The 57671-nt window shown below is 45.4% G+C and carries 60 protein-coding genes, 1 tRNA gene and 1 other annotated feature (2 of these 62 cut by a window edge); of the genes, 21 read left to right on the forward strand and 40 right to left on the reverse strand.

Features of this window, described 5'->3' with window-relative positions:
- The 3 genes from pflA to abc-f form a co-directional block, all read left to right on the forward strand.
- Positions 1-505: the 3' portion of a pyruvate formate-lyase-activating protein gene (gene pflA / locus Q7C19_RS14090; RefSeq protein ID WP_035412629.1), read on the forward strand. It extends 215 nt beyond the left edge of the window; 505 of the gene's 720 nt are visible here — the last part of the coding sequence; the start codon falls outside the window, past its left edge; the stop codon is at positions 503-505.
- An 86-nt stretch (positions 506-591) separates the two neighbouring features.
- Positions 592-759, forward strand: coding sequence for a hypothetical protein (locus Q7C19_RS14095; protein ID WP_156323181.1), 168 nt, complete (start codon positions 592-594; stop codon positions 757-759).
- A gap of 20 nt (positions 760-779) precedes the next feature.
- Entirely contained in the window at positions 780-2480 is a 1701-nt protein-coding gene (gene abc-f / locus Q7C19_RS14100) for a ribosomal protection-like ABC-F family protein (RefSeq protein ID WP_375092354.1), read from the forward strand.
- A 70-nt stretch (positions 2481-2550) separates the two neighbouring features.
- Here the strand turns inward: abc-f and rsgA are convergent, their stop codons facing one another.
- Positions 2551-3600: a ribosome small subunit-dependent GTPase A gene (gene rsgA / locus Q7C19_RS14105; RefSeq protein WP_214856470.1), complete on the reverse strand. Its 1050-nt coding sequence runs from the start codon at positions 3598-3600 to the stop codon at positions 2551-2553.
- A 273-nt stretch (positions 3601-3873) separates the two neighbouring features.
- Here rsgA and Q7C19_RS14110 point away from each other — a divergent pair, with 273 nt between their 5' ends.
- The 5 genes from Q7C19_RS14110 to Q7C19_RS14130 are packed head-to-tail and all read left to right on the forward strand — an operon-like array spanning position 3874 to position 7346.
- Positions 3874-4251 (forward strand): lmo0954 family membrane protein, encoded by a 378-nt coding sequence (locus tag Q7C19_RS14110; protein WP_290753948.1) that lies wholly within the window; start codon positions 3874-3876, stop codon positions 4249-4251.
- A 50-nt stretch (positions 4252-4301) separates the two neighbouring features.
- Positions 4302-4919, forward strand: coding sequence for a PspA/IM30 family protein (locus tag Q7C19_RS14115; RefSeq protein ID WP_023467259.1), 618 nt, complete (start codon positions 4302-4304; stop codon positions 4917-4919).
- A 59-nt stretch (positions 4920-4978) separates the two neighbouring features.
- Complete coding sequence (gene liaF / locus Q7C19_RS14120) at positions 4979-5698, forward strand: cell wall-active antibiotics response protein LiaF (protein ID WP_029340864.1); 720 nt, start codon at positions 4979-4981, stop codon at positions 5696-5698.
- The gene (locus Q7C19_RS14125) at positions 5695-6720 is read left to right on the forward strand and encodes a sensor histidine kinase (protein WP_290775381.1); all 1026 of its coding nucleotides are present in this window, start codon (positions 5695-5697) and stop codon (positions 6718-6720) included. Before liaF ends, Q7C19_RS14125 begins: the two co-directional genes overlap by 4 nt.
- A complete protein-coding gene (locus Q7C19_RS14130) occupies positions 6717-7346 on the forward strand; it encodes a response regulator (RefSeq protein ID WP_023467256.1) in 630 nt (209 codons plus the stop codon). The genes Q7C19_RS14125 and Q7C19_RS14130 overlap by 4 nt, the downstream gene beginning before the upstream one ends.
- Before the next feature lie 99 nt (positions 7347-7445).
- On the opposite strand, the gene Q7C19_RS14135 is transcribed toward Q7C19_RS14130, so the two are convergent.
- From Q7C19_RS14135 to Q7C19_RS14185, 11 genes are all read right to left on the reverse strand, one after another.
- Positions 7446-9137, reverse strand: a complete 1692-nt coding sequence (locus tag Q7C19_RS14135) for a b(o/a)3-type cytochrome-c oxidase subunit 1 (RefSeq protein WP_251137987.1) — start codon at positions 9135-9137, stop codon at positions 7446-7448.
- A 1-nt stretch (position 9138) separates the two neighbouring features.
- Positions 9139-9609 (reverse strand): cytochrome c oxidase subunit II, encoded by a 471-nt coding sequence (locus Q7C19_RS14140; protein WP_035412613.1) that lies wholly within the window; start codon positions 9607-9609, stop codon positions 9139-9141.
- 12 nt (positions 9610-9621) lie between these two features.
- Positions 9622-9735: a cytochrome C oxidase subunit II gene (locus Q7C19_RS14145; RefSeq protein ID WP_155960209.1), complete on the reverse strand. Its 114-nt coding sequence runs from the start codon at positions 9733-9735 to the stop codon at positions 9622-9624.
- 232 nt (positions 9736-9967) lie between these two features.
- Positions 9968-10681 carry a Crp/Fnr family transcriptional regulator gene (locus Q7C19_RS14150; RefSeq protein WP_251137623.1) on the reverse strand — a complete coding sequence of 238 codons (714 nt, stop codon included), beginning with the start codon at positions 10679-10681 and terminating at the stop codon, positions 9968-9970.
- A gap of 157 nt (positions 10682-10838) precedes the next feature.
- The gene (locus Q7C19_RS14155; RefSeq protein WP_035412610.1) at positions 10839-11993 is read right to left on the reverse strand and encodes a CDP-glycerol glycerophosphotransferase family protein; all 1155 of its coding nucleotides are present in this window, start codon (positions 11991-11993) and stop codon (positions 10839-10841) included.
- A gap of 52 nt (positions 11994-12045) precedes the next feature.
- Positions 12046-12435, reverse strand: a complete 390-nt coding sequence (gene tagD / locus Q7C19_RS14160; RefSeq protein ID WP_035412608.1) for a glycerol-3-phosphate cytidylyltransferase — start codon at positions 12433-12435, stop codon at positions 12046-12048.
- A gap of 16 nt (positions 12436-12451) precedes the next feature.
- Complete coding sequence (locus tag Q7C19_RS14165) at positions 12452-13621, reverse strand: CDP-glycerol glycerophosphotransferase family protein (RefSeq protein ID WP_290754235.1); 1170 nt, start codon at positions 13619-13621, stop codon at positions 12452-12454.
- Between the two features lie 62 nt (positions 13622-13683).
- Positions 13684-15066 (reverse strand): aldehyde dehydrogenase, encoded by a 1383-nt coding sequence (locus tag Q7C19_RS14170; protein WP_375092355.1) that lies wholly within the window; start codon positions 15064-15066, stop codon positions 13684-13686.
- A gap of 100 nt (positions 15067-15166) precedes the next feature.
- Positions 15167-15874 carry a purine-nucleoside phosphorylase gene (deoD, locus tag Q7C19_RS14175; RefSeq protein WP_035412602.1) on the reverse strand — a complete coding sequence of 236 codons (708 nt, stop codon included), beginning with the start codon at positions 15872-15874 and terminating at the stop codon, positions 15167-15169.
- 24 nt (positions 15875-15898) lie between these two features.
- Positions 15899-16603 carry a response regulator transcription factor gene (locus Q7C19_RS14180; protein WP_035412600.1) on the reverse strand — a complete coding sequence of 235 codons (705 nt, stop codon included), beginning with the start codon at positions 16601-16603 and terminating at the stop codon, positions 15899-15901.
- Positions 16600-18363, reverse strand: a complete 1764-nt coding sequence (locus Q7C19_RS14185) for a sensor histidine kinase (RefSeq protein WP_035412597.1) — start codon at positions 18361-18363, stop codon at positions 16600-16602. Before Q7C19_RS14185 ends, Q7C19_RS14180 begins: the two co-directional genes overlap by 4 nt.
- A 197-nt stretch (positions 18364-18560) precedes the next feature.
- Between Q7C19_RS14185 and Q7C19_RS14190 the strand changes: the two genes are divergently transcribed.
- Positions 18561-19850, forward strand: a complete 1290-nt coding sequence (locus Q7C19_RS14190; RefSeq protein ID WP_035412593.1) for an NCS2 family permease — start codon at positions 18561-18563, stop codon at positions 19848-19850.
- A 59-nt stretch (positions 19851-19909) separates the two neighbouring features.
- Here Q7C19_RS14190 and Q7C19_RS14195 read toward each other — a convergent pair whose 3' ends face one another.
- On the reverse strand, positions 19910-21190 hold the full coding sequence (locus Q7C19_RS14195) for an ABC transporter substrate-binding protein (RefSeq protein ID WP_035412590.1): 1281 nt from the start codon (positions 21188-21190) through the stop codon (positions 19910-19912).
- A gap of 190 nt (positions 21191-21380) precedes the next feature.
- Between Q7C19_RS14195 and Q7C19_RS14200 the strand changes: the two genes are divergently transcribed.
- Positions 21381-22841 (forward strand): potassium/proton antiporter, encoded by a 1461-nt coding sequence (locus tag Q7C19_RS14200; protein ID WP_035412588.1) that lies wholly within the window; start codon positions 21381-21383, stop codon positions 22839-22841.
- A gap of 153 nt (positions 22842-22994) precedes the next feature.
- Here the strand turns inward: Q7C19_RS14200 and Q7C19_RS14205 are convergent, their stop codons facing one another.
- The 5 genes from Q7C19_RS14205 to Q7C19_RS14225 all read right to left on the reverse strand — a co-directional run bounded on the left by Q7C19_RS14205 (position 22995) and on the right by Q7C19_RS14225 (position 27245).
- Positions 22995-23630 carry a DedA family protein gene (locus Q7C19_RS14205; RefSeq protein ID WP_290775372.1) on the reverse strand — a complete coding sequence of 212 codons (636 nt, stop codon included), beginning with the start codon at positions 23628-23630 and terminating at the stop codon, positions 22995-22997.
- Positions 23631-23646: 16 nt separating this feature from the next.
- Positions 23647-23868, reverse strand: a complete 222-nt coding sequence (locus Q7C19_RS14210; protein WP_035412585.1) for a hypothetical protein — start codon at positions 23866-23868, stop codon at positions 23647-23649.
- A gap of 172 nt (positions 23869-24040) precedes the next feature.
- Positions 24041-25015 (reverse strand): aspartate--ammonia ligase, encoded by a 975-nt coding sequence (asnA, locus tag Q7C19_RS14215; protein WP_035412582.1) that lies wholly within the window; start codon positions 25013-25015, stop codon positions 24041-24043.
- Between the two features lie 66 nt (positions 25016-25081).
- Positions 25082-25329: a binding site (T-box leader), on the reverse strand.
- Between the two features lie 144 nt (positions 25330-25473).
- Entirely contained in the window at positions 25474-26361 is an 888-nt protein-coding gene (locus tag Q7C19_RS14220) for a carbohydrate ABC transporter permease (protein WP_035412579.1), read from the reverse strand.
- The gene (locus Q7C19_RS14225; protein WP_052019165.1) at positions 26358-27245 is read right to left on the reverse strand and encodes a carbohydrate ABC transporter permease; all 888 of its coding nucleotides are present in this window, start codon (positions 27243-27245) and stop codon (positions 26358-26360) included. The genes Q7C19_RS14220 and Q7C19_RS14225 overlap by 4 nt, the downstream gene beginning before the upstream one ends.
- 166 nt (positions 27246-27411) lie before the next feature.
- Between Q7C19_RS14225 and Q7C19_RS14230 the strand changes: the two genes are divergently transcribed.
- Positions 27412-29091 (forward strand): formate--tetrahydrofolate ligase, encoded by a 1680-nt coding sequence (locus tag Q7C19_RS14230; RefSeq protein ID WP_375092356.1) that lies wholly within the window; start codon positions 27412-27414, stop codon positions 29089-29091.
- Positions 29092-29107: 16 nt separating this feature from the next.
- Positions 29108-30064 (forward strand): alpha/beta fold hydrolase, encoded by a 957-nt coding sequence (locus tag Q7C19_RS14235; protein WP_035412573.1) that lies wholly within the window; start codon positions 29108-29110, stop codon positions 30062-30064.
- 71 nt (positions 30065-30135) lie between these two features.
- Here Q7C19_RS14235 and Q7C19_RS14240 read toward each other — a convergent pair whose 3' ends face one another.
- A complete protein-coding gene (locus tag Q7C19_RS14240; protein ID WP_023467229.1) occupies positions 30136-30555 on the reverse strand; it encodes a hypothetical protein in 420 nt (139 codons plus the stop codon).
- The gene (locus Q7C19_RS14245) at positions 30552-31097 is read right to left on the reverse strand and encodes an imm11 family protein (protein WP_231496925.1); all 546 of its coding nucleotides are present in this window, start codon (positions 31095-31097) and stop codon (positions 30552-30554) included. The genes Q7C19_RS14240 and Q7C19_RS14245 overlap by 4 nt, the downstream gene beginning before the upstream one ends.
- Before the next feature lie 169 nt (positions 31098-31266).
- Between Q7C19_RS14245 and Q7C19_RS14250 the strand changes: the two genes are divergently transcribed.
- Positions 31267-31340, forward strand: a tRNA-Gly gene (locus tag Q7C19_RS14250).
- Between the two features lie 152 nt (positions 31341-31492).
- Entirely contained in the window at positions 31493-32302 is an 810-nt protein-coding gene (locus tag Q7C19_RS14255; protein ID WP_035412567.1) for an MBL fold metallo-hydrolase, read from the forward strand.
- 53 nt (positions 32303-32355) lie between these two features.
- Here Q7C19_RS14255 and argF read toward each other — a convergent pair whose 3' ends face one another.
- From argF to argC, 7 genes are read right to left on the reverse strand one after another with little or no spacing between them, the layout of a single operon-like run.
- Positions 32356-33285 (reverse strand): ornithine carbamoyltransferase, encoded by a 930-nt coding sequence (argF, locus tag Q7C19_RS14260; protein WP_375092357.1) that lies wholly within the window; start codon positions 33283-33285, stop codon positions 32356-32358.
- On the reverse strand, positions 33282-36314 hold the full coding sequence (carB, locus tag Q7C19_RS14265) for a carbamoyl-phosphate synthase (glutamine-hydrolyzing) large subunit (RefSeq protein WP_375092358.1): 3033 nt from the start codon (positions 36312-36314) through the stop codon (positions 33282-33284). The genes argF and carB overlap by 4 nt, the downstream gene beginning before the upstream one ends.
- Positions 36304-37362, reverse strand: a complete 1059-nt coding sequence (locus tag Q7C19_RS14270; protein ID WP_375092359.1) for a carbamoyl phosphate synthase small subunit — start codon at positions 37360-37362, stop codon at positions 36304-36306. Before Q7C19_RS14270 ends, carB begins: the two co-directional genes overlap by 11 nt.
- A complete protein-coding gene (locus tag Q7C19_RS14275) occupies positions 37359-38504 on the reverse strand; it encodes an acetylornithine transaminase (protein WP_375092360.1) in 1146 nt (381 codons plus the stop codon). Before Q7C19_RS14275 ends, Q7C19_RS14270 begins: the two co-directional genes overlap by 4 nt.
- Positions 38470-39243 carry an acetylglutamate kinase gene (argB, locus tag Q7C19_RS14280; RefSeq protein WP_214856452.1) on the reverse strand — a complete coding sequence of 258 codons (774 nt, stop codon included), beginning with the start codon at positions 39241-39243 and terminating at the stop codon, positions 38470-38472. Before argB ends, Q7C19_RS14275 begins: the two co-directional genes overlap by 35 nt.
- Positions 39240-40457 carry a bifunctional glutamate N-acetyltransferase/amino-acid acetyltransferase ArgJ gene (gene argJ / locus Q7C19_RS14285; RefSeq protein ID WP_375092361.1) on the reverse strand — a complete coding sequence of 406 codons (1218 nt, stop codon included), beginning with the start codon at positions 40455-40457 and terminating at the stop codon, positions 39240-39242. Before argJ ends, argB begins: the two co-directional genes overlap by 4 nt.
- A gap of 30 nt (positions 40458-40487) precedes the next feature.
- On the reverse strand, positions 40488-41519 hold the full coding sequence (gene argC, locus Q7C19_RS14290) for an N-acetyl-gamma-glutamyl-phosphate reductase (RefSeq protein ID WP_375092362.1): 1032 nt from the start codon (positions 41517-41519) through the stop codon (positions 40488-40490).
- A 507-nt stretch (positions 41520-42026) separates the two neighbouring features.
- Between argC and nhaC the strand changes: the two genes are divergently transcribed.
- Both nhaC and Q7C19_RS14300 read left to right on the forward strand, forming a co-directional pair.
- Positions 42027-43403: a Na+/H+ antiporter NhaC gene (gene nhaC, locus Q7C19_RS14295; RefSeq protein WP_313491210.1), complete on the forward strand. Its 1377-nt coding sequence runs from the start codon at positions 42027-42029 to the stop codon at positions 43401-43403.
- 257 nt (positions 43404-43660) lie between these two features.
- Complete coding sequence (locus tag Q7C19_RS14300) at positions 43661-43870, forward strand: DUF3006 domain-containing protein (RefSeq protein ID WP_290754005.1); 210 nt, start codon at positions 43661-43663, stop codon at positions 43868-43870.
- 90 nt (positions 43871-43960) lie between these two features.
- On the opposite strand, the gene Q7C19_RS14305 is transcribed toward Q7C19_RS14300, so the two are convergent.
- The 5 genes from Q7C19_RS14305 to nfsA form a co-directional block, all read right to left on the reverse strand.
- Complete coding sequence (locus tag Q7C19_RS14305; RefSeq protein WP_035412539.1) at positions 43961-44413, reverse strand: hypothetical protein; 453 nt, start codon at positions 44411-44413, stop codon at positions 43961-43963.
- Positions 44414-44415: 2 nt separating this feature from the next.
- The gene (locus Q7C19_RS14310) at positions 44416-44952 is read right to left on the reverse strand and encodes a TlpA family protein disulfide reductase (protein WP_231496927.1); all 537 of its coding nucleotides are present in this window, start codon (positions 44950-44952) and stop codon (positions 44416-44418) included.
- Positions 44953-45102: 150 nt separating this feature from the next.
- Positions 45103-45813, reverse strand: a complete 711-nt coding sequence (locus tag Q7C19_RS14315; RefSeq protein WP_035412533.1) for an NAD(P)H-binding protein — start codon at positions 45811-45813, stop codon at positions 45103-45105.
- Between the two features lie 156 nt (positions 45814-45969).
- The gene (locus tag Q7C19_RS14320) at positions 45970-47175 is read right to left on the reverse strand and encodes an LCP family protein (RefSeq protein WP_375092363.1); all 1206 of its coding nucleotides are present in this window, start codon (positions 47173-47175) and stop codon (positions 45970-45972) included.
- Positions 47176-47190: 15 nt separating this feature from the next.
- Positions 47191-47937, reverse strand: coding sequence for an oxygen-insensitive NADPH nitroreductase (gene nfsA, locus Q7C19_RS14325; RefSeq protein WP_214856445.1), 747 nt, complete (start codon positions 47935-47937; stop codon positions 47191-47193).
- A gap of 144 nt (positions 47938-48081) precedes the next feature.
- Here nfsA and Q7C19_RS14330 point away from each other — a divergent pair, with 144 nt between their 5' ends.
- Positions 48082-48993: a hypothetical protein gene (locus Q7C19_RS14330; protein WP_035412525.1), complete on the forward strand. Its 912-nt coding sequence runs from the start codon at positions 48082-48084 to the stop codon at positions 48991-48993.
- A gap of 99 nt (positions 48994-49092) precedes the next feature.
- On the opposite strand, the gene Q7C19_RS14335 is transcribed toward Q7C19_RS14330, so the two are convergent.
- The gene (locus tag Q7C19_RS14335) at positions 49093-49356 is read right to left on the reverse strand and encodes a hypothetical protein (RefSeq protein ID WP_035412522.1); all 264 of its coding nucleotides are present in this window, start codon (positions 49354-49356) and stop codon (positions 49093-49095) included.
- A 149-nt stretch (positions 49357-49505) separates the two neighbouring features.
- Between Q7C19_RS14335 and Q7C19_RS14340 the strand changes: the two genes are divergently transcribed.
- Positions 49506-50336, forward strand: coding sequence for a GNAT family N-acetyltransferase (locus Q7C19_RS14340; protein ID WP_375092393.1), 831 nt, complete (start codon positions 49506-49508; stop codon positions 50334-50336).
- On the opposite strand, the gene Q7C19_RS14345 is transcribed toward Q7C19_RS14340, so the two are convergent.
- From Q7C19_RS14345 to Q7C19_RS14360, 4 genes are all read right to left on the reverse strand, one after another.
- A complete protein-coding gene (locus Q7C19_RS14345) occupies positions 50325-51260 on the reverse strand; it encodes a hypothetical protein (protein WP_035412518.1) in 936 nt (311 codons plus the stop codon). The two genes, Q7C19_RS14340 and Q7C19_RS14345, sit on opposite strands and share 12 nt — an antisense overlap.
- Positions 51261-51373: 113 nt before the next feature.
- Positions 51374-51733 carry a hypothetical protein gene (locus Q7C19_RS14350; RefSeq protein ID WP_035412515.1) on the reverse strand — a complete coding sequence of 120 codons (360 nt, stop codon included), beginning with the start codon at positions 51731-51733 and terminating at the stop codon, positions 51374-51376.
- 29 nt (positions 51734-51762) lie between these two features.
- Positions 51763-52248, reverse strand: coding sequence for a GNAT family N-acetyltransferase (locus tag Q7C19_RS14355; RefSeq protein ID WP_052019161.1), 486 nt, complete (start codon positions 52246-52248; stop codon positions 51763-51765).
- A 14-nt stretch (positions 52249-52262) separates the two neighbouring features.
- Complete coding sequence (locus Q7C19_RS14360; RefSeq protein WP_035412512.1) at positions 52263-52778, reverse strand: GNAT family N-acetyltransferase; 516 nt, start codon at positions 52776-52778, stop codon at positions 52263-52265.
- Between the two features lie 245 nt (positions 52779-53023).
- Between Q7C19_RS14360 and murB the strand changes: the two genes are divergently transcribed.
- Positions 53024-53938 (forward strand): UDP-N-acetylmuramate dehydrogenase, encoded by a 915-nt coding sequence (gene murB, locus Q7C19_RS14365; protein ID WP_375092364.1) that lies wholly within the window; start codon positions 53024-53026, stop codon positions 53936-53938.
- 55 nt (positions 53939-53993) lie between these two features.
- Here the strand turns inward: murB and Q7C19_RS14370 are convergent, their stop codons facing one another.
- Positions 53994-55217, reverse strand: a complete 1224-nt coding sequence (locus Q7C19_RS14370) for an aminopeptidase (RefSeq protein ID WP_290754033.1) — start codon at positions 55215-55217, stop codon at positions 53994-53996.
- Positions 55218-55315: 98 nt separating this feature from the next.
- Between Q7C19_RS14370 and Q7C19_RS14375 the strand changes: the two genes are divergently transcribed.
- The gene (locus tag Q7C19_RS14375; protein WP_035412504.1) at positions 55316-55735 is read left to right on the forward strand and encodes a YkvA family protein; all 420 of its coding nucleotides are present in this window, start codon (positions 55316-55318) and stop codon (positions 55733-55735) included.
- A gap of 35 nt (positions 55736-55770) precedes the next feature.
- On the opposite strand, the gene Q7C19_RS14380 is transcribed toward Q7C19_RS14375, so the two are convergent.
- Complete coding sequence (locus Q7C19_RS14380) at positions 55771-56607, reverse strand: formate/nitrite transporter family protein (protein WP_035412502.1); 837 nt, start codon at positions 56605-56607, stop codon at positions 55771-55773.
- 183 nt (positions 56608-56790) lie between these two features.
- Positions 56791-57393, reverse strand: a complete 603-nt coding sequence (locus Q7C19_RS14385; RefSeq protein ID WP_035412499.1) for a hypothetical protein — start codon at positions 57391-57393, stop codon at positions 56791-56793.
- A gap of 136 nt (positions 57394-57529) precedes the next feature.
- Between Q7C19_RS14385 and Q7C19_RS14390 the strand changes: the two genes are divergently transcribed.
- Positions 57530-57671: the 5' end (the start) of a YitT family protein gene (locus Q7C19_RS14390; protein ID WP_035412496.1), read on the forward strand. It continues 725 nt past the right edge of the window; only the first 142 of its 867 coding nucleotides appear in the window; its start codon is at positions 57530-57532; the stop codon falls past the right edge of the window.

A 57671-nucleotide genomic window follows, 5' to 3' on the forward strand; every position in this document is an offset into this window, starting at 1 on the left:
AATCACCTTCTCTGGAGGTGAACCGCTCGCTCAGCCAGAGTTCCTAGAGGCTGCTTTAACAGAAGCGAAGCGGCATGGACTGCATACGGTCATCGATACCGCTGGATCTGTCGTCCCAAAAAACATCGACGCCATTCTCGATGCGACGGATTTGGTTCTGCTCGATATCAAGCATATCGACGATGCTGCTTGTCGCGTCTTGACTGGACGGAGTAACGCCAATACACTCGCCTTCGCAAAACGCCTAGCCGAGCGAAACATTCCCGTCTGGATTCGCCACGTCCTCGTTCCAGGTATTACGATGTCGGAACATTTCCTCCGTCAGACCGGCGAGTTCATCCGGACGCTCGGAAACGTCGAGCGCGTCGAGGTACTGCCGTATCATCAACTCGGAGTCTATAAGTGGGAAAACCTTGGTCTTGCTTATCCGTTAACTGATGTGCTTCCCCCTTCACGAGAAGAAACAAACGCTGCGCAAACCCTACTTGAATCGTACTTGTGTTAACGTTTCCAATTTGTTACAATGACATCATAGATTATGAACAGGAGGTACAACACCGAAATGAAGCAATCACTCGTACAGGTCGCTTGATGAATGAAATCATCTCTTTCGCAATGCAGTTGCGGATGTCTGACGCTACGAGTCTGCTCTTTTTCGGTGTGACCATCCTCTGGTCATCGCCTTCTTTGAGTTACACTCCGGCACACCATCCGCTCGCTTCGGATGGTGTGTTTTTCATTTCATCTTATCGGAAATGAACACTAAAGGAGCTGCTTTTATGCCTACTGAAACACTTACGATCCAACACCTATCGATGGACTACGACGAACGACGCCTTTTCTCGGACGTTTCTTTTCATATTCATACCGGTGAACATGTCGCCTTAATCGGTCCGAACGGCATCGGAAAAACGACACTGTTACACTTGATCGCTGATCAACTTCAACCGACTGACGGTTCGATCAAGCGTCATTACAAAAAACTCGGTCTACTATCACAACACTTTGTGGCGGGCGATCACACCGTTCTTGATGTCGTCGAACGAGCGGATGCGGTTCGTTATCAACTTCGCGCTAATGCCATGAATGGTGACTTGACGATTTATCAACAAGCAATCGATCAGGACGCCTTCTCGCTGGAAGCAGATGCAGCACGCGTCTTAAAAGAAGTCAAATTAGAGGAAGCACTCTGGACACACAAAGCATCCAGTTTAAGCGGTGGTGAACAGACGCGCCTCCAACTTGCCTGTCTGCTTCTATCACGACCTGATTTCATCATTCTCGATGAACCGACGAATCATCTGGATCAAGAGACACTCGAGTGGCTCACGGAATGGGTCAACATGTCACGGACCTCGATTCTCTATGTCTCACACGAACGATTCTTCATCGACGCAACGGCTGATGCCGTCATTGAATTATCCGAATCAGGGGCAACGCGATACAGCGGAAACTATCAGTCCTATAAAGAACAAAAGGAACATCAAGCTCTGTCGCAACAACGAGCGTACGAAAAACAAGAACGCACCCGTAAAGAGCTGACACGCATGATTCAAGGATACCGGCAATGGCATCAAAAAGCTTCGGATCAAGCTAGTGAACGCGATCCATATGCGAAAAAGAAAGCCGCTAAACACGCAACAAAGGTCAAAGCAAAAGAACAACAGCTTGAGCGCTTACTGGAGAATCGTGTTAAAAAGCCAGAGGTTGCACCGACTGTTCACGTCGCATTTGAACATGAAGCGATTCATGCGAAGCGACTCGTTTCGTTCGAACACGTCACGTTTAGATATGAGACGAAAACCATTCTAAACGATGTCTCATTTTCAATCGATCGCGGTGACCGGATTGCTGTCATTGGACCGAATGGAAGTGGGAAAACGACCTTACTGCGTCTCATTGAGGGCGAATATGCTCCTAATCAAGGGACAGTCATCCGCCATCCTCGATTAAAAACCGGCTATTTTTCACAAGCTCTTTCCCATTTACCGACATCCGGTACGTTGTTAGAGGCATTGCTCGAGTTCGGCACGATGAGTGAAACGGATGCCCGGACACTACTCGCCTGTTTTTTATTTCGACGTGATGATGTTTACCGGTCGATTGCCGACGCCAGTATGGGTGAGAAATGTCGAATCGCCTTTTTACGCCTTTATTTCTCTGGTGCTCACTTGCTTATTCTCGACGAACCGACGAACTATTTGGATCTTGCGACTCGTGAACAAATCGAAGCCGCCCTCGATGTCTTCCCTGGTGAGCTCCTCTTCGTCTCTCACGATCGTTATTTTACCGATCGGCTATCGAACCGGACGTTTGACTTAACGACTGGATTCAACGATCATCCAGACGGAACTGCCGTGGTAAGAAATGCACGCCGAAGTGACCCTGAAGCGACTCAATCCGATCTACATCGTCTTGATGCTTTGACAGGTGATGTGCCGTTCGATACAGAAACAAATGAATCACTTTCAAAAGAATAACAAAAAAAGCATCTGCATAGAAAAAGAGACTCTTGTTTCCATTGCAGATGCTTTTCATATTTCAGTCGTATTACCGCTTTTGATACTTCAGTTTCGTATGCGCTTGTGCCTGCTTGTGGATTTTTTTCCACTTTTCTTTCTCCGCCGCCTGCAACGCCACGTTTTGCTTACGTTCCGTATAGGCGATTTCTCGTTTTAGCTTAACGAAGCTGTTCCAGCGCTCAGCAGATAGCGTTCCATCTTCTAAAGCTGTCCGAACGGCACATCCTGGTTCCTTCTCATGTTTACAGTCTCGAAAACGACAGTTTTCAGCAAGCTCTTCAATATCGGAAAACGTCGACGATAAACCGTCACTTCCATCCCATAAGGCCAATTCTCGCATCCCCGGTGTATCGACGAGTAATAAACCGTTCGCCAGTCGTTTCAGTTCGCGATGTGTCGTCGTGTGACGTCCGCGTTCATCGTCTTCCCGTACGCCACCCGTCTCCATTAACTGTTCTCCAGCTAAAGCGTTGACGAGCGTCGACTTCCCAACGCCGGACGATCCGACTAACACGATCGTTTGCTTGACTTGTAACTGGGCACGTAGTTCCTCTAATCCGTCACCCGTCAAAGAATCAACGGCAAGGATCGGTGTTCCGAACGCGACTGCTTCAACAGCCTGCAGTTCTATTTCGATCGACGGCATCAAACTTTTTTTCGTCAGGACGATGATTGGTATCACCCCTGCATCCCAAGCAACCGTTAAATAACGTTCCAGTCGACGGACGTTGAAGTCATGTCCAAAAGCCATGACGAGCAAGGCAACGTCGACATTCGCGCAGATAATTTGTTCCTCGGTCTCCGTCCCTGCCGCTTTTCGGGAAAATTGAGACGACCGTGGCAAGACCCGTTCGATTCGTCCTTTGCCTGGCTCTCGCTCTGTTTGAATGATCCAGTCTCCAACCGCTGGCAATTCAGCTTTCGTTCCTGATTGAAAACGCAGCTTACCAGACAGTTCGCTAAGTGATTCTCCTGTGTCCGTCATGACACGATAATGCGTTTGGTAGACGGCCGTGATTCGTCCCAGTTGTTCTGTTCCTGTCGTTTCGTAGACAGGTGGTGTACCCCATTCGTTCAAATGGTTTCCTCCTCTGATTTAAGGGAGGGAAACCCCTCCCTGGTTTTCGACACATGTTACTTTTTTAGCGTTGATTGTTGCACTCATCAACATCACTCCTCTCGATTCGATTCCTTTATAGAATATCATATCAATCAATGTTTCTGGTAGCGCTTCCCTCAAAGTCAGACCTTCTCTCCGCCTTAAGCCCGAGAGCAAATACGGTCCAAAGAGCGTCGTACGAACAGAAGGACTTCCGTATTATAAAGGTATCAACACAAGGGAGGCTTCCTCATGAAGCAATCGAAAGGAAAACAATTGGTGATGATTCTTACCGGACTCGCATTACTCGCCGTTGTCATCGGAACATTACCACATATGATCGGACTTGGTTTAGGGGCATTACTTGCGTTCTATTCGATCAGTAAGTTCATGCAATCGAACAAATGGCCAGCGAAACTCGGTTTCGGATTTCTAGCAGCCATCGGAATCGGACTTGCCCTCTCAAACATCTGGGCAGTCATCGGAATCGCAGCAGCCATCGCATTGTACGTCGGTTACATGCGTATGAAACTACAGCGTGTCAATGTTCAAGATCTCTTTAACCGCCGCCGTACGTCAACAACACATTTTGAAGCTGACTGGAAAGACTTAGACGAAAAACGATTCTAAATTTAAAGATACTACCCATACTGTTTACCACTTTCAAGGAGGAATTTTTCATGAAAAACGTGTTTGATCAACTCAATGATTTTGCGACACAAATGATGACAGAAGTCAAAAAAGCCGCTGAACAGGGCGAAGTACCTGCTAAAAAGCTCGTTCGTCATATTCGATCTACAGAAGCTGATTTAAAAGAGATTGATCGACTACTTGAGCGTCAACGGACATTATTGCTGGAACTGACTCAAAAGCAGGAAGAAGCGAAGGATTTAGCCGATAAACGCTTCAAACAAGTTGAAATCGCAAACGAAGCCGGTGAACAGCAACTCGCCGAACGTGCTGCCATCGAATCGAAACATTACGGAGAGCAATACCGGTTCTTCGAAGAACTCGTCGCTGAAACGAAACGCGAGTTAAATGAGCTTGAACGTGAAGCCCTCGAATTGAAGTTGAAGCTCGAAGACCTACAGAACAAACGGTACGAATGGATGATGCGCGAAAACGTTTCGAACTTAAAAAACAAGATGAACCAGGTGCTAGATCGCGAACCAAATGCTACTATAAAAGAAGAAGCACATCCGTTCACGGCGGAAGAACCTGAAGCAAAACAACCAGCCGTTGATGAAGATGATATCGATGCGCGTATCGCTGAACTCGAACGCCGCATTCACCAATAAGCAGTTCATGACGAAGGAGGCGTATGCCTCCCTTTGTCATGTTAGAAAGGAGATTGATCGTGCGACGATTAAGTACGAAACAACTGGTCGGTTACGTATCGATCCTGTTCGCCCTTGGTCTATTCTATGACCTATTATCCGGTGCAGGAAATGTATTGTTCGGTGTCTTATTCCCTTTCCTGCTGTATTACGTCGGGATTCATTTCCGGCGGCGCAATCATGAAAAACTAGCGATCCTCTTTTATATCGTCGGTACGATCATTCTTGCTGGCGTCGTCCTCAGTTCGGCTGCCATCGGTTTTGTCATTGCCGGAATTTTGCTCTATCTTGGGATCATTCTTGTGACACGGCATTCTGTCCGTGAATTTTTGTTTTCACGGATTGCCCCCCATCAATATGAAGAGGAAGGCATCAAGATTCAACCAGCTTACTCCTTCTCGACCCAGGCCGATGCACCGTATGTCTTACAGGACTTAAGTGAACAGTTCATCGTCAAGGATTTAGAAATCGATTTGACGCATGCCTATGTCCCGGAAGGTGAAACATTGATCGTCGTCAGTGGCGTCGTCGGGGACGTCCGGATTCTTTTACCGTCCGGTTATGATTATACGCTCGACACGTCGATCGGCTTCGGAAGCGTCAAGACGGACATCCGCCGTATTCCGACCTTCTTCAATCGACGCATTCAATTCCGAGCACCAGAATATGGTGAAGCGACGCGGAAGGTTCGTATTCATGTCATGCTCGGTATTGGCAACGTGGAGGTGTCTTCGATATGAAGCGTGATCAATTTCCGCTTGGTGTCATCGCTCTGCAAGTCATGACGGGCTTCTTGACAGCCGTCATGACGACGTTGTTATTCTTAAGTACACGCCAAGTCGATTGGCATGTTCTCTTCGTCCGTCAGCAAGACTTTCCTGTCCTTTTACTCGTCATCGGACTCTCATTACTACTGCCGCTTGCTATCGGTAGCATGCATTATTTTTTCTTGCGTCGTGACTTCAAGCGTGTCACGACTGCCATCATCGAACTGGAGCAAGGAAAAGATGTCACAATTGTTCCCGGTCCCTATTTTCATACGTTGACACGCCTGTCACGAATTGGAAAACGTATTGACGAGCAAGTCGAGACCGTTCAAAAGATCAGCACGCGTCCGCAGCACGTCGAACAGGTACGGATTCAAGCTGTCACCGAAGAACGCAAGCGACTCGCACGTGATTTACACGACTCCGTTTCACAACAACTTTATGCCATCTCGATGATGACGACAGCAGCCAAACAGACGATTTTGTCTCAACCTGAAGCTGCTGCCAAACAAATCGAAATGGTCGAGACGATGGCACAAACGGCACAGTCTGAAATGCGTTCGCTCTTACTTCAACTTCGCCCCGTCGAACTCGAAGGGATGACGTTACAACAAGGACTTTCTCAACTGCTCGAAGAATTATCTAGAAAGCAGTCCACACAATTGAGTTGGAAGTTAGAAGAGATGTCACTCCCACGACAAATCGAAAACGAGTTGTTCCGGATCGTTCAAGAAGGATTAACGAATGCCTTACGTCACGCGAAAGCGTCCCATATGGATATCGAGCTCCGGCAATTCAACGAAACAATTATCCTGAGCATGAATGATGATGGTGTTGGATTTGTTGTGGATGAAAAAAAACTTGCCTCTTATGGCATCAATTCGATGCGAGAACGAACGGCTGAGATGGGTGGAACGATTCGTCTCGTCAGTGTTCCTGGACAAGGAACCCAAATCGAAGTAAAACTTAGAAAAGATCGGATGGTGCAAGTATGATACGCGTATTATTAGTAGATGACCACGAGATGGTCCGGGCCGGTGTGTCTGCTTTCCTTTCCACACAACCAGACATCGAGGTCGTCGCTGAAGCTTCGGATGGTCAAGCGGGAGCCTTGCTAGCGCTCGAACACCGACCGGATGTTATCTTGATGGATTTAGTGATGGAGCCAGTTGATGGCGTCGAAGGAACCCGGTTGATCCGCAAAGACTGGCCGGAAGCAAAAATTCTCGTCGTGACGAGTTTTCTTGATGACGAGAAAGTCTATCCTGTCATTGAAGCGGGTGCGATGAGTTACGTTTTAAAGACAGCTAGCGCCTTTGACATCGCAGAAGCGATTCGCAAGACAGCAAACGGTCAATCCGTCATGGCAGCACAAGTGACCGGTAAAATGATGGAACGTCTTCGTCGTCCTACGACACACTTACATGATGATTTAACGGAACGTGAGCAGGAAGTTCTTCAATTGATGGCTCGTGGTATGGCGAACCAAGAGATTGCGGACGAATTATTCATTTCCTTAAAAACCGTCAAAACACATGTCTCGAACATCTTATCAAAACTAGATGTCGTAGACCGTACACAAGCTGTCGTCTATGCCTTCAAGCATAATCTCGTCAAATAAGATTTAGCCCTTCATTACTTATTCTTTAAGCGCATGCCAAAAACCCCGAATCGTCTCTTAGTCAGAGACCGTTCGGGGTTTTGATGTTGTACGAAACGATTACCAAAGCTTCCATCCCGGAGCGCCTGGAGGGGCGTTTTCAATCATATGCCAAATCGGTACTGTGTACGCAAACGCAATCAAAGCGAACGTTACAAAAATCCATAGCTTCCAATTTTCAAAGAAGAGTGGCGTTGCCATCGCCTCTTCTTCCGTTTCAGCAATCGGAAATTCTTCCGTTCCTTTTGGTGTACGAAATGCAAGTTGGAACATCGCATACAAGAACAATAGAATCGATATGAATAAAATCGTCCCACCAATTGCCATGGCGACATGATATGGAATCCAGTCAGCGACGATCGAATCTTTGAAGTAGGCGGCAGGACCCGTCCGTCGTGGATTACCGAGTAGACCTGAGATATGCATTGCTGTCGACATGAAGAGCATTCCGATCGTCCAGGCAGCCGTTTGAATAAGCCCAAGACGATTCATTGCCGCTGTTAACGTTCGACCACGTAAGAGCGGGACAAGCCAGTAAGCCGTTCCAAAGAACGTCAATGCCACAGCGGCACCGACCGTGATATGAAAGTGTCCTGTGACCCATAACGTATTGTGAACGATGATGTTTAGTTGATGGGATGCGTTGATGACACCACCTGCACCTGCAGGAATGAAGAACAACATCCCGATGAACGGTGCAAGAAAACGTACATCGCGATACGGCATTTTTTTCACCCAACCAAATACCCCGGTCGCCCCTTTCCGACGACCCGCCAACTCAAAAGTCGCAAACATCGAGAAGGCTGTCATCAATGATGGAATGATGACGAGGAACGTTAAGACGACTTGGACATACTTCCAAAAAGCAGAAATCCCCGGCTCTAACAATTGATGGTGAAAACCAACCGGGAACGAAAAGAGGAGGAACAATAAAAATGACATACGTGCTAACGCGTCGGAAAAAACCTTTCCACCAACGATTTTCGGGATGACTGTATACCAGACGATGTAGGCAGGTAACAACCAGAAATAGACGAGTGGATGACCAAAGTACCAAAATAGCGTCCGGGATAGCTCGATTCCGACCTTATCCGTCCAACCAAGGGATAAGGGAAGGAGCTGAAAGAGAATCGTCGCTGCTACTCCGAGTGTCGCAACCACCCATAATAAGGCAGTCATAATACTCATGTATGCTTGAAGTGGTGGATGAACGCCAGGGTGTTCCCGTTTATAATCAGCATACATACGGAACATGGCACCAGAAGCAATCCACGTTCCGACGACGAAGATGACGAGTCCAATATAAAATACTGGATGTGCCTTGAGTGGTGCATAGAATGTATAGAGGACGGAAGCTTCTCCTGCAAGTACCATCCATGTGACGAGGATGACACCAAGGATCATGAACCAGAATCCAACCCACCCGAGACGTCGAGGAAAGTCTTCGAAACGTCCAAAGGATTGACCTAAAAATGAAAACAGTAATCCAAATATGAATAATGTCGTAAAGACGATCGCAAGCATTAACCCGTGGGCAGTGAGAAGCTCATAGTAGCCGACTCCAGCAATTTCTGGAATGACACCTGTCCGCACCATCGTTTGCAACAATCCACATAAACCACCAATCAATAAGGCAACGAGTGAAAAACTAACATGTGCGAAAGCGAGCTTCGCTTCCTTAATTCCGATGACGGTAGCAGGCAGACCACGCTCCATCTCGAACTGTCTTAATTTTTTTGAAATGGCATTCATCTTATTCCACCACCTTGATTTTGGTTGCCATCATATGATGACCCGATCCACAGTATTCATTACAGACGACCAAATACTCGCCAGCTTCCTTGAATGTATATTCAATGGAATTGATATGACCAGGAACGACCATCATATTGACATTCGTCTTGACAATTTCAAAGCCATGGACGACATCTTTTGATGTCACCAAAAAATCAACCGTTGCCCCTTTGGGAATGACCATATCTTTTGGTGTGAATTGGAACGCTTGTGCGACGATGATCGCTTCGTATCGGTCGTCATCGATTTTTTTTAGTCCTGGCTTGTCGAATGGTTTCGTTTGATCAACTTTCGTCGGATCAATCAATGTTGCATCGGATGGCGGTTGATTTCCGGATGCAAAAGCGGATACGCCGATGATGGTTAAAAAGACGCCAAGCATCACTGCTCCAAAAATCAGCCAGATTTTTTCTAGACGATGAATATGCATTGTGACTCCCCCTTACCGTGATAAGAATAATAGAAAGATTGAGCTCCACATCCCAATGATGATACCTGCTACGATCAGGACGGCAATAAATGTTCCTTTGAGGTTTGATTCTGATTTTTGGTCCATGGTGATTACTCCTCTCCTGCTTTGAACTTGTCTTTATTGTAAGAATTCAGCAAGTTCGGAAACTGTGATATATATCACTTCAAATGTGAAAAATCCGCACTTTTCTTTCTAAAAACACACAAAAAGTTCACATCTGAACAAGAGAAGGAGGCACGACTCATCTACAAAAAAAACAATCCATACATGAGACAGAAAATTCTGCTTCACGTTTGAATTGTTTGTACACTATCTATTAAATTCGACAAACACCTGCTGGGCATCCTTCACAATGACACAGATCACGCAGATATTGTGCATCATGAATGATGATTTCTTTTGGCGTCATCGAAATGACACCTTCTTTTTTCCACTGGGAGAACATCCGATTGACCGTTTCACGCGGTGCGCCAATCAATTGACCAAACTCCCCATCGGATGGACGTTTTGCAAGACGGTAGGTTTCTCCTACTTGTTCCCCTTCCATCGCGATGAGACGAAGTAACGTCGAAGCTAACGCACCCGGTTTTCCGAACAATAGCAAGTCGCGCAATTTAGTCTCCGTCTGTTTCCGCATCAATGCTTGCCACCGCATGATCTCAAGCGCAAAAGTACCATCCTTTCTCATGAGTTCCTCTAATTTTTCTTTTGAGAGGAAACCGATGATACTATCCTCCATCGTCTCGATACTGTATGAACTCGGAAAAGCTTCTCCTACATCAAATTCACCAAATAGATCCCCTTTGAAATATAAGAACATGAGTAATGGACTGCCTTTTTTCGTCAACTTCGATAGTTTGACGCCTCCTTGTTTCACATAAAACAACTTGTCGTTCATTTCCCCTTCCCAACAGACGATGGAATCCTTTTTGAACGTCGTTTCCGTCATGAAGCTCTCTAGTAACGTTCTTGTCTCAGGTGATAAGATGAATGTATTCGCTTCAGTCGTTCCACAAGTCAGCATATCCATTTCTCCTCTCCTTTTCTTCTGCTTTTAGTATAGAACATCACAGTTCAAAAGAATGGATTTTCAAAAGATTGTCAAACTTTGTTCAATGTTTCACATTAGTTTTGAAAAAGTATCTGACGACCGCTTTCTAAAACTAAAGCAATCGTCAGATATAGTATTACATACCTGTTCCGTAATAATGATGAACGATTCGTTCAACTGCTTGACCTGGTGGGTGATCATACCAACTTGTTTGGAATTCTTGCATGTGCTGACGGCACTCTTCAAGTATCGCGTCAGACACGATCCACTCCATCAATTGCGCCATCTGCTCCGTTTGTCGCACCGGTAATGGTTTTGGATACTGATCGACAAGTCCTGGTAGTTGTCGATATGTATCGATGTCCGGTGTGTATAAGAACGTTGGAACCTCAAGAAGACAGCTTTCAAATGGAATCGACGAATAGTCGGTCACCAGAACATCCGTGATGAGCAAATAATCATTGATCTGATACGTGTCATCCACAAGATGTATATGGGCGGAACGATAGGTCGAAAGCGCTCGGATCGTCGGATGTAACTTAACAAGAATCGTCCAGCCTGTTTTAGCCAGTTGTTCAAATTGTTGAATCGTGTGATCTTCCGTTCCTTTATATTCGCGGTAAGTCGGGGCATACAATAGAATCCGGCGGTCGGGTTTTACATAACGTTCTTTTAAATCAAGCGCCCGATGTTCCCGCTGAACCTCATCATACCAATAATCCGTCCGCGGCATGCCGAACGGTTTAAAATGAGATCGTTTTAAATCATGCGGTGCCATGAATTGTGTCGCACAACGCATCCCCGGCACGATGAAATCACCATATTCCTGATAGACACGTCGGAACCGATTTCGTATCCGTTCCGATACGAACAGGCTTTTCGAAGAAGTTAGTCCAAACTGCTTTAACGTTCCGCCGGCATGCCATAGCTGGATACGTCGTGTTCCACGTCGCGTTTTAGCAACACTGAATTCCGCAACATAATTATCGACGAAAACCGTCCGGGAGGTCGCAAGTAAATATGCGAGTCTGACGAACCGTAATCGACGAAAGCGAAGCATTCGGTCTGACTTCCATAAATCTGGCTGCTTCATGAAATGGTGATCATATACAAGATACCGTTTCTCATTTGGCAATTCCTGCGCCAAGCGATCATTAACAGGTTTTGCGTTATCCCCGTATGTCATCCAAAATAAAGTGACGGGGCGAAGCGGTAACAACCGAAAGACACCATAACAAATACGAAACAACAATAAATAGACCCATACGATTCCTTCTCTAACCACTTTCATCCTGCCCTTCTACGAAGAAAGACCGCACGTCGTCGTGTGGTCTCCTCTTCAATCACTTCGAAGCTAATTCCGTTTTAATCTGACTCGTAGAAATACCCTCAGTTCGGCTAAGGTAAACGACTTCACAATGCTCTTTTAAGAAATCGAACTCGCCTTTCCAATCATCACCCATGACGAAGAGGTCGACGTTATGCTTCTTCACATCTTCTACTTTTTGATCCCAGCTGTTTTCCGGAATGACTTCATCCACATAACGGATGGCTTCAAGAATCATCTTTCGATTCTCGAAATTATGGTAGGACTGCTTATGTTTCAAACGGTTGAATTCGTCCGTTGAAATCGCAACGATAAGATAGTCTCCCATCGCTTTTGCGCGTTTTAAGATGTTGATATGACCCCAGTGTAATAAATCAAATGTTCCGTACGTAATAACCTTCTTCATGATTCTGCTCTCCCTTTTATCCGTGAATTCTCTTTATGATCGTCTTCATCGCCCGTTCTGAAGCCTGTCCATCATCCCATTGACAATACGTCTCTTGGAACGCTCGAAATGCTGACGCATACCGTGTGTGCCAATCATCTAACTGGTTCAGCTCTTCAAACAGTGCTGTTTCAGTCGACAACAATGGTCCCGGTGCCTCCTGCTCAAAATCGAAGTAAAATCCACGCAACTGATCTCGATAATGTTCTAAATCATACGTATAGAATAAAATCGGACGAGATAAGTGCGCAAAATCAAACATGACAGAAGAATAATCCGTGATCAAGGCGTCCGACGCCAGATAGAGCTCCGCGATATCCGGGTAGTCCGATGTATTTCGAACGGATGGATAAGCAGTGACGTCGAGACGACTTCCGACTAAATAGTGCATTCGGACAAGCAGAACGTATTCATCCCCAAATCGCTTTTCAAATTCATTTAGCGAAAAAGGTAGCTCAAATGAATATTTCCCTTGACCTTCGAATGCATTATCTCGCCAAGTTGGTGCATACAACAAGACTTTTTTTGAATGATCAATATCATAGTGGCGATATACTGCTTCTTTGATTTTAGCATGTCGCGCCTCTTGATAAAATATATCATTTCGAGGATACCCAATTTCTAGCATCTCACCTTCAAATGCAAATGCCCGTCTAAATATTGAACTGGAATAGGCATTGGGTGAAACTAAGCTAGACCATTTTGCTGCTTCCTGCTTAAATCCTTGTTTATATCGTTCGGTTGTCGTATTCGCCATTTGGACATCATCCATATCAAGCGCTAGTTTCTTGAGCGGTGTGCCATGCCAAGTTTGGAGATAAAACGTTTTTTCCGGTTTGATCAACCAACCCGGTAACCGACTGTTTGATACCCAGACCCGTGACGTCGCAAGTAAATAAATCCAGCGGAACGTCAACCGATCTACTGTCTTGACATTTGGTGGAAATGCAACACCTCGTTGCTTGCTGAAAATCAACTCACACTCCGGATGCATCGCGCGCATCAATTCGTAAATGGCACGCGGACTGTCACTATATTGTTTTCCGAGAAAACTCTCGAAAAGAATTCGCTTACGTTTTTGTGGCAACCATGTAAAGACTCTCATGACGGTACGAAGACCGCGTTCAATCAAGCCTGTTCGTTTCATCCACTGTTTTACTTGATCTTTCAAGTGAAGAGCTCCTTCTTAAGTCAATTAATCACAGCTCATCATAACAAAAAGCGCATCCATTTGGAATTGCTATTTGTTCGCATGTAGCGGAACGGTAAATCAAATGCCGTCGTATTTTTGACGATTCCTTTCCGATGACTGAACGTCTCGAAACTATATTTGCCATGATATCCACCCATTCCACTCGCTCCGACTCCACCAAATGGTAAGTGGTGCTGTGCGACATGCATCAATGTGTCATTGACGCATCCACCACCAAACGAAATTCGCTCAAGGACGCGATGCTCGATGGCTTTATTCTCTGTGAATAGATAAAGCGCAAGCGGCTTATCACGATCATTGACGAATGTAATAACTTCTTCGATTTCACGGTATGTTAACACCGGTAGGATCGGTCCGAAGATTTCGTCTTGCATCAATGGAGCATCCGTTGCTACACCAGTCATGACGGTCGGCGCCATCTTGCGTGTTTCCGGATCCACTTGTCCACCGAATTCGATCGTTCCTTGCGTTAAATAATTGCTTAAACGATTCAAATGATCGTCCGATACGATTTTAACGTATGAAGAGACGCCTACGCCGTTTCCGTACTGTTTGAAGGCTTCTTCTTCTATCAGTTGTAAGAAGCGTTCTTTGACGTCTTCATGAATCAATACATAATCCGGAGCGATACATGTCTGTCCCGCATTCAACCATTTTCCCCATGCGATCCGCTTCGCTGCTAGACGAAGGTCTGCATCCTTGTGCACGATCGTCGGAGATTTTCCACCTAGTTCAAGCGTGACAGGCGTCAGGTGCTTCGCCGCAGCCTGATGTACGATTTTTCCGACGCGTGTGGAACCCGTAAAGAAGATATAGTCAAAACGCTCGTTTAATAAGGCACTGCTGACTTCAGCATCCCCTTCTATGACGATTCCGAATCGTTCATGGAATGCCGTTTCAAAGACTTCTCGTAATACGCGAGAGACATTCGGTGTCAACTCGGATGGTTTAAGGACGACCGTATTCCCGGCTGCAATCGCACCAATGACAGGAGCAAGTGCGAGCTGGAAGGGATAGTTCCATGGTGCAATCACAAGCACATTGCCATAAGGTTCGTATTGGATTTCACTTTTCGACCCGATATGCAGAAGCGGTGTTGCGACACGTTTTGGTCTTGCCAGTCGACGGAGTTGTCTCTCCATCCGTTGAATCTCTCCGTAAACGAATCCGATTTCCGTCGTGAACGCATCATGCTGTCCTTTATTGAGATCTTGTTTTAATGCCTCATAAATCGCCGCTTCATGTGTTTCGATTGCTTGGCGTAAGAACGTTAACATACTTAAGCGGAAGGCTAGACTGCGTGTTGCCCCTGTCCGGAAAAAGTGCCGTTGTAATTGCAAGCGTTCTGAAAGAACTGTCTCTGTCATCGTTGTTATCATCCGAGAATCTCTCCTTTAACTGGTCTATAACACTGCCTTCATCTTACCATATCTCTTTTTCGATATGAAAAAAGACGGAGAGGATTCTCCGTCTTGCTCTTTATAATTGAATCGCTGTCTCGAGCGCGACTTTCATCATGTCGTTGAATGTCGTTTGACGCTCTTCCGATGTCGTTTCTTCCCCTGTCAACAGATGATCCGAAATCGTCAAAATCGTCAATGCATTTACCTTATGTTTCGCAGCGAGCGTATACAGTCCTGCTGCTTCCATCTCGATTGCGAGGCATCCGAAATCTGCCCATTTTTTGAAATGATGAAAATCATCTTGATAGAACTGATCCGTCGTGAAGATTTGACCGACTTTTGCATCGATGCCTTGTTCTTTTGCGGCTGTATAGGCTTTATGCAACAGATCAAAAGACGCTGTCGGTGCGTAGTCTAATCCGTTAAAACGAGCGCGGTTTTGTGCCATGTCATGTGAAGCACTCATTGCGATAACGACATCGCGGACTTTAACGTCTGGAGTAATGCCACCAGCAGTACCGACACGAATCAAGTTTTTCGCACCATACGACTGAACGAGTTCGTTCGCATAGATTGACATCGATGGTACACCCATACCTGTTCCTTGAACAGAAACTTTTTTACCCTTATAAGTACCTGTAAAACCATACATTCCTCGAACTTCATTGTAGAGAACAACATCCTCTAAAAACGTCTCGGCGATGTATTTAGCCCGTAACGGATCTCCTGGAAGTAAGACCGTTTCGGCGATTTGTCCTTCAGCTGCGTTAATGTGTACACTCATGTACGATTCCTCCTCGATAGTCGCTTAAATCGACAACAATTCACGAAACTCGTTCGGTGTGACACCGAATTGTTTTTTGAACACTTTCCGAAAATACTTATCGTCCTGATATCCGACTTCAAGCGCAATTTCATAAATACGCGCTTCCGTCTCGCTCAACAATTCCTTCGCCCGATTCAAACGAATTGTTTGAATGTAATCAGATAAGTTAACAGAAAAACGCTGTTTGAAGCGCCGTGATATATACTCTCGGCTCAAGTAAAACCGTTCGCTCATGAATTGTAGTGTCAATTCTTCCGCATAATGCGTTTCGATGTATTTTGCGATTTGATCAATCGCTTCCCCTGATTCCACTACCGGATGGATACATTCCATCGCGCGGGACAAGGCATCATTGAGTACATCTGGATCAACTGGCTTCAATAAATAATCAAAGGATTGATGCAAAATGGCACGCCGCATATACGTATAATCATCATACCCTGTCAGCACGATCGTGACGACCTTTGGATGATGATTTTTTGTCCATTCCAGTAACGTTAATCCGTCCAGTCCAGGCATTTCGACGTCGGTCAGCATTAAATCGATCGTTCCGGTATCCAGTAAACGTTTTGCCTCTTCCCCATGTTCCGCCTCGTATAGGTTTGAAACACGCCATCTGTCCCATTCTCCGAGCAGTTTGACAGCTTCTCGTACATGTCGTTCATCATCTACGATCAATACGTTCATGCCAAATCCCCCTTTTCATATGGAATCCGAATCACGATTTTGAATCCTCCCTCCGTCACTGGAGAAGAGAGGGTCATACTTGCTTCCTCCCCGTAAAATATCAAGAGACGTTCGTAGATATTGTGGAGACCGATCCCGCTCGTCTCGAGATCCTCTGGACTACGATGCATACGCATTTTTCGATCAATTTCTTCAAGTCGTCCTGTTTCAAGGACGGCACCGCTATTCTCGATTTGAATGATGAGACGTCCACCATCCGTCCGTACTTTGTAGGCAAGATAGTTTTCTGTCGCCGCTAATTGTTGACGGAAGCCGTGTTTGAAATAGTTTTCAGCAAACGGTTGTAAGATCATCTTTGGTACTTCAATGTCATTGAGGTGCCAAGGGACGTCGACGATATAACGGAATCGCTCAGGAAAACGTTGCTGTTGCAGACGGATGTATGCTTGAAGATGATCGACTTCTTGTTTTAACGTTACGATCGTTTGTTCATTGTTCATCGAGTAACGCATCATTTGCGATAATCCGGTGATGGAGCGGTACGCGATCTTCCGGTCCCCTTGTAACGTCGTCGTTCCGATCGATTGCAAGGCGTTGAATAAAAAGTGAGGATTGAGTTGAGATTGTAAGGCTCGAAGCTCATTCGTCCGATTTTCGAGCGCCAATCGATATTCCCGTTTAATCAAACGATCGATCCGTTGAATCATGCGTTGGAACTGACGATTGAGTAATCCAATCTCGTCATTCGTCGTGGCAACGAACGGTGCCGATAAATCACCCTGTTCGACTCGCCAGACGTTTGCCGTCAACTGTTTAATCGGTTTCGTGATTTGCATGGCAACCAGACTCGCGGCAATAATCATGACGATAAGAGAAGCGAGACCAATCAGTACGAGAATCAATGCCGTCTCGTTTGCCCCTTGGATGACGGATGCATAAGGAATCCGTTTGATCAGTGTCAACGGGATTCCGTTCGTCATCGTTTTCGAGTAGACGATGAACGATTTTCCGACACGTAGACTTCCACTCTGTCCAGTGAATTGGTCGGTAGGTAGGTCCATCTTTGCTCCAGTCTGTGCCAGAACACGTTGATCGGTCATCAGCCACAGCGACTCATCCGGATCATTCTCGAACAATTTTAATTGCTGTTCAAATACCCGAACCGGAATATCGACTGAGAGGAACCCAAGCGGCTCATCCGTCTCGACACGATCAATCCGATAACGAAAACTGACGACTTGTTTCTCATCGAGAATCATCGTATGCACATTGTACGGTTCGATCGGGTGAGCTCCGTCAATCAACCAACTGTTTTTTTGTTTCATTAATCGAAAATAATCCGTTTCTTGCATCCAATCAAATGTTCCTCGACTCGTCGTTTTCATATTGTAAACCGAATACTCTGAATAGCCATTCAAGATGACGAAATGTAACTGCTCAATATCCTGTCGGGATAAAAATAGACCTAACATCGCCCGCGAGACGACTCCATCGGATTCGTCTAGTTCCTGATCCGCTCCGACACGCATGATGTTCATCAACGAGCGATTCGCATATAAACTCGTTGATAGACGTCGAATATCCTCTATATAATGAGTCACCTGTGTATTTCCCCGAGTCAACACGTTCAGGCTAGAATGTTCTGCCTGTTCGATGTTCTGGTGTCGTACATAAAGATAGGAAATCGAAGTCGCGAGGGCTGTCGGAATTAAGATCGCTAAGACAACGAGACGAATCAAACGTGTCCGGATACTTTTCATAAAAGGCGCCCCCATCCTTTTTCTTGTAATCAATCGTATCATAACCTTGAATTCGCTTACATCATTTCCTGATATTCTCTTTCAGGATTGCAATAATAAATTATTTTTTCTTTCGACTTGATTCCGAATGAATTTTACTATAATATCATCAATGTTCGTCTTTTAATCAATTTGTTATGAAGGTGGTTCTTTTATCCATGTTTAAACTTGCCGCACACCAAACAACCGTAAAACGTGAAATTCAAGCCGGATTTGTAACGTTTATTACGATGGCATACATTTTGCTCGTCAATCCGACGATTTTAGCAGATGCCGGTATCCCTCAAGCCCAAGCTTTTTCTGCGACGATCATCGCTACATTGATCGGTACACTTTTAATGGGGTTCTATGCGAATCTACCGATCGCAGTCGCACCCGGAATGGGACTCAACGCGTACTTCACATATACACTTGTCGTCGGTGAAAAAATTCCATATCAAACAGCACTTTCAGTCGTGTTCGTCGCTGGTGTCATCTTCTTATTGTTATCACTCTCGCCGATCCGTACGAAACTGATCGAAATCATTCCGATGACCTTAAAGCTTGCCATCACGGGTGGAATCGGTCTCTTCATCGCTTCACTTGGTCTCAAGATGTCAGGAATTCTCATTGGTAGTGAAGATACACTGGTCACGATTGGTGCCTTGACGTCACCAGAAGCGCTGATCACACTCATCGGGTTATTAGTTGCTGCGATCTTGACGATCAAACGGGTACCAGGAGCTATCCTTTACGCCATGATCCTTTCTGGTGTGATCGCATTTTTGACAGGTGAATTAAAGTTCTCAGATTCCTTCGTCGCGTTACCAACGTTACCGGAAGGATTGATCATCACTAATCCGTTCAACGCCATTCAGGACGTATTTCAGTACGGGCTATTCAGCGGCGTCCTCTCCTTCGTGCTCGTAACGATGTTTGACACGACAGGTACGATGGTCGCTGTCGGTGAACAAGCTGGATTGATTGAAGAAGATGGATCATTGAAAAATAGTGAACGCGCACTATTATCTGATTCGACTGCGATGGTTGCCGGTTCCTTGTTCGGAACAAGTCCAACAACTGCTTATGTAGAATCTGCAGCAGGTGTTGCTGCGGGTGGTCGGACTGGACTCACGTCCGTGACGGTCGGGATACTCTTCGCATTATCTGCCATCTTTGGACCGTTCGTTCAATCGATTTCAAGTGTTCCCGCGATTACCGCACCCGCGTTGATTCTAGTCGGTGCCTTTATGATTCAAAACATCAAACAGATTCCATGGGATGATTTCAGTGAAGCTTTCACAGCTTTCCTTGTCATCTTGATCATGCCGTTATCCGGTAGCATCGCAACCGGTATCGCATTCGGCTTCATCGTTTATCCGATCATGAAAGCCATCCAAAAAGAGCGCGTCCATCCACTCATCTATGTATTTGCGCTTCTCTTCTTCATCCAATTATTTTTCCTATAATAAAAAACATGCCTGTTCCGTCAGTTGATCGGAACAGGCATGTTTTTTTGAATCACTTCTTATTTCTTCATTTTGTCCCATGTTTTCGTGAAATCTTGTAGCATCTCGTCAGCTGTTTTTTGCTTACCGACGTATGCCTGCATGATCGCACCAAACTCGTTTACTGCACCATCCGGATACTTGAACCAGTTCCATGAGATCGTTTTACCAGCTTTCGAGTACGCTTGGATATCATCCGCAAGCGGTCCTAAATCTTTTGCTTCGATTGATTTGAAGGCCGGAATAAACTTGAATTTGTTGACCATGTAGTCTTTTCCTGTATCAGATGTCGCCATCCACTCGAGGAATTTTTTCGCTTCTGCTTTATTCTTCGAGTTTTTATTGACGACCCAGTTATTTGGTACGCCAACAGGGAGACGATCCATTTTTTCTTTATCGTCATTGATTGGCATCGGGATGAAGCCCATATTGATATCCGGATTCACATCTGTGATCAATTGCTGTGCCCAGTTCCCTTGTTGAATCATCGCTGTCTTACCTTCAGCGAACTGAGAAACTTGTGTGTTGTAATCCGTCGTTAACGGATTTTTATTCCCGTACTTAATCGTCAAATCAAACAGATTCATGAATTCCTTGAACTGTTTGTTATCTTCGAATTTAGCTTTTCCAGCATTCAAGTCCGCGATGAACTGATCTGGATCATCCTGCTGTGCGACCGGAATGTTCATTAGGTGGTTTCCAAGAATCCACCACTCTCCATATCCGATCGAAAACGGCGTCACACCATCTGCTTTCAACTTTTTAGATGCATCCGTTAATTCCGTTAATGTTTTTGGAAGCTCTGTGATGCCTGCTTTTTTGAAGATATCTTTGTTGTAGATGAAGCCGTATCCTTCAAGGTTCATCGGCATGCCGTATAACTTTCCATCAATCGTCATCGGCTCTTTTGATAGGTCCGTTAGATCACCGACCCATTTTTCGTCTGACAAATCTTCTAATTTATCCTGCCATGTTTTTGCTTCCGTAAAGCCACCGTTGTTAAAGACATCCGGTTCATTCCCAGAGGCAAACTGCGACTTCAAGGCAGCACCATAATCCGATCCACCACCAACTGTTTGTACGACGACTTTCGTCCCCGTCTCCTTCTCATACGCTTTTGCCATTTTTTCCATGTCTTTTGCGATTTCAGCCTTGAATTGGAATACGTTGAGCGTCTTACCATCTTTTGAACCACTATCTTTCGAGTCATCGCTATTCAATGTACCGCCACCACATGCTGCCAAAGCGACGACCATCGCCGTTGTGACGACAGGTAATGCTGCCCATCTTCTTTTACGCATTCGGATTCCCTCCCTGATTTCGTTTCATTTACGTGCTACACCTTCACAATAAATGAAAACGCTTGCAATGAAGAGAGAGAAAGTTGTCCGGTGTGGTGGAAAATATTGAACAATCGTTATCCGAGTCTTTTCATCGGGATTGTTGTATCATGAAACTAGAAGATTCTTTATTGAATAGGAGCTTGATGCCATGTCCTTACAATTCACGATTTTATTGATTGGTATACTATTGTTCGCCGCTGTGTGGACGACGAAGTTATCAAGTCGTCTGAATATTCCTGCTCTATTGATTTTTATCGCTCTTGGTATGATTGCCGGAAGTGATATTACGGGTTTCATTCGCTTTGACGATGCGGAACTTGCCCAGCTTCTTGGAACTGTCGCTCTGATCATCATTCTGTTTGAAGGTGGTCTGCAAACAGCGTGGAAAGAAGTGCGACACGAGCTCGCACCTTCGCTTTCTCTTGCAACGTTCGGAGTCTTCATTGCTACTTCCATCGTTGCAGTTGCCTCCCATTACATTCTTGGCTTCAGTTGGGCGAATGCCTTTTTACTTGGCGCAATCGTAGGATCGACGGATGCTGCTGCCATCTTTTCTGTCTTAAGTGGACAACCGATCCGACGTAAGGTAGGGTCAACACTCGAAGTTGAATCTGGAACGAATGACCCCATGGCTGTCTTTTTGACCGTCTTATTCCTTGAATTCGTGACGAATCCTGAAGAAGCATCACTCTTGATGGGACTCGGTTCACTCGTTTGGGAAATGTCGATGGGGCTTTTAATCGGTCTATTCATTGGATGGACAGCTTCAACCTTGATCAATCGGATTGACTTATCTTCCTCGAGCTTTTATCCGATTTTACTCATGTCGTTTGCTTTCTTGTCTTTCGGGTTAGCTGATACATTTCATGCTAGTGGATTTCTCGCCGTTTATGTGACAGCAATCTATATCAGTAATCATGAACTCGTCTACCGTCAGACGCTCGTCCGCTTTACGATGAGTATGGCGCACCTAGCTCAAATCGGAATGTTCATTGTTCTCGGGTTGCTCGTCTTCCCGAAACAATTGCTCGATATCCGGGTTATCCTGTCTTCCGTTGCCCTTGCGTTGATTTTGATTTTCATTGCTCGACCGCTGTCCGTTTGGATTAGCTTATTGCCGTTTCGTTATTCGTGGCAAGAGAAGGTCTTTATTTCTTTTGCTGGTCTAAAAGGAGCGGTACCGATCATTCTTGCGACATACCCACTCGTTGCCGACATCGAGAATGCATCGATGATTTTCAATATCGTGTTCTTTACAGTTCTACTATCGACACTGATTCAAGGGAGTATGTTGACATTCCTTTCCGAACGGTTACGTCTCAACGAGACACAGACTTCTGCTATCCATACGGTCATTGAGTTCATGTCGATCGGTAAACCGAACGCAGAAATCATTGAATTGACGTTACCGATGTCCCATCCGTTCATCGGAACGACGATTTCAGAAATCGATTTACCGCAAGAGTTTTTGATTACTGCCATCATTCGCGATGATCATATCATTACTCCCCGTGGCGACACTGCTCTTGAAGGCAATGATCAACTGTTACTGCTGACGCCTAAACATCGTATTAAGTCGCTGAAGCGATTCTTGTTTCCTCCTGCTTGAATCCCGGGCTTACTCAAAAAAAGAAGGACTCGTCTTTTCACGCCCTTTCCTGTAGGTGTCGCGTGTGACGAGTCCTTTTTTTATGAGATAAGGGTGGCAGATCATCATTCTGCCACCCTTATCTTTGTAGAGACTGACTTTTTGTCGACCCCTTCATTTATTCTGTTGCTTCGTTTTTACGTCTTGCGTCTGTCCGTGTTGTTTCGCTTTAGAGCGACGATACAGGATGTACCCGCCGAGGATTACGACGATTCCGCCTAAAATCCACCATAACTCCTGCTCTAGCCCTTTAAGCATTGACTCCGCTCGCTTTACTCCGAATCGCTCCCCGACCCAGATGTAAAAGAAAGAGACCGGAAATAATCCAATACTTGAAGCGAGTAGATAGCGCTTGAATGAAAGACCAAACAGACCACAGGGAATCGAGACGACTGAACGAACGACAGGGAAGAATCGTCCAAATAACGCGGACCATGTTCCATACTTTCCGACGATTCGCTCACCCTGCTCAATTTCTTTTTCTTTGATCAGTAACCATTTTCCGTATCGTATAAGGATTGGACGACCTGCGTAACGCCCTAAGAGATAAAAGACTGTCGCCCCCATCAAACTCCCTAGAAAGCCGACGAGAACAGCAATTGTCCAACTGACTGTTCCGTTCGATACATATAAACCGAGTAGCGGTAATCCGACTTCTGCTGGAATCAATTCTGTTCCAAGACCAATAATCATGATTCCTAAAAACAGCCAGAGATTAGATTCTCCGGCCGAAAATAACCATTCCAACATACGAGTAACCCTCCGTTCATCCTCTCGCTGGACGGAGGAGATAATAAATGATGACGACTAGAGTTGTCCAGACACCTGTGAAAATTCCGATGACCCCGACAATGAAAAAGCCGAGTGCAACGATTGAGCCTGTCCGTTTATAATCCCGCCACATTGTCCGTAAACCTTTAATGTTGAACCAAAGAAACGCAATGAACAAAATGGGGATGAGTATTCCGACGATTAATAGAGAAGACATGCTTTCACCTCTTTCTTATTTATTGTTATCCCCATTCTATCAAGAATTGACACGCTTTTCCTCCGCCTGAGGTCTTATGACCTTTAAAAAAAAGAGCACACTTCCGAATGGAAGTGTGCTCTTCGTTACTTAAAATATCATTCCTTTGACGCTTTCTTACTATATATATATGTTAGAGCAAGTGAATACCTTCAGCTTGAAGACTTTTACGAGTCTCTTCCGACCAGACAGAAGCTTGGACTTCGCCGATATGACGTTTCTTCAATAAGAACATCGCCATACGTGATTGACCAATCCCTCCACCCATCGTTAACGGCAGACGCTCTTCGAGCACACCTTGATGGAACGGGAAAGCCAATTTATCCTCTTCTTGAGCGATGGACGTCTGTTTTAATAGCGCTTCACGGTCAACACGAATTCCCATTGAAGACAATTCAAATGCTCCGATTTCTGGGTGATGTACTAAGATGTCACCGTTGAGTGTCCAATCGTCGTAATCTGCCGCTCGACCATCATGCTTCTCTCCCGAAGCAAGCGCGCCACCAATCTGCATCAAGAAAACAGCACCGTATGCCTTCGTGACCTCTGTTTCACGTTCTTTTGTTGAAAGCGTTGGATAGGCATCCTCTAGTTCTTGTGTTGTCATGAAATGAATCGTTTCCGGTAAGATCGCTGAAATGCCATACTCTGCTTCCACTTCTTGCTCGACTTGGCGAATCGTTGCATAAATCGCTTGTACCGTTTCTTTTAGATAGGCACTCGTCCGTTGTTCTTTCGTAATGACCCGTTCCCAATCCCACTGGTCGACGTGGATGGAATGTGTCGCATCAAGTATCTCATCACGACGAATCGCATGCATCAATGTGTATAATCCTTCTCCAGCTTCGAATCCGTATGTGTGAAGCGCTTGACGTTTCCATTTCGCAAGGGATTGGACGATTTCAAGATCTGTCGTGTGATCTAGTGCATCAAAGCGGATGATGCGCTCTACGCCGTTGAGATGGTCGTTGACGCCGAGTGTGCTCTCTACGAACAATGGTGCTTCAACACGTGTTAATCCGAGTGTCGTCGAAAAGCGTTCCTCAAAGCGTTTCTTTACGAGTGTGATTGCTTCCTGTGTGTGTTTCATCGATACGAGTGTTGTCATGGTGATGTTCCTCCTCAATTGTGTTTTGAAAAAGAAGCCATAAAAAAGAGCCCTTCTTTCCCAAGAATATGGGACGAAAGACTCGGTTCCGCGGTACCACCCATGTTAGCAACGATGTTGCTCACTCAAAAGACGAATCACTTCATCTTCGGCCATATGATAACGGACAGGCAACTCCGGCTACGCCTACTGACATTCGGGTTCGGGTAGCGACTCCGGGAGGTTCTTCGCATCTTGCTTCCGACTGGGCTCTCACCATCCCCAGCTCGCTATACGGTCGTACAAGGTGTTACTCTTCCCTTCAACGTCGTTGTTACAATTGAATTGAGAACATCGTACAACAGGTCGCAAGTATTTGAAAAGCCTTTTTTTCAAAAAAAATAAAAGTTATCAGATTAATCTGATGCATGAAACATAAAAAAAGCGTTCTCCTAGAATCGAGAACGCGCTTACAAAAATTATTTGATTGATCCACTTGTAATCCCTTGAATGATCTGTTTTTGCAGGGCGAAGAAGAATAGCAACAACGGAATGATCCCAAGCACGAGTCCGGCAAGAGCCAAGTCCCATTGTTTTGTATACTGTCCGAAGAAGTAAAACGTCGCGAGAGGAATCGTCCGTAAATCGACATCTCGTAACATGAGCGAGGGTAATAAGAAATCGTTCCAAATCCACAGCGTGTTCAAGATGATGATCGTCACTGTAATCGGCTTGAGCAATGGGAAGACGATGCGCCAGAACACACCCCATTGTGAACAACCATCAATGATTGCTGCCTCCTCGATTTCTTCAGGAATCGACTTCATGAAACCATGATACAGGAAGATCGATAGTCCAGAACCAAAACCAAGGTACATCAAAATCAGTCCCCAATAACTATTCTGTAATCCAAGATCCCCAGACAGTTTCGATAAAGGAATCATGATTGATTGGAATGGAATGATCATCGCAGCAACGAACAAGAAGAAGATGATCGTCGACAAACGTGTTTTCGTACGGACAAGCTTCCAGGCTGCCATCGAACAAAAGATGATGATGACCGCATTAGCACCGACTGTAATGATGACGGAGTTTAAAAAGACTTTACCGAAGTTCATGGCTTCCCATGCTTCTGAATAGTTGGAAGTCATCCATTCCTTTGGTAGACCCGATGTGTTCGTAAAGATATCTCCCTGCGTCTTGAATGAATTCGAGACGACGTAATAAAACGGAATCATATACAGAAGCCCCATTAATAAGGCTGCTAGTTCGACCGTTCCAAGACGGAGTGAATAACGACCTCTCGCCTTTTTAGAGCGCTTTGGTTTCTCCTCTTGCGGAGTAGGTAACGGTTGTGCCGTACTCATGCTTCCACCTCCCGTTTTTTCGTCAGATAGACTTGAGTGACTGTAATCGCCGCAACAACAACGAAGAAGATGATTGCTTTCGCTGAACCGAGTCCAAGATTATTATTCGTAAACGATTCCTTGTAAATGTTTAAAGCAAGCATTTCGGTCGATTTGAAGGGTCCACCATTCGTTAGTGACAAGTTCGTATCGAATAACTTGAAGGACCACGAAATCGTTAAGAACAGACAAATCGTGACGGACGGCATAATGAGTGGCAACGTAATGTTCCGTAACGTCGATAGACGATTGGCACCATCGATTTTTGCTGCTTCAATCAGCTCTTGAGGAACGTTTTGTAGAGCCGCGATATAGATGACCATGATGTAACCGCCACCTTGCCAAATTGAAACGATGACGATACCCCAGAACCCTGTTCGGGCATCTCCTAACCATGGAAGTTCAAATATGCTCCACCCTGTCAATTCACCGATTGATGCAAAGCCTTTGACATAGATGAACTGCCAGACGAATCCGAGAATCAATCCACCGATTAAGTTCGGCATAAAGAATATTGTCCGTAAGAAATTACGTGTGCGAATATTTTGTGTCAATAAGAACGCCAAGATGAAACCGACGACATTCGTTAAGACGACGGCGACGACCGTATATTTCGTCGTCAACCAAAATGACTGCTGAAACTGCTCGTCACTCGTAAAGAGACGGACATAGTTATCAAAGCCGATCCAATTTAATTCTCCTGTTACACCATTCCAGTCCGTGAACGAATACATGACGCCATTGAAAAACGGTACAAGCACGATCACTGCGAATACAAGAAAGACCGGTCCGACGAAGAGCCAAAAATCAAGACCGCGTTTCCACTTCTTTTGTCCAGATGTCATTGTTTCATCCCTCCTCCACTCTACAGTACGTCTTTCACTTACACTTGAACACGTCACCATTTGACCCATTGGGTGGAAAATATTGAACGTTTTCTTTTGGCGCGTTCACACTAGATAGGCTACTATTAGAAAAAAGAGAGATCCAATCAAAGAGGGAGTCGATACCATGGAAAAGACCATTCGTTCTGACTTAGAAATCGCACAACAAACTGTCTTACGCCCGATTCGAGAAATCGCGGATCGGATTGGTTTGCAAGAAGAAGATTTTGATACGTACGGAAAGTATAAAGCGAAGTTGACAGACGGGCTGCTGAACCGGTTGGCAACGAAATCTGACGGCAAACTGATTCTTGTCACTGCTATCAATCCAACGGCTGCCGGTGAAGGGAAATCAACCGTCACTGTCGGACTCGGACAAGCACTACACCGAGCAAACCATAAGACGATGATTTGTTTACGGGAACCCTCACTTGGTCCGACGATGGGATTAAAAGGTGGTGCGTGTGGTGGTGGCTATAGCCAAGTCCTGCCGATGGAGGAGATCAATCTCCATTTCACAGGTGATATGCATGCGATCACATCTGCTCATAATACAATCAGTGCCTTGCTCGACAATCACCTGCATCAAGGCAACATTCTTGGCATTGATCCACGCCGTATCGTCTGGAAACGTGTGCTTGATTTAAACGACCGTGCCTTGCGCCAAGTTACGATTGGTCTCGGCGGTCCTGCACATGGCGTTCCGCGTCAAGATGGCTTCGATATCACGGTCGCTTCCGAAATCATGGCTGTCCTCTGTCTATCAGACTCTATCACGGATCTCGAACGACGCCTGAGCCGCATTGTCGTTGCGTATACGTACGATCAACAGCCGGTTACGGTCAAGAATATTCAAGCATCAGGAGCTGCAACGTTACTTCTAAAAGATGCGTTCCGCCCAAACCTCGTTCAGACCGTCGAAGGAACACCGGCATTGATTCATGGCGGACCGTTCGCGAACATCGCACACGGCTGCAACTCTTTGATTGCTACACAAACCGCGTTGAAGTTAAGTGACTACGTTGTCACAGAAGCAGGATTCGGCGCTGACTTAGGAGCTGAGAAATTCTTCAATATCAAATCTCGGATTGGCAAACTCCATCCGGATGCCGTCGTCATCGTCGCTACGGTTCGTGCCTTGAAGATGCATGGTGGTGTAGACAGAACACAACTCAGCGAAGAAAACCTCGCTGCCTTAACGGATGGTCTTGCTTTACTTGAAAAACACGTTGAGACGATGAACTTGTTCGGTGTCCCTGCCGTCGTTGCCTTGAACCGTTTCTTCACCGATACGGAAGCCGAGCGGAACATGATTTTGACATGGTGCCAGGAACGAAATATTCGTGTGGCGGAAAGCGAAGTCTTCAGTAAAGGCGGTGCCGGCGGTGAAGCACTCGTCGCGGAAGTCATGCAAGCACTTGAGGAACCAAGCCAGTTCCGTCCACTGTACCCTGACGAGTTGCCGCTTCGTCAAAAGATCGAACGTATCGCAAAACGTGTCTATGGCGCAGCCGACGTTCATTTTGAAGACAAAGCCCTCCGCGAACTCGAACGGTGTACGGAGATGGGATTGAATCATTTACCGATTTGTATGGCAAAAACGCCATTTTCTTTAACCGATGACCCCGCTCGGTATGGTCGTGTCGAAGACTTCACGATTACAGTTCGTGAAATCCGACCATCGATTGGTGCAGGATTCATCGTTGCATTGACTGGGAATGTATTAACGATGCCGGGATTACCCGCGGTTCCTGCTGCCTTCCATATGGGCGTTTCGGAAGACGGACAGGTATTCGGACTTTCTTAATGAGAGGATGAGTTACATGACGATTGATCATTCACACTGGATAGCCTCTGACGGCTATACTACGACATTGCATAGCCTCGAAGCACATGATTCGAAAGGAGTCGTGATCGTCTTTCACGGGATGATGGAGCATGGCGCACGGTATGAGGAATTCGCAGAATTCCTCTATGCTCATCATTACCACACGATCATCGCAGATTTGCGCTGTTTCGGAACTCAAGCTGCACAGCGCGGGACACTCGGTCATCTTGAACCTAATCAAGGTTTTAATCAATTGATGCAGGACGCAGAAGAACTCGTCTCTGACATCAAAGAACGTTACCCGACGTTACCAGTATTCATTTTCGGTCACAGTTTTGGTTCGTTGATCGCTCGCCGGATTGGTCAAACACTCGGTCACACGGTAGCAGGAATCATCGCGAGCGGCCCTCCGACGAGCACAGGTTTACTCGGTAACATCAGCGAAAAGCTCGTCGAACGCCAAATCAATCAGCTTTCTTCTACACATCTTGCTGAACGTTTCGGACAACTGGTCTTCGGACGCTATAATCTACGTTTCTTCCCGGCACTATCGAAAAATGCCTGGCTCTCTTCGGATCCACAATCCGTCATGCGCTATGATGAAGATCCGTTATCCGGTCAAACGGTCACACTCGGGTTCTTCCATGAACTCTTGCACGCAACGAAACTCGTCAACGCACTTGCCTCCATCTATCAGCACCCGCGACATTTACCGCTCTTGTTGATCGCGGGTGGCGATGACCCGGTCGCATTTGACGGCAAAGGTATCCATCATCTGTTCGATATGTATAACCGTGTCCGTGTCGATGCCGTACAGCTGACGATTTATAAAGGGTTACGCCACGAGCTCTTCCATGAGTTCGAACGTATCCGCGTTTTCGCAGATATCGCGAGCTGGTTGAATAAACAAGTCAACCCTGCAGCTACACGCTCATCTTCTCGTTCTTCTTAAGTCATATCGATCGATACAAAAAGGCAGCAGATCCTTGGATCTGCTGCCTTTTGAACAATCTATTGTGTACTTCATTGAATCCAAGTTAGTGAAGAAATCATCGCTTCGATTTCCTCGATTTCAAGCGTCTCGCGTTCTGCGGAGTATGTCAATAGGACTAGCCGTTCCCCGTCTGAATACGCATAGATGCGTAAGAAGATATCTTCTTCTTTCCCGTCTACTGCTAGCAATGCTTCTTTTGTTGAATTACGGCGGACTTCAAGTGCTCCCGTTAGTTCGATGCCGAACTCTTCTACCAACAGATTGATTTCTTGTTCTGCCGCTTCATACGGTGTCAGTTCTTCTGAATCGGACTCATAAATGGATAATTGTAGCGTGCCCATTGCATTTTCGTCTGTTGAATAAAAACTGACGTATGTTTCTTCTTCTTGATATTCAAATACCTTTGGATATTCTAGCGTGATCCAATGATCGACTGTGTACTGTTTCATTTGAATTCCTCCATTCGTTGTATCTCTTCAAAGCGAATACCCGTCACAGCCATACGCTCGAATTGTCGAGCGAGTTGAGCAGAGACGAACATGCGATGTGTTCGCTCATCTCGCATAAGATGATGCGGACATATCGAATCGCTGATTCGTCGCTCTGTCAAAAAATAGACGCGCCGTCTCGGAATCGGACGGAATACATCCGTCGTATGTAAATGTTCGATCCGACTGACAGATAAGAGATTGAGAAGATAGTACGGAACCACTCCGTCCTTCGTCTCAAGATGTACTTTGAGACATTGTACAGAAAAGGGCGCATATGCTGCAATGACTCGCTGCACACGTTCCGAGACGAGCGGCAGATCGAATGTGTTCGGAAGGACATCCGGTAGCAAATCCGCATCTTGATTGATGGAAAAAGCAAGTACACCTACGTTATGGAACCACTCTCCTATCAATAAGCGATGACGATCGAATTGGTGATGACAAATTGCTTCCCATCCTTTTCCCATCGGCTGTTCGCTCCAAACTCTTACTTCATTCACCAGACACTCTCTCCTCTACCCAACTTTACCCATATTACAAATCAAGATTACCAGTGTAAACGATTAACTAGTATTATTGTACACTGAATCTCAAAAGAAATTGCCTTTTTTCATAAAAGTTATGGAAATGCTCTCTTTGCTATGCTACTATATTTCATGTAGCCAATACGCGGGTGTAGTTTAATGGTAAAACCTCAGCCTTCCAAGCTGATGACGAGAGTTCGATTCTCTTCACCCGCTCCAATTATGACATAACATAGGTCTAGGACCATTTCCCTCTAGAGGGCAGGCGACTCGCGGCGTGCGAGTCGTCTTTTTTATTGGTTCTGCTGATGATTCCAACGAATTTATGGGTATACAACGATATAGATAGAGATTCGTAAAGGAGGATTCGTATGATTCAGATGAAAATGCCTGGCGTGACGATTTATCAAAGTACACTTATGAAAACGACCTCAACATTGATCGAGACGCCTGATTGTCTGATTGTCGTCGATCCTGGCTGGCTTCCTGATGAGATTGCAACGATTCGTCGAGACGTTGAAATCGTGCGTCGTGAACGACCATTATATGTCGTCTATACGCATGCTCATTTTGATCATATTTTAGGTGCTTACGCCTTTACGGATGCCATCGTCATCGCTTCTAAACCGTTCATCGATGTCGATCGACAAGAAGCGCTCAAAGCCGTTCAAGACTTTAACGATGAATTTTACATCGACTCCCCCGTGCTATTTCCAGATGTGACGCATGTGATCCATGAGTCTGAAACGATTTTGACGATTGGACAGACGAAGCTGATCTTCTTTATGACGCCCGGTCATGAAGCGACTCACCTTTCCTTCATCGTCATGCCACTTCACTTGTTAGTCTGCGGTGATTATGCTTCCGATGTTGAAATCCCTTTGATTGAACACGATTCCTCTGAATATTTGACGACACTCGAACTACTCGAGTCGTTCATTTATGAATATGAAGTCAAACTCTTGATTCCCGGACACGGTCACATTTGCGATGTCCGAACAGAGATGATTGAACGACTTCATCAGAGCTATGATTATATCCTCGCGCTCCGTGCCGGAAAAGAATCTGACTGGGCACCATCCTGGCAAACGACTCCGTTCATGAAACGTCTGCACGAAAAAAATAAGCGACAAGTCAAACAAGAACACGAGGAACGATTAGCACGGCGTCACTACGATTAACTTTCATCAACCAAAAGACTCGGTCGCTAAATCGGCGACCGAGTCTTTTATGATTATCCAAGTAATGTGACGAGTAACGCTTTTTGTGCATGGAGACGATTCTCGGCTTGATCGAAGATGACAGATTGCTTGCCATCGATGACCTCTGCCGTGACTTCCTCCCCACGGTGTGCCGGCAGGCAGTGCAAGAAAATGGCATCATCATTCGCTTGATTCATGATATCGTCATTGACCTGATATCCTTCAAATGCTTGCAGACGCATCGTCGCTTCTTCCTCTTGACCCATGCTTGCGAAGACATCCGTATACACGACATCCGCACCACTCGCTGCTTCCTTAGGGTCCGTCATGACGATGATATTTCCACCGGTTTCTTTCGCGATGGCTTGTGCCTCATGAACGACTTGTGGATCAGGAGCATAGGCTGCTGGCGCACAAATTCGGACTTCCATTCCACTGAGCGCTCCACCAATCATTAGCGAATGCGCCATATTGTTCCCGTCCCCGATATATGTCAAAATCTTTCCAGCCCGGGTTCCGAATGTCTCTTCGATCGTCAGCAAGTCAGCAAGGACTTGGCACGGATGATGCAAATCCGTCAGTCCGTTAATGATTGGAATCGTGCCATGTGCCGCAAGTGTATCGACGATCTCATGACCGAACGTCCGGATCATGAGGGCATCGACGTAACGGCTCATGACTTGAATCGTATCAGAAAGCGGCTCCCCCCGACCGATTTGCATATCTGCTCCACTCAGTACGATTGGATGCCCGCCGAGTTCGACAACACCCACTTCAAATGATAGGCGTGTCCGCGTCGATGCCTTTTCAAACAATAAGGCAACTTTTTTATGGCTTAATACGTTTTGGTAAACGCTTGGTTGATGCTTGATATCTTTCGCGAGTGCCAATAGCTCCGTCAATGCTTCCGGCGTCAGTTCCGCCATCGTCAAGAAATGTTGCAGTTGTTGCATCGTCTTCATTTTACTTCCTCCTTGATCGGCTCTGTCCATGTATGAAGTGGCTTAACAGCATAAGAGGACTTTTCTACCGCTTGTAGATGATACTGTGCTAGTTCAGGTTCTGTCAGAACTTGTACTCCGGCAGCAAGCGCTGCTTCGCGACTGGTTTTTTCTTCTGTCACGTGTGAATAGAAAATCGCACATTGTGCCCAGTCGATCGTTTCATCTAACGCTACACCTATTCCGAATGCCTCGGTATCTGCTCCAGCAACGATGATGTCTCTTGCGGTCAAATGTCGTTTCGTCGTCTCGTCGAAAATGAAACGCTCCAGTGCCAGTCCGTCTGTCGTCCATTGCAACGTTTCACCTGTCGAACGCATGACAGGGCCTGTTTTCGGATCGACTCCTTGTAGTTTCAGCGTTGAAAAAACAGGGGTCTTGACGGCATGGAAATTAAGTTTCGTCTGTTCTGTTGGTAGTGCGACCGCTTGACCGACAGCAGCTTGGACTGCCCTCTGCAAGATTGGTTGACCCGTTACTTTGGCGACGATCGGTAACGTGCGGGAGGCACGCGGATTGATTTCTAGCACGTAGACCTGATCGTCATGCAAGACGAATTGGATATTGTACGCTCCTTTATAATCCATCCGTTGCCCGATCATCTGTGCAATTCGTTCTACTTCGCTCTGAACGGTAGCGCTGAGCGATACAGGTGGTAGAATCATCGTCGAATCTCCAGAGTGAACTCCTGCCCGTTCCAATTGCTCCATCAAAATCGGAACGTACGTCGTTGTTCCATCCGTAATGCAATCGACTTCGATTTCCTTTCCTTGGAGGTAGGCATCCACGAGGACAGGGAATGCTAATTCGGAAACGATCGTCTCTAATTGCTCTTGATCGTGGATGATATGCATCCCCTTACCTCCGATGACATAGGAAGGACGAATCATGACCGGGTAACCGATCGTTGTTGCGACTTCTATCATTTGTTCGTGCGTCGCCACTTCTTGTCCCGGAATACGATCGATACCAATGTCATCTAAAAATTGATAGAACCGCTCACGGTCTTCCATTTGATCGATGACAGCTGCCGTCGTTCCGAGAAGATGATAACCGGCTTTCTCCAAACCAGACGCCAGCGCAATCCCTGTTTGTCCTCCGAACTGGACTAAAACGTCTTCGCAATCCTCTGCTTCTAGCACATGCATGACGTCTTCGAGTGTCAACGGCTCGACATACAGGCGATCTGCGACTTCGAAGTCGGTCGAGACGGTCTCCGGATTATTGTTGATCATGATCGTTTCATAACCGGATGCTTGTAGTGCACGTACCGCGTGAACGGAACAATAATCAAATTCGATTCCTTGACCGATCCGAATGGGTCCCGCACCGATGACAGCGACTTTCTTTTTCGTCGATGCAGTGACTTCCGTTTGACCACTCCAGTTTCCGTAGAAGTAAGGAGTTGCACTCTTGAACTCTCCTGCACATGTATCAATCATATGATAGACAGGAAGGATGCCTTTCTCTTTACGTAAGTGCTCGATGTCTACAGCACCGACACCCGTCAGAAAGGCAATTTGTTCGTCCGTGAAGCCCATCATTTTTGTCTGTTTTAAAGAACTTTCATTCGATAAATCAATTTTTTGTTGTTGATCGACGAGGCGCTGGAGTATTTTGACGAATAAAGCTTGTACTTTCGTCTGCTCGACGAGTTCTTCGACGGTCGTTTCCTGACGATCTAGTAGTGCTAACATCGCGAGCAGACGACGGTCCGTCGGCACTTTTATTTCTTTCCACAATACGCCAGCCTCCGCTGTTTTCATCCATGTCGGATAAAGAGGCGATTGCTCGACTCCTGCACCACGCCACGCCTTTTGTAACGCTTCTTCCAACGTCTTCCCCATCGCCATACTTTCACCGGTCGCCTTCATTTGTGTACCAAGTGTCCGGTTACTGTCAGTAAATAGATCGAACGGGAAACAAGGCACTTTTGCCGTGATATAATCCATCGTCGGTTCGAAGCTCGCCATCGTCTCCTTCGTGACAGGATTGATACAGTCGTCGAGTCGCTCACCGAGTGCAAGACGCGTCGCTAATTTCGCAATCGGGTACCCCGTCGCTTTGGAAGCAAGTGCTGAAGAGCGACTGACACGCGGATTGACTTCAATGACGAAGTAGCGTTCTTCCGTCGGGTGGATCGCAAACTGGATGTTGCATCCACCGATGACACCGAGGTGCGACACGATTTTACGCGCTTCCGTCCGCAATTGCTGATTCATTCGATCCGAAATCGATTGAATCGGTGCAAAGACGACAGAGTCTCCGGTATGGACACCGACGGGATCAATGTTTTCCATGTTACAGACGATGATCGTCGTATCTGCACTGTCACGCATGACTTCATATTCGACTTCTTTATAACCAGCAATACTCACTTCAACCAAACACTGTGAAATCGGACTTGCTTGTAAGCCGTTTTGCGCTAGCAGACGTGCTTCGTCCTTTGTCAGCGCAATTCCACCGCCCGTTCCCCCGAGCGTAAAGGCTGGTCGGATGACGAGTGGGACACCATGTACTGCCATGAATTCTTCAAGCTCTGCTAACGATTCGATCGTTTGACTTTCCGGGAGCGGTTGCGCGAGCTCGATCATCTTTTGCTTGAATCGTTCGCGATCTTCTCCGTCTCGGATCGTCTCAAGCGATGTCCCTAGGAGTTCGACACCGTATTGCTCAAGTACTCCTGCTTCTTCGAGTGACATTGCAAGATTGAGTGCCGTTTGTCCGCCGACCGTCGCTAGGAGATGGGACGGTCGATCTTGTTTGATGATAGCTGTTGCTTTTTCAAGAGTCATCGCCTCAATGTAGACATGATCTGCCGTGCTCGGATCCGTCATGATAGTAGCCGGATTCGAATTCATTAAGATGACCTCGCATCCCGCTTCTCGAAGCGCCTGACAGGCTTGTGTGCCGGAATAATCAAATTCTGCTGCTTGTCCGATGACGATCGGACCCGAACCGATGACGAGTACTTTCTGTTTATCCCACATATGCTACCTCCTGATGTAATACGGTATTTACGAATTGATCGAAGACGACCATCGCCTCTGTCGGTCCTGGACTCGCTTCTGGGTGAAACTGGACTGTCATGATCGGTAGAGCCGGATGAATCAATCCTTCAACGGATCCATCATTGATGTGTTCATACGCAAGTTCCATCTCAGACGCTTCGATGCTTTTAACATCAACGGCATAACCATGATTCTGAGACGTCATGAATACTTGTCCGGATGCTAGATGACGTACAGGATGATTCGCTCCTCGGTGTCCATGATGTTGTTTTAATAAGGTACAACCGAACGCATGAGCGAGAACTTGGTGTCCCATACAAATACCAAGTGTCGGATAGCTCGTCGACAGTTCACGGATTTCTGAAAGGAATGGATCTAATTGCGTCGGATCACCAGGTCCATTGGAAAACAGCAGACCGTCTGGTGCCAGTGCTTGAATCCGTTCCGGTGTCGTATCGTATGGCACGACCGTCACACGCATATGCCGTTCAAGCAAAGCATCGATCATCGATTGTTTCACACCGTAATCGATACAGACGACATGACCCTCTTCGACTTCTGGAACGTATTCAACGTTTGAAGTCGTCGACACAGAAGCGATGTATGCTGCGTCTACTGACTCCGGTACTGTCATATTCTCCTGCATCATGTCTCCAAATTGGTCGCCCTCTGTCCGTAATAGATGTACAAGGGAACGCGTATCTACTCCCGACAAAATCGGAATATTCGCTTCGCCTAGCCAGCTTGCGAGTGATGTTCCTTGCCCATCCTCAGCCAAAGTTTGAACGATGACACCAGCGACTTGAATCTGGTTGCTTTCTGACGCCTCCGCTTGAATACCGTATTGACCGATCAACGGATATGTGAAGACAAGAATTTGCCCCTGATAAGATGGATCCGTTAAGACTTCCTGATATCCTGTCATCCCAGTAAAAAAGACGACTTCTCCTTTGACTGGAACTGTTCCTTGCCACGAACCGGTAAACGTCGTTCCGTTCGCAAGCGTTAGTTTTCCGGATTGTTTCATACGATGACCTCCTGTTGACAAACGAGTTGTATTTTTTCGATGGCTTGCGTGAGCTCTTGTTCCGTCACGAACAACGATGGCAACAAGCGAATGACATGAGGACCAGCCGAAACGACAAGAAGACCATTCTCACGTAAGGCGTCAATCAGCGGTGCAACAGGCATCGTACATTCAATACCAATCATCAAGCCACGTCCACGAATAGAACTCACGATCGACTTGGGTAATTTTTTCTCTAATTGTTGACGTAAATATTCACCTTTTTCTTGAATGTCTGCCATGACAGTGTCACTTAACAAGAGGTCAAGTGTTGCTTCTGCAGCTGTCATCGCGAGTGGATTTCCACCAAATGTCGAACCATGCGATCCGGGCGTGAATACTTCTGCTGCCTCTTCCGTTGCGAGTAGCGCACCAACCGCGAGTCCACTTCCAAGTCCTTTCGCAAGGGTGATGATATCCGGTACGAGTGGTGTCTGCTCAAATGCAAAACGTGAACCCGTCCGACCAATTCCGGTTTGCACTTCATCGACGATGATTTTGACATCGTATTGCTGCGCCTTCTTCATCAACGCTTCTAGCCACGCATTGTCAGCGACGACGACCCCACCCTCTCCTTGAATGATTTCGAGCCATACAGCAGCAGTTTGATCCGTAATTGCTGATAGGCTTTCCATCTCGTTAAACGGTAGATGTTTGAATCCATTCACCATCTCCCCGTATCCCGCTTTGATTTTTTCCTGTCCTGTTGCGCCCATCATCGCAAATGTCCGACCATGGAAAGATTGTTTAAACGTGACAACTTCTGTTTTCCCTGTCCATTTTCGAACGAGTTTGTACGCCGCCTCGTTTGCTTCAGCACCACTGTTACAAAAGAAAGCATGACTGAGATGACTGTCTTCCGTCAGTCGCTCGGCGACCCGCTCTTGTGCCGCGATTTGAAACAGATTCGACGTATGCCAAATTCGGTTCAACTGTTCCTCTAGCCGTTGCTGAACATAAGGATGACGGTGCCCTGTGTTGCATACAGCGATTCCCATGATGAAATCAAGATACGTCTTTCCTGTCGCATCTTCTACGATCGATCCTTGTCCTTTGACCAATTCCACATCAGTACGTTGATAAGTGGGTAGTAGTGCACTCATGTAATTCCTCCTTGATTCGTGTCCCTGCAGCTAACGCATTTTTTCCCGATCGAATGACGACCTCTGAAATACCATGCTGAGTGGCCTGCATCATCGCTTCGACCTTCGGAATCATTCCCCCGTAAATTTCTCCCGACGCGATCGCAGCTTCGATAGCTGCAGACGTGATTTCTGATTGATAGTCACCGTTTACTTTTACACCCTCAACATCCGTCAACAATTCAAATCGGTCGACGGACCAAGCCTTCGCGACAGCAATCGCACACGCGTCCCCGTTACTGTTCAATACACCTTGCTCCCCTGTGACAAGGGATGTGACGACCGGCACATAACCATTCGTACTCAACACCGTGAACAATCGCGGATGAATGTGCGTGATCTGACCGACTGCCCCGAGTCCTTTGACTTTTTTACCATGGACGCTTGCGCCGTCTAACCCGCTCATCCCGACGGCAGGAATTCCTGCCTGATTCAATTGCTGGACGATCCCGGATTGGACTTCCCCTGCTAAGATCCGTCGCGCCCCGAGTAACACACCATCCGTCGTCACACGGACACCATCTCGAAACACGGGTTTGATTCCCTCTTGTTCACAGTAACTCGATAGAAGTGGGCCACCCCCATGGACGATCAATAGTTCGTTACCGGTTTCGACCCACGCTTTCCATTCCTCGAAATACCGCGCATCCAATTGCTCCCATACACTACCACCCAGTTTTATGACTTTCCGTTTCGTCATGTCCGGTAACTCGCATTGATTTTGACGTAATCGTACGTCAGGTCACAACCATAGGCGTGTCCTTGTCCTACTCCATCATGCAAATCGATATGAATTCGGACGTCTTGTTGCGCGAGGTCCTGCGATGCGATTGTTTCATCAAATAAAATAGGCATGCTCTGTTGTAACACCCACTGCGAACCAATTTTAATATCAACGTTTGATACATCAAGCGGCTCCTTGATACTTCCGACAGCAGCGATGATTCGTCCCCAGTTCGCATCTTCCCCAAAGATTGCTGTTTTGACGAGAGACGATCCGACGACTTGTTTAGCGACCATCCGCGCTACTTCATCGGTTTGTGTTCCCTTTACCGTCACTTCGATTAACTTCGTCGCACCTTCCCCGTCCCGCGCAATTTGTTTCGCTAAATCTTGACAAACCGTTTCGATGGCCTGTTCGAAGGCCAATTCTTCGTCCGTACCTTCAACGATCGGCGCTCCCCCTGCAGCTCCACTCGCTAAAATCATGACCATGTCATTTGTCGAACTGTCTCCATCTACGGTAATGCAGTTAAACGTCCGATGAATCGTCCGGCGCAATAGTGTCTGTAAGACATCCGGTTCAATCGTTGCATCGGTCGTCAAGAACCCAAGCATCGTCGCCATGTTCGGATGAATCATCCCTGACCCTTTCGCTACACCACATACTGAAATTTGGACATCCCCTTGCATGTATTGTTGACCAGCTGATTTCGTACCGGTATCGGTCGTCAGGATCGCATGGGCGAAATCACTCGCGGCATCCTTGTCATTTGTAGGCATCAGCTGTGGAATACCTGCCAGTAACGTATCAATGGCTAACGGTTGACCGATGATCCCAGTCGAAGCGATGACAACTTGTTCAGGAGCGATCCCGAAATGTGTCGCTAACGCTTGTTGTGATGTATACGCATGTGATAGACCAAGTTCTCCCGTGCAGGCATTCGCGTTCCCGCTGTTGACGAGGACGGCATGAATGCGTCCTTGTGACGCCTGAATCGCTTGCTTCGTCACAGTAATCGGTGCTGCTTGCACCTGATTCGTCGTATAGACAGCTGCGGCACTTGCTCCTTCCTCACACCAAATCAAACCAAGATCCTTTCGCTTTCGCTTTAGCCCCACGTGTACCCCTGATGCTTGAAATCCCTTCGGTGTCGTGATCGTCAATGGGGTCTCTACTTGTACTTGCCACACAGGCGTTCCTCCTCTTTCGTCTCCAAGTGTTTAAATAAAGATCGGTTGTTGGGTCAAACCAGACATTTCATCAAATCCTGCTAGAATGTTGGCATTTTGAACGGCCTGTCCGGCAGCACCTTTTTGCATATTATCGATGACCGAAACGATGGTAACGCGTCCTGTCCGTTCATCCTTATAGACCGTCAAATCACAGTGGTTGCTACCCACGACGGACTTAATCTCCGGATCGCTGTGTTGTACACGTATAAACGGTTCCGTTGCATACTGTTCCGTCAACCAGGATCGCCATTCTGCTTCTGATTGATCAAGGAACGGCTGGACCGTCATGATCGCCATGATGCCTCGATTGATCGGTAATAATTGCGTCGAGAACGTGATCGGATACGATGAACCGGTCCATTCCAAAAGTGCCTGTTCAATTTCTGGAATATGTTGGTGTTGATTTACTTTATATAAACGAACGTTTTCACTGGAATGGACATGATGAGTCTGTGTTGTCAACGTCTTTCCTGCTCCCGTTAGACCAGAAGATGCTTGGATGATGATTTGAGAGGGATCGATTTTTTTCTCTTTTACGAATGGTGCTAGTCCAAGAAGGACCGCTGTCGCATAACAACCGGGATTCGCAATCCATCTGCTCGTTTTGATTGCTTGACGATTCCATTCCGGTAAACCATACGTCGCTTTTTGTTGTAACTGGGCATCAATTGGTTCCTTATCATACCAAGCTTCATACGATTCAGACGGTAGTCGTAAATCACCACTTAAATCGATAACGTAACCGGACCAATTTTGAAGTTGTTCTAAGTATTGTTTCGAGACTCCACTCGGTGTCGCTAAGAACACTATGTCTGTCTCTGTTTCCGTTAAATGTTCTTCGGAAAAGGAAGATAATAATGAATACGTTTTTTTATTCATGAATGGGAATAACTCATTCATCGATTGTCCTGCCATCGAATCACTCATCAAACAAACGATCTCAAATGAAGGATGTGCTTCTAATAGCCTTAATAGTTCAATTCCGGTGTATCCTGTTACTCCGATGATGGTACATTTCATAACTGTACGCTCCCCTTCAAAGAATGTTATACCGATTTAAACATATGTATATTTATACTGTCAATTGAATTTTTATTAGTTTTTATGCAAAAAAGAAGCGTTGAAGTGATTGTCTTCTATAAGACAGCCCCTTCAACACTTCTTTTATATCCACTCATTTAACGCTTTTCAGCACGTTGTGCTACGAGATGATCGATCCCAAATACGCCTGCACCCATGATCGCAACGACTACCACAAAAATCATTGTAAACATATGTACCCTCCTCATCGTTCACAAAAATGTCATCTGATACTTCCTATTGTGCAAGATTTAAAGAAAAAAAGAAAGCGTTTACGACAAAAAATCGTCACATTTATGCTCTTTTCTAATTCATTGGCGAATCTCTTATAGTTGACGCCAATGTTATTATTCGTTAAGATTACGTTTGTTCATTGCTTTCATGCATAAAAGCGTGTTAGCGATAGAGGACTATCATCTATCCATATTCTTTTAAGGAGGTGGAAGCATGCGCATGTCATTCCGTGAATCCGCAGCTATCCTAGGAATCAGCATCATCATCTTATTGTCCGCGTTATTCGGTGCCAAAGCCGAACCGCATCTTGCCATCTTGTCCAGTCTTATTTTCGTCTCAGGATATGCCGTTTACCGCGGTTTCAAATTCGATGACGTCGAACACCATATGATTCAAGGTATTCGGGAAGCAATTAAACCAATCTTAATCATGTTACTCGTCGGTATGACGATTGCGGTCTGGATGATGAGTGGCGCAGTGCCGACCCTTCTTCATTTTGGTTTATCTACACTTTCGGCGACTTGGTTCGCTCCAAGTGCGCTTCTGATCGCGATGGTCGTTTCGACCTTTACGGGTAGTTCGTTTACAACAATCGGTACAGTCGGTGTTGCCTTAATGGGAATCGCGATTGCATTAGGCGTCAATCCGGCACTTGCAGCAGGAGCGATCATCAGTGGTGCGTGTTTCGGAGATAAGATGTCACCTTTGTCAGATACGACGAACTTTGCACCGGGAATCGTCAACGTTACCGTATTTGATCATATTCGTTTCATGATGGGAACGACGATTCCTGCTATCACGATTACGTTCATCTTATTCTTCATCTTTGGACGTAGTAGTGGCACGGTCGATTCATCTGCTGTTCAAACGACACAAGAGGAATTAGCCCGCTTGTTCCATCTATCACCATGGACGCTACTTTCTCCTTTACTTGTCATGGTTCTAGCATTGCGTAAGATGCCGGTCATCCCGACACTTGTAGCTGGTGTCTTAAGTGGTCTATTGTTAACAGGTCTCGTTCAAGGAAATTGGGACGTTTCAAATTGGATGGCCGTCATTCAAAACGGTTTAAAACTAGAATCTTCTAGTAAAACCGTCGCAGCAATCATCAGTAAGGGTGGCTTGCAATCAATGATGTGGTCCGTTTCCCTCGTCATGCTCGCACTCGCTTTCGGTGGTGTTTTACGCGGCATCGGTGTCATCGATGTCATCATTGAACGGACCGTTTCACGACTCAAACGCGATGGAAGTATCATCTCTGCTGTTGCCTTATCTTCCATCGGTGTCAACGTGATGGCTGGAGAACAGTACTTGTCGATTTTATTGCCAGGACAAGCATTTAAACGGGTTTTTGAAGAACGTCAGATTGATCCACGTTTCCTTTCTCGTTCACTAGAGGATGGAGGAACACTCGTCAATCCACTCATTCCGTGGGGAGTTTCCGGAGCATTCTTCGCTTCAACACTAGGTGTTCCGGTAACGGAATACATCCCGTTCGCATTCTTTTTACTTCTTTCACCATTGTTTACGTTCTTACTTGCTTTTCTTCGTCCGACTAAAGTCGAAACGAAACAGTCCCTCGCTTCTTAAGTCTATTTCATATTAAAGGTCCGATATGACATATCGGATCTTTTTTTCTGCCACTATCGCTTTTATTTCCAGTTAATTACGTCCGAATTACGACGAAAACGGCTTGGAATCACGTTTTTTTAAAGAATTATGTGTAAAGATGAAACGAACTGGGAATATACCAAACATAAGAATAAAAATTACAGAGAATGATAGAGAAAGAGTACGTTCCTGTTCGATCGAGGAACGACTTCGATGTAATTGTGGGAGGAGTTAATATGATCAAACGTGGTACGCTGGAGCGACTTGATGGTAAATATGCCGTTCTACTGTGGGAAAATGGTTCAAGCTTCATTCCACGACGTTATTTACCACCTGAAGCAAGATTAGGCGATACAATTATTTTTGACGGTACGACTTATACGATAGATGTCAGCAATTCATCACCCTCTTCCTTTCAAACGTTTTCGTTTCGGCAAATGGGCTGATGATCGATAAAAAGCCATTCGGCATCATGCATCGACTATAGAGAAAAATTTCTCTCATCAGTCCTTCATGAAACGAATGGCTTTTTCGCTTTAACGACGAACATATAGGGAATGGTGACTACACGACGGACAAGGGTACTGATGGACATCAGATATTTCGATTCGTTCTAATATTGTTTGATCGTTTGGACACACATACTGTGGCTGTACGACATCCAATTGCAAAAATAAAGCACACCAAAATCGATTTGAAAACTGGTGACATGTTGGACAATGATATAAGTCTAATTGGTACGGTACCCAATCATCCGCTACTTCTGCTTGATGTAGCTGATAGTATTGGATTAAACGAAAACGATTCCAGTCGTCCACATACGTCCGCTGTAAGACCGGTTCATGCATCGACGGTACGAACCAAAGCGGCAGACCTGTCATGAACGCTTCAACTCCTTGCGTCAAGACAGCAGGAAACGTCGGCCACCCATCTAGTTGACCGAGTTGAAATGTTTGTTGAAAGGAGCAGTTGTCGCATAGGAGTTCCATTGTCATCCTCCTGTTCGTTTCACCATCTCTTTTAACATCTGTTCCGTCACAGGACCGACATGTTTTGCAAGAATCGTTCCTTTACGATCTAATACGTAGGTTGCGGGCATTGCTACGAGACGATAGGCGTCTTCTGAATTTCCTGTTCGATCATACAACACGGAATATTCAACAGGTGTCTGCTTCAGAAAATCGGCAACATCTGAAACACGCCGCTCCGATGTCGTGACGTTGATGCCATAAACAGGTATATTCGTATGTCGTGCAAAGGCATTTAGTTCTGGAATTTCTTGTTTGCAAGGTGGACACCACGTCGCCCAAAAATTAATAACAAAGACATCATGATTAATTTCGTCTAGATCGATTGTTTTTCCTTCTTGACGCAAGGATAGATTCGGGGCTTTCATCCCTACCTCTAGACCACCTTGCGATGCTTGTTTTTGTTGTTGTTCTACTTTCTTTTGCTTCGCATCGTATGTTTGATAACCTTGATAGGCAATGCCGATGATAGCGATCGCTAGGATCAGATAGATCAACATTTTTTTCACATCTAATCCCCTCCTTCTTCGTTAAGTGTAGCAGACTTCCTCTTTTCGACCGTCTTCTTTTATCAACAAAAAAGCGAACTCTTCTGTTTTGTAAACAGAAAAGAGTTCGCCTCATTTTATTTAGATACGCTCTTTAAATGATTAGTTAAAACGTGGTAATTGTTTTTTGACTTGACGGTTATCTTTGACGCTACCGACTGCCTCGGTTCCGCCTAAGGCCTCATTCAAGGATGTCTTCCCTTCCTTGACTTCTAGACGTCGATTGAATACTGACCGATTATCAACGGAAGCAACGAGAATCGATGCGACATCTGTTTCCGAAATCGTTGCATCCTTTGTATCTTTCAAATCTTCATCTGCCTCAATCAAACCGCGCCCTTCACCAGTCGTGATGGCAACGGGACAAATAATCGTATACGTCAAACCGCTATGTTCAATCTGCTCTTCAGCCGCATTCTTAGCAGCATAGAACGGATAGACATCCTTTTTAAATTGCTCAGGTCGATCAGCACCGTACGCACTTAATAGTACGAAATGACGTACACGCGCTTTTTTAGCTGCATCGATCGTTTTTAAGGCAACTGTCCGATCCAGCAGTTCAATTTCCGTTGCTTCGCCGTCTACTCCTGCGGTCGCCGCACAAATGACTGCATCCTGTCCTGCGACTCCATGTTCAATGACTTTTTCGAGTTCTGTTTCAATATCGACGTAATGTGCCTTGACACCGAGTTTTTCGAATCGTTCCACCAGATGTTCGTGACGAACGATGACCGTGACCTGATGACCCTTGGCAAGCGATTTGACGACGCGCGCTCCAATCGTACCGGATGCACCTACAACTAGTACTTTCATATGGGGGGTCCCTCCTCGATAAGTTAGTCACCTTCGTGGAATGTCATGATGTCATGTCCAAAAATCGTTACTTTCGGAGATGACCTAACACGATCCACCAAAGGAGCAACGTACATCAATTTATACCCGCAATGACCGGAAGGAAACCCCTCCCCTTTAGTTCTTCAAGGTACCATAAAACGTCGTATCGAGACGATCACGTAGTTCTTGCAGTGCCTTCTCATTCGGTAAGTCATAGAAAATACCATTCAATCGCTGACTGACGGCTTCAATTTCATAGTGTTTCCGTTCTGACATCAAGGCGATCGATAAACCTGCTGTTGCCATCTCACGAACACTTAAATCGAGGTTCATCTCTTCTTTCATATACGTGTGCGCTGCCGGAATTTTCGACCATCCAGTTGGCTTCAACAAGTCCGTCGCGACGGCTTGGATGACTTCCGACTGACGATTGGCGCGTGCCCCGTCATTGTCCGTTTTACGGTGTCTCGAATAGGCAAGTGCCATTGCACCATCCATATGGTATTCCTTTCCTTTCTGGAATGAATACTGATTTGCTTTCCCACTCGCATCCTGCTCGGAGAACGTTCCTGTCGATACAAGATCGATTCCGCCGATTTGATCAACTAATCCGATGAAACTATCGAAGGAGATGACGATCTTTCCATCGATGTCTTCATCGAGTAGACCAGAAACGGCATCTTGTGTACATTCTTCTCCACCGAAGGCAAAAGCATGTGTGATTTTATCTTTCTTTCCATTCTCACAGGAAATCGGTGTATACGTGTCCCGAGGAATCGATGTCAACTGAATCGTTCGAGAAAGTGGAATGAATTGCATAACCGACAGGGAGTCTGAACGTGACCCGCGTAACGATTCTCCAGGTCGTGCGTCACTACCGATCAACAAAAACGTGAAGGGTTGTGAGGCAAAAAGAACGAATGCGATGAGCAACAGCAAAAACAATCCAAGAAGCTTTCGTTTAAAACGACGTTTTTTCTTGATTTTTTTAGGATAGGCTTCTTTTGAAGATACGTCAGGTTTTTTTTGCACGGATTGCTCTGATCGCCCAGTCTTTCTCGAACGTCTCGAGCGTTCTTGATTAGAAAACAATCGCGAGCCTGCGCTCCCGATCATCTGTACGACCTGTTTCAGTATGCTGTTTTTAGAACGACGCGATGTACTTTTTGGGTCCCGTCGTTGCTCTTCAACATATCGATGGTACGTTTCTGTTCCCTGCTGTCCCTTAAGTGGTTCATGAGCAATCGACTCTTCCGACGAAAATGCCTCTTCTTTTGCTTGCTCTTCTAGTTCTAAGCGTCGTCGCTCCAAGCGGGAGCGCTGTGGTTGATGTTCTGCCATTCAGATACCTCCGTATCAATCTTTTGCGATTTGTTTCTCTTTCAAGAATTCGCGGAGATACGTCCGTTTCGGTTCGTGCATCGAGGCAGCCATCTGTTTGACCCACCCTTCTGTCCGTTGACCACCGGTCCGTTCTCCGTAATACGATGACGTCGACTCTTCGTATTGTGCCAGTAAGTCACGCATCGTATCGTCATCAGTATACGTATTCCGGTGGAAGACTGCATCCATCGGAAGGCGGGGTTTTTTACCAGGTTGCTGATCCGGAAGACCAACTGCGACTCCGAATAATGGTACGACGTGATCAGGAAGTTGTAAGAGCTCGCTGACACGACGGGCATCATTACGCAGTGAACCGATATAGACTGTTCCATATCCGAGCGACTCGGCAGCTACGACTAAATTTTGAGCAGCGAGTCCCGCATCAACAGCCCCCACAACAAGTGCTTCTGTCGTCTCGATCGTCCGACTTACATCCCCCCCTGCTAGTTCTGCTGCTAACATGTGTTTGTGGTAATCCATACAAAATACAAAGAAATAACTATTTTCTGCCACGTATTGTTGACCACTTGCAACGTCGACTAGTTGTCGTTTCAATTCTTCATCTTCGACACCGATAATCGCATAGGCTTGCTGATAAGAAGATGTCGATGCAGCCTGCGCTGCTTTAACAAGTGTCTCGATTGTCTTTTCGTCTAATTGATGTTGTTTGAATTTCCGGATTGACCGGTGGTTGAGTAAATGTTGAATGGTTTCATTCATGAGTAATTGTCCCCTTCTGTAATGAGTCTTCTTATTTAAGATAGTCGTCTCTGACTAAAAAGCGCAAATGAAGAGGTTCGGTTTATGAAAAAAGCGGGAAATGAATAGTGTTGTACTGTGCTTTTTTGGCGAAGGAGGTCGATCATGAGAATACGGAAACTACGTCTTTTATTGGAACAGTATGGCGATACGACCCTTCGCGATATCATCGTCGAAATCTATCGTCAACTTCCGAGACAAGTCATCGAAGAGAAAGAGTTTGACGCCATGTTGACACAGTTCGTGAAGTATAAGGATTTGCAAAAAGAACAGGAACAACCGACCGTCGAACAAACCATCGCACAGACAGATCGGTTCATCCAATTGGCATACGACTTACAGTACCTTGAGCCAAACCCAATCGTACCGCTTCGCGAACAAAAGAATTGGTATATTACCGCAAAACGTTTGCTGAAGCATTTACGCCATTATGCACATCGCAAAAATGGAACCCAGATTGCCTTTGAGGAGTTTTTCTTTCTTCTTTCGTCAGCTGCCGGAGAAGAACCTTTATTTTTAAGTAACGATCCTTTTCGACTATTAAAAGTCTCACAAGTCGATTTTTTTCAAGAATTAGTCGGTTATTATAAAAATGATAGTCATGGCATCGAGTGGATGGAACGCGCGCTCTATACTGCCTTGAAAGTTCCAATGGACGTTGATACCGAACGCAGTGATCTTTTACTTGCCGTACTTGCCCACTGTGAGACAGCAGAACACCAAGAAGCCTATATCAATTGCTTGAACGTGCATGCAAAAAAACTACAGTCACATGTCCGAATCGATGCAGATGCTTTATCCACTTATCAAGAAATTCGCTTTGCAGAGTTGCATGCCCTGATTTCACTACGAGCCTTAGAACGAGCGGAGACAATGCTGTTCACAGAATATATTCCTTACTTTTCGCATCGTTCGACTCCTTTTCGTTATTATCTCGACCTCCTCGAGCGCGCTGGACTAGAACAAGAGCATGATCGTATAGAGCGCGTCGGACGTAAAAAACGTATTCATTTTTAAGGATCCTTCTCTTCCTAACCACTCATACTATACAAAAAAGCAAGTGACGGACAGCGTCACTTGCTTTTTTGTATTCTCGTGGCTCAGAGCAGATTCATCTCAATCAGAAGCATTAACGATTCCAAGTCCAACCGTTGCCAGTAAAGCAATACAGGCAAATAAAAATGCCATATCGTTTGGTGAATCGAATCCTTCATAAATTGGTTCTTTTCGATCAACGATGATATGGTCTTCCGTTCCATAATTACCATACGTCGTCGAACTACTCACGCCCGGTTCATCGTAATCACGTGCTTCTACTGTCAATGTATCCGCACTGATTAGAAATCCTGATAACCCAATGATGATCCAAAAATACTTCATGATATTTTTGCCTCGATTCTTTCTTATCTTCAGGAATCCATCTACTTTTTATTTGAAACAAAAGATATAAATACCTTTTATTTCCTGTAAAATAAAAGTGAGATGCAACCATCTTCACTTTCTTAAAGGAGGAATTTAATTTGCCTATCGTGTATTACGGTCAATTGTCTCATGTTCAAAGACGACACGTCCATCAACTTCTACATTCTCATCAACAGCCGTATGATGTTTCATTTTTTCAGCCTCTTGAAGAGTGTCAATGGATTTACCTCGAGTCTGATCAGATCCAGGCGACACTTGGCTATCATGTCGTACATGATGTCGTTCGTTTAACGAACGGAGCTTTTCATGATATTCAAGCCTTCCGTCGTCTCGCCATTTCATTACACACACATGCCCTTCGGCAAGGGTGTCGACAAATTCACGTACAAGTTTCTCCACCACATGACCTTTCTGTAACCTCGATTTGGAAAGAGCTTGGCTACAGTTTATATGCCGAACAATTTCGTTTGATCGGATTATCAGACGGACAACCTGCCACATTGCGTTTGAAAGCTGTTCATGAACGCAATCAAGATACGTATCTGGCTCTTCGTAACGATGCCCTCAAAGGATCCACCCACTTCTTCCCTCACAGTGTTGCTGATTTAGAAAAGTTAATCAGACGAAAAGCTGTTCCTTATTTAGTCTATGATAAGCAATTGGTCGTTGGTACACTCTTATTTCAAAAACTCGGTCCGAACATTCGTCTTCTTGAAATCACCTGTCTACCTGGGCTGAGACGTCAAGGCTACGGAAGTCGCATACTCCATACGTTTCAGGAAAAACTACGACGTTCGAACATTCAAACGTTTGAAGTCTTTTTTCTTTCAACACAGCAAGACGTATTACGACTATATCGTCCCACGATGTTTTGCGATATCCAGTTAACCTCTTATTGGCATACATTTAGTACAGATCATCCCCCGTTAATCGTTTAACCGATCGACGACCTCTCTGTATTCAGGTAACACATACTCCGCATCCATTTTTCTAAAATCAACGTGCCCCACGTCACGAAGCACCAGACCCATCCCGAATAACTGTTCGATGTAGACGTCTCCCATTGTCATAGCAAGTCCAGGATGATGGTTATGGAAAGCAAGCAAGGCATCCTTACAGATTTCAGATGCAACAGGCTCTTGCATCACACGTTTTAATAAAGATGGAAAGAGCGTCGTTTGTCGTCCAATCAACGCATAGAATGGAAAGTAATGTTTCGCATAAACGAACGTCGGAAGATAGGCATTTGCCTCAATTGTTTTGAACAACAACGGTGAAGTCGGGCGCTGTAATCGTTCTGCTAGCCCAACGGTCGCTTTGCATTCGCTCAGCTGATCCAGCACTCGAATCGTCAATTCTTCTTCGATATCAAGTAATAAGACGAGATCAAGCAGATTTAATTCATGCGTCTCCATGAATTGATCACTGCGTTGAAGATGCATTGTGTAGGTAACGTCCAATTTTGTAGCGACAAGTGTCCATAGCTCTGGATGACGCGCCGCATAAAGACCTACAGGAAAGTGAAGCGGCTGCCGGACGATGGAGCGATGACCCTCAAGTGTGTAGACTTGATTGACGTCAAGACCGTGCGCTAATAGCATCTCGAGTAACTGCTGACGATTTTGACACGCGACAAGCGTTTGGAACAGACGATCGATTTCGCTGAACGGTTGTTTCATCTCCAGTGCTAGTTCTAAATGAGCAGGTGAATCCTGCTCTAGCGATCGTTTAATGAATTGTAAGGCACGTTGTTCCGCATCGTTCAGTTGAGCAACGTGCGTCCGAAACATCTCAACGTCAAGTTCCCGAAAGGCTTGCAACGCCGGAGCAATTGATTGATTTTTCGTAAAGGGTTTCCACATAATTCCCTCGACCTCCTCATTCCAGTATCTCTTCGTAGTGTACGCAATATCCGATCGTCTTAAAAGCAAAAAATGGAGGATCTTCCGTTGTTTCCGAAAGATCCTCCATTTTTTTATTTTTCCCCGACTTTTAGATGAGCATTTCGAAAGACGTCATCGTGCTTCCCTGTCTTTTCAACACTTGTTCCGACAGATCCATAATATTCGATTTCATCCTTTGGTTGGATGAATTCGTATGTGATGGCAGGCTCGCCACGAAGGCGGACGTGTATGATTTGCCGATGCTGTAAAGAAAAGGAGGCATGCACTTCAAGAAAGGAGGAAGCCGATAAATCATGTTGTCGCTCTAAAATCGTCATCAATTCTTGCTCAGAATCACGGTAATTCCCTTGCAATTGAGCATACGAAATACCGACTCCTAAAGAGAGGATACCGATTAAACTAAGCGCGCAAATGACCAGCACTTTCTTCATGACTGATCCACCTCCGAGAAAAGTTCATTCTACTTATTCATCGGTTTATCCTTCGACGACGTGAAGTCTTTTTTAGAATCCTTTGCGTAAAACTGCATATCTACATGTGGAATATCATCCTCTAAATAAGGTTCGGATACAGTTTCGAAACCAAATGACCCGTAAAACCCTTCTAAGTGCGCTTGCGCTTGTAAGTAGATCGTAGCTTTTTCCTGCAAATAATCCATCGCTTTCTCCATCATTTGTTTTGCCAATCCAACTGATCGGTGAGTACGATGAACGGCAACCCGGCCAATCGCTAATCCTTTTGTCGGATGGTTGTATATCCGAAGACATCCAACGATTTGACCGCTTTCGTTACGTACGATCAGGTGTGTGGCTTGTTGATCTTGATCATCTAGTTCCGGATATGCACACTCCTGCTCAACGACGAAAATATCCATTCGTAATTTCAACAATGCATATAACGTATCGGGTGTCATGTGATGAAAAGACTCAAATGCGAATGCGTACATAAAAACTCTCCTCTTTAGTTACGACAAAGTCGTGATAATTGTCCAGCATAGATCGTGACCGGGATGTCTTTAAAAATCGTATCTTTTTCCCAGTTCAGACCGTTTGCGCGAGCGACATTTTGAGAAGAACGATTATCGGGATGAATGATCGAGATGATTCGATCATGCCCTCGATTAAACGCTTCCATCATTAGACGTTTCGCTGCTTCACGACCATAACCGACTTTCCAGTGCTTCGGTTCGAGCCAATAACCGACTTCTAATTCTTCTTTTCCATCCACTTCCTGCATCAATAATCCAGCGAAACCGATTGGTTCATTCGTTTCTTTTTTGAATAACAGCAAAAAACCAGTTTGTCGTTCATCCGAGTATCGTTCCAATTGTCGATCAAACCATTCTCGTGCCTCATCTTCACTCAGAGCAACGCCACCATTGATATAGCGCATGACTTGCTCATTTTGAACAAGTGACTTGTAAAAGCTGAAATCCGCTTCTTCGAATGGTCGCATCCATAATCGTTCACTTTCCATCCTCATCGCCTCCTTCTATATGTTTCTTTTCCCGAGTTCTTTTCCCTTCATTCCTCTTCCCTATTATTCTACCTGTGCGATGTTTTTCATTACTAATCGATGACATTCACTCCCTAGTACTTGCAATTCCCGGCATAAGTCGGTATTTTGGGAACAGTATGTTGAACAACGACTGCACAATTAATGTTAAAATATATTTTGAGCGCATAAGCGCTGGATAGGAATTTATGAAAAGGACTGAGACCATGATGACTGAACAAGTAATGACAGGGCTATATGAAGGCATTTCAAAAGAATCTGTACTGATCAATGAACCTTTAAAATATCATACGTATACAAAAATGGGAGGAATCGCTGATCTCTTCATCATCCCAATGTCTTATGAAGAAACGGCTTTTGTCGTAAGATATGCTTACGAACGAGGCATCCCTTTGACATTGCTCGGGAACGGATCGAATCTCGTCGTACGTGATGGCGGTATTCGCGGTATCGTTCTTTCGTTTGAAAAGTTAACCGACATTTCGGTCGAAGGACATGAACTCGTCGCTCAAAGTGGCGCAGCAATCATCGAGGCGTCTCGTGTTGCGTATGCGCATCAACTGAGTGGTCTTGAATTTGCTTGCGGGATTCCGGGAACGATTGGTGGCGCGTTGATCATGAATGCAGGCGCCTACGGTGGAGAAGTCAAAGATTGCCTTCATAGCGCCACTGTTTTGACACGACAAGGGGATCTGTTGAACATTTCGCATGATGAACTCGAACTGGGATACCGGACGAGTTGTTTCTCAAAGAAAGAATACATCATTCTCGAAGGACGATTTGCTTTGACGGAGGGTGATCCAGCATTGATCAAGGAAGTCATGGATGATCTAACGCATAAAAGAGAAACAAAGCAGCCTCTCGAATATCCTTCTTGTGGTAGTGTCTTCAAACGTCCAGAAGGCTATTTTGCGGGTAAATTGATTCAAGATAGTGAACTCCAAGGAACACGCATCGGTGGTGCTGAAGTATCAAAGAAACACGCCGGTTTTATCGTCAACGTCGAAAACGCATCAGCATCTGACTACATTGCACTCATTCGCCATGTACAAGAAACCGTCCAAGAAAAATTCGGTATTTTACTTGAGACAGAAGTAAAAATCATTGGGGAAGAAGCATGATAATAATCTAATCAGAAAAGGTGAGCCCAGTATTCGGACTCACCTTTTTATTCGTTTAGATCGACCAGTTTCCGTCACGCATGACTGATTCACGCGTCCCGTCTGCAAGTTCTCCCTCAATTGATAGATCCGCGGATCCAATCATGAAGTCGACATGCGTCATCGAGTCGTTCGCACCTTGTGCTTCTAGTTCTTCCGCTGAAAGACTGGGACCATTTTCAAGACACGTCGAGTACGCACGACCAATCGCTAAGTGGCACGAAGCATTCTCATCAAACAACGTATTGTAGAATAAAATACCTGAATCAGAAATCGGAGAACGATGTGGTACAAGCGCGACTTCTCCGAGATACCGGGCACCTTCATCGAGGGAAATTAAATCATCCAATGCTTCTTGCCCCTGTTTCGCTTCCGCTTTGACGATTTTTCCGTCCTCGAACCAAAGAGTAAATTCATCAATCAAGTTACCACTGTAGCTGAGTGGTTTCGTACTCGAGACATGACCGTTAACACCTGTCTTCTTCGGTAATGTGAACACTTCTTCAGTCGGCAGATTCGCGATAAAATCAACACCATCTGCATTCGGACCACCGCCACCTAACCAAACGTGACGTTCTGGTAATTCAATTGATAACTCTGTTCCTGGCGCTTTATAATGCAATGTTTTGTATTTCTTCTCTGTCAGGAATTTCGCTTTTGAACGCAGATTATGATCATGATCCGCCCATGCAGCAACCGGATCCGCTTGATCAGCACGTGTTGCCTTCAAAATAGCTGCCCACAGTTCCTCAATCGGTTCCTCTGCATCAGGGAATACTTTCTTCGCCCAGCTTTCAGAAGGTGCTGCTACGACACACCAGCTGACATTGTCACTCATGACGAACTTTCGCCAATTGGCGAGAGCAATACCAGCTGCTTTATTCGCACGCGCGATTCGACTTGAATCAACACCATTTAATAAATCTGGATCTTCGCTGACGACCGATAAGAATGCTGTTTTTTCTTCTGCAAGCTGATCGTAACGTGCTTTTAACCAATCCGGGAATGTATCAAACGAGTCTTCTGGTGCATCAAAATAACGGATTTTCGTCATCTCATCATCTGACCATTGTACATATACTTGCGTAGCACCTACTTCATATGCTACACGTGTGATTTCGCGAACAAGTGGTAAGTTCTCGATTCCCGCTCGCACCTCAAGTTGTTGTCCTGGCTGTAGATTGATCCCGGTACGCACTGCTAAAGACGCGTACTGTTGTAATTCTGCTTGTGTCGGCATTATGTAATCCCCTTTCTTGTATCTTTATTTTCACGAAATAGTTGCAATTTTGCAAGAAATAAGGCGAAACTAGAAAGAGAAGAGAAGGAGGCATCATCATGGAATTCACACCCGGAGATTTTAAATCAGCTTATACGTATTTTCACCGACAGGCACTCGATCTCGTCGGTGATGAAAAAGCACAACAAGAATTGTTGATTCGAGCAGAAATCGGACTCGCACATCTGACACAAGATATCGCGTCTACGGAAAGTTCTGATATCGAACGCGAGGCAGAACTCGTCCTTTATTTCCAATTAAAACAACTACTCGAAATGCTTCGTGCCCTCTATCAGAAAAAATTCGAGATGCATGCGGAGCAAGAACAATTATTGCTAACGGCAGTTCTGTACTTTACGTCTCCTGTTGACGCCTTACCGGACGATAACGTCCTCGGACTCTTTGATGACGCACAAATCGTCGAGACGATTTACGAAGAACTCGCCGCAGATGTTGATCGCTTTCAACATATGGAATGAATGAAAAAGCAGCTGTCGCGACAGCTGCTTTTTCATTATGCATTTTGTTTAGAAGCGATATGAACCGGTGCCGTAGATTGACGTGATTCATCTATTTCTAGTTTTTCTTTATTCAACCACGTATAAATCATTCCCATGAAGACTGCTCCACCGATGATATTCCCAGCTAAAGCCGGTAAAAGATTGTGCATGGCTCCTGCAAACGTAATCGTATCCGGATGTGGCACGATTAATGCGATAGAGAACAATGCCATATTTGCGATGACATGATCAAATCCTGATGCGAAGAAGACTGCGACAAGTACCATCATCATCATGATTTGCGCTAACTCATTCTTCATGTTCTTCGGAATGAAAATTGCTAAACAGACCATCCAGTTACAGAAGATTGCCCGAGTAAAGATTTCCCACGTCGAATGATGAATTTTTGTTTCCGATACAGCAAACAACCAATTGTTCATTCCAAGTTCCTGTAAGATACCTGTTTGAGAGAAGAGTAGTGCGAATGCTAATCCTCCAAGACCATTTCCGATCAGACAAATCAACCAGACTTTCATCGTATCCATCTTCGTTGTATAGCCGCGCATCGTTGCCGTCGTGAAATACATCGTATTCCCTGTAAACAGTTCTGCACCGCCATAAACGATCAAGACGAGTGCCACTCCGAACGTCAATCCACCGACAAGTGTCGCGACAGGTGATTCTGCCATATACAGCCCATTAATTGCTTTTAAGGTAAAAATTATTGCAAATCCAATGAATATCCCCGCTAACATGGCACGAACTAAGTATTCGAGAGGACGCAGTTGTAGCATACGTGTCGACTTGATTGCTTTATTCCGTAATCCTTCTAATGCTTCTACCTCGTTCATTGTAGAAACCTCTCTTTCTTTTGTTCAACACTTCACAATGTTTATTCATTTATTATGATACTTCCATCTTAAGAGATGTTCAAGTCTTGAATCGACCTGTTTTATCGTTTTCATAAAAGAACGAGATGTAAACGATATCATTGTGTCGAGATTGTGAAAAATGCCTTTTCTTGCTTTATACAATTAATTAGTTTGAATTGAAAATCCTGATGCGAAACGCTCGAAAAAGGTTTGTCGTCTGGAGGCATCAAGCACATATCCATCGATGACGACACGATTAAAACGTCCAGACGATGACGTAGCGCGTTCGATGTCAGATGGTGTATAGATATCGAACGCGCTACGATCTATCTTAAAATCAGCTTTCGAATAGGGATCGGTATAGTGAATTTCAAGATTGGTCAAGTCAGGAATCGTCGAAAATAAAACGAGCGTATGATGCATAAGTACTTTTGATAAGCGAGCGTTCAAGAAATCCTGATTCATTTGTAATGTACCAGTATCGGTCCCGATCCAAGCACGCCGTTCTTTGCCTGTGACGTCATAAGCGAGCCGTAACGACTCTCCTTCGACATCTACCTGTTTTAATTCTGATGAAAACGGGAGTTGTTCAGCTAATTGGCGAACAGCTACCGTATTCATCATGGAAGCACCGACTTGTCTCGCTACGAGATCACCATCATGCCAAATAGATCGTTGGTTTTCTTCGTCTGGTTGTTGAAAAAGACGAATCCCCACCAATACGCCTAAACAAATACAGCCTATAATCAAGAATGTTTTCTTCATTTTCATCACCTTCCTAAAAAAACTTACCCTTTTTCATCTTTTTTCATAAGAAGGGTTGAAATTTTATGCATATGGGCGTACTCTTGCAGGCAGATACTCACAGAAGGAGGAGCATGAGGTCACTCATCATAATGCCATGACTACAACACACCCACAGAAAAAGAGAGTTGAAAAAATCAGTTTTTTAATCATAGGTACGTTGCTGTATTCCCTGTACATCAGCTTACTACTATCTCCAAATGATATCGGATCAGGTGGTATCATGGGGATCACGCTTG

The organism is Exiguobacterium sp. PHA03, from assembly GCF_041945985.1.
Taxonomy (GTDB): domain Bacteria; phylum Bacillota; class Bacilli; order Exiguobacteriales; family Exiguobacteriaceae; genus Exiguobacterium_A.

Coding starts and splice junctions, on each gene's coding strand:
- Q7C19_RS14095 (WP_156323181.1), top strand. CDS start 592: ATGAATGAAATCATCTCTTTCGCAATGCAGTTGCGGATGTCTGACGCT.
- abc-f (WP_375092354.1), top strand. CDS start 780: ATGCCTACTGAAACACTTACGATCCAACACCTATCGATGGACTACGAC.
- Q7C19_RS14110 (WP_290753948.1), top strand. CDS start 3,874: ATGAAGCAATCGAAAGGAAAACAATTGGTGATGATTCTTACCGGACTC.
- Q7C19_RS14115 (WP_023467259.1), top strand. CDS start 4,302: ATGAAAAACGTGTTTGATCAACTCAATGATTTTGCGACACAAATGATG.
- Q7C19_RS14125 (WP_290775381.1), top strand. CDS start 5,695: ATGAAGCGTGATCAATTTCCGCTTGGTGTCATCGCTCTGCAAGTCATG.
- Q7C19_RS14130 (WP_023467256.1), top strand. CDS start 6,717: ATGATACGCGTATTATTAGTAGATGACCACGAGATGGTCCGGGCCGGT.
- Q7C19_RS14135 (WP_251137987.1), bottom strand. CDS start 9,137: ATGAATGCCATTTCAAAAAAATTAAGACAGTTCGAGATGGAGCGTGGT.
- Q7C19_RS14140 (WP_035412613.1), bottom strand. CDS start 9,609: ATGCATATTCATCGTCTAGAAAAAATCTGGCTGATTTTTGGAGCAGTG.
- Q7C19_RS14145 (WP_155960209.1), bottom strand. CDS start 9,735: ATGGACCAAAAATCAGAATCAAACCTCAAAGGAACATTTATTGCCGTC.
- Q7C19_RS14150 (WP_251137623.1), bottom strand. CDS start 10,681: ATGGATATGCTGACTTGTGGAACGACTGAAGCGAATACATTCATCTTA.
- Q7C19_RS14155 (WP_035412610.1), bottom strand. CDS start 11,993: ATGAAAGTGGTTAGAGAAGGAATCGTATGGGTCTATTTATTGTTGTTT.
- tagD (WP_035412608.1), bottom strand. CDS start 12,435: ATGAAGAAGGTTATTACGTACGGAACATTTGATTTATTACACTGGGGT.
- Q7C19_RS14165 (WP_290754235.1), bottom strand. CDS start 13,621: ATGAAACGAACAGGCTTGATTGAACGCGGTCTTCGTACCGTCATGAGA.
- Q7C19_RS14170 (WP_375092355.1), bottom strand. CDS start 15,066: ATGATAACAACGATGACAGAGACAGTTCTTTCAGAACGCTTGCAATTA.
- deoD (WP_035412602.1), bottom strand. CDS start 15,874: ATGAGTGTACACATTAACGCAGCTGAAGGACAAATCGCCGAAACGGTC.
- Q7C19_RS14180 (WP_035412600.1), bottom strand. CDS start 16,603: ATGAACGTATTGATCGTAGATGATGAACGACATGTACGAGAAGCTGTC.
- Q7C19_RS14185 (WP_035412597.1), bottom strand. CDS start 18,363: ATGAAAAGTATCCGGACACGTTTGATTCGTCTCGTTGTCTTAGCGATC.
- Q7C19_RS14190 (WP_035412593.1), top strand. CDS start 18,561: ATGTTTAAACTTGCCGCACACCAAACAACCGTAAAACGTGAAATTCAA.
- Q7C19_RS14195 (WP_035412590.1), bottom strand. CDS start 21,190: ATGCGTAAAAGAAGATGGGCAGCATTACCTGTCGTCACAACGGCGATG.
- Q7C19_RS14200 (WP_035412588.1), top strand. CDS start 21,381: ATGTCCTTACAATTCACGATTTTATTGATTGGTATACTATTGTTCGCC.
- Q7C19_RS14205 (WP_290775372.1), bottom strand. CDS start 23,630: ATGTTGGAATGGTTATTTTCGGCCGGAGAATCTAATCTCTGGCTGTTT.
- Q7C19_RS14210 (WP_035412585.1), bottom strand. CDS start 23,868: ATGTCTTCTCTATTAATCGTCGGAATACTCATCCCCATTTTGTTCATT.
- asnA (WP_035412582.1), bottom strand. CDS start 25,015: ATGACAACACTCGTATCGATGAAACACACACAGGAAGCAATCACACTC.
- Q7C19_RS14220 (WP_035412579.1), bottom strand. CDS start 26,361: ATGAGTACGGCACAACCGTTACCTACTCCGCAAGAGGAGAAACCAAAG.
- Q7C19_RS14225 (WP_052019165.1), bottom strand. CDS start 27,245: ATGACATCTGGACAAAAGAAGTGGAAACGCGGTCTTGATTTTTGGCTC.
- Q7C19_RS14230 (WP_375092356.1), top strand. CDS start 27,412: ATGGAAAAGACCATTCGTTCTGACTTAGAAATCGCACAACAAACTGTC.
- Q7C19_RS14235 (WP_035412573.1), top strand. CDS start 29,108: ATGACGATTGATCATTCACACTGGATAGCCTCTGACGGCTATACTACG.
- Q7C19_RS14240 (WP_023467229.1), bottom strand. CDS start 30,555: ATGAAACAGTACACAGTCGATCATTGGATCACGCTAGAATATCCAAAG.
- Q7C19_RS14255 (WP_035412567.1), top strand. CDS start 31,493: ATGATTCAGATGAAAATGCCTGGCGTGACGATTTATCAAAGTACACTT.
- argF (WP_375092357.1), bottom strand. CDS start 33,285: ATGAAGACGATGCAACAACTGCAACATTTCTTGACGATGGCGGAACTG.
- carB (WP_375092358.1), bottom strand. CDS start 36,314: ATGTGGGATAAACAGAAAGTACTCGTCATCGGTTCGGGTCCGATCGTC.
- Q7C19_RS14270 (WP_375092359.1), bottom strand. CDS start 37,362: ATGAAACAATCCGGAAAACTAACGCTTGCGAACGGAACGACGTTTACC.
- Q7C19_RS14275 (WP_375092360.1), bottom strand. CDS start 38,504: ATGAGTGCACTACTACCCACTTATCAACGTACTGATGTGGAATTGGTC.
- argB (WP_214856452.1), bottom strand. CDS start 39,243: ATGACGAAACGGAAAGTCATAAAACTGGGTGGTAGTGTATGGGAGCAA.
- argC (WP_375092362.1), bottom strand. CDS start 41,519: ATGAAATGTACCATCATCGGAGTAACAGGATACACCGGAATTGAACTA.
- nhaC (WP_313491210.1), top strand. CDS start 42,027: ATGCGCATGTCATTCCGTGAATCCGCAGCTATCCTAGGAATCAGCATC.
- Q7C19_RS14300 (WP_290754005.1), top strand. CDS start 43,661: ATGATCAAACGTGGTACGCTGGAGCGACTTGATGGTAAATATGCCGTT.
- Q7C19_RS14305 (WP_035412539.1), bottom strand. CDS start 44,413: ATGGAACTCCTATGCGACAACTGCTCCTTTCAACAAACATTTCAACTC.
- Q7C19_RS14310 (WP_231496927.1), bottom strand. CDS start 44,952: ATGTTGATCTATCTGATCCTAGCGATCGCTATCATCGGCATTGCCTAT.
- Q7C19_RS14315 (WP_035412533.1), bottom strand. CDS start 45,813: ATGAAAGTACTAGTTGTAGGTGCATCCGGTACGATTGGAGCGCGCGTC.
- Q7C19_RS14320 (WP_375092363.1), bottom strand. CDS start 47,175: ATGGCAGAACATCAACCACAGCGCTCCCGCTTGGAGCGACGACGCTTA.
- nfsA (WP_214856445.1), bottom strand. CDS start 47,937: ATGAATGAAACCATTCAACATTTACTCAACCACCGGTCAATCCGGAAA.
- Q7C19_RS14330 (WP_035412525.1), top strand. CDS start 48,082: ATGAGAATACGGAAACTACGTCTTTTATTGGAACAGTATGGCGATACG.
- Q7C19_RS14335 (WP_035412522.1), bottom strand. CDS start 49,356: ATGAAGTATTTTTGGATCATCATTGGGTTATCAGGATTTCTAATCAGT.
- Q7C19_RS14345 (WP_035412518.1), bottom strand. CDS start 51,260: ATGTGGAAACCCTTTACGAAAAATCAATCAATTGCTCCGGCGTTGCAA.
- Q7C19_RS14350 (WP_035412515.1), bottom strand. CDS start 51,733: ATGAAGAAAGTGCTGGTCATTTGCGCGCTTAGTTTAATCGGTATCCTC.
- Q7C19_RS14355 (WP_052019161.1), bottom strand. CDS start 52,248: ATGTACGCATTCGCATTTGAGTCTTTTCATCACATGACACCCGATACG.
- Q7C19_RS14360 (WP_035412512.1), bottom strand. CDS start 52,778: ATGGAAAGTGAACGATTATGGATGCGACCATTCGAAGAAGCGGATTTC.
- murB (WP_375092364.1), top strand. CDS start 53,024: ATGATGACTGAACAAGTAATGACAGGGCTATATGAAGGCATTTCAAAA.
- Q7C19_RS14370 (WP_290754033.1), bottom strand. CDS start 55,217: ATGCCGACACAAGCAGAATTACAACAGTACGCGTCTTTAGCAGTGCGT.
- Q7C19_RS14375 (WP_035412504.1), top strand. CDS start 55,316: ATGGAATTCACACCCGGAGATTTTAAATCAGCTTATACGTATTTTCAC.
- Q7C19_RS14380 (WP_035412502.1), bottom strand. CDS start 56,607: ATGAACGAGGTAGAAGCATTAGAAGGATTACGGAATAAAGCAATCAAG.
- Q7C19_RS14385 (WP_035412499.1), bottom strand. CDS start 57,393: ATGAAGAAAACATTCTTGATTATAGGCTGTATTTGTTTAGGCGTATTG.